The 55813-nt window shown below is 48.7% G+C and carries 61 protein-coding genes and 1 pseudogene (1 of these 62 cut by a window edge); 28 read left to right on the forward strand and 34 right to left on the reverse strand.

What is annotated here, in order from left to right:
* The 5 genes and pseudogenes from QZ176_RS02125 to QZ176_RS02145 all read left to right on the forward strand — a co-directional run.
* Positions 1–1004, forward strand: a pseudogene (locus QZ176_RS02125) (hypothetical protein); the annotation flags it as partial.
* An 11-nt stretch (positions 1005–1015) separates the two neighbouring features.
* Positions 1016–2077: a DGQHR domain-containing protein gene (locus QZ176_RS02130; RefSeq protein ID WP_295150905.1), complete on the forward strand. Its 1062-nt coding sequence runs from the start codon at positions 1016–1018 to the stop codon at positions 2075–2077.
* 1023 nt (positions 2078–3100) lie between these two features.
* Positions 3101–3526: a hypothetical protein gene (locus tag QZ176_RS02135; RefSeq protein WP_295150906.1), complete on the forward strand. Its 426-nt coding sequence runs from the start codon at positions 3101–3103 to the stop codon at positions 3524–3526.
* An 80-nt stretch (positions 3527–3606) separates the two neighbouring features.
* The gene (locus QZ176_RS02140; protein WP_295150908.1) at positions 3607–4392 is read left to right on the forward strand and encodes a hypothetical protein; all 786 of its coding nucleotides are present in this window, start codon (positions 3607–3609) and stop codon (positions 4390–4392) included.
* Between the two features lie 164 nt (positions 4393–4556).
* The gene (locus QZ176_RS02145) at positions 4557–4724 is read left to right on the forward strand and encodes a hypothetical protein (protein WP_295150909.1); all 168 of its coding nucleotides are present in this window, start codon (positions 4557–4559) and stop codon (positions 4722–4724) included.
* A 52-nt stretch (positions 4725–4776) separates the two neighbouring features.
* On the opposite strand, the gene kcuS is transcribed toward QZ176_RS02145, so the two are convergent.
* Both kcuS and QZ176_RS02155 read right to left on the reverse strand, forming a co-directional pair.
* Positions 4777–4992 (reverse strand): KCU-star family selenoprotein, encoded by a 216-nt coding sequence (kcuS, locus tag QZ176_RS02150; RefSeq protein WP_295150910.1) that lies wholly within the window; start codon positions 4990–4992, stop codon positions 4777–4779.
* Positions 4979–7060 (reverse strand): carbon starvation CstA family protein, encoded by a 2082-nt coding sequence (locus QZ176_RS02155; protein ID WP_295150912.1) that lies wholly within the window; start codon positions 7058–7060, stop codon positions 4979–4981. The genes kcuS and QZ176_RS02155 overlap by 14 nt, the downstream gene beginning before the upstream one ends.
* A 373-nt stretch (positions 7061–7433) precedes the next feature.
* Here QZ176_RS02155 and QZ176_RS02160 point away from each other — a divergent pair, with 373 nt between their 5' ends.
* Genes QZ176_RS02160 through QZ176_RS02185 form a run of 6 tightly spaced genes read left to right on the forward strand, consistent with a single transcriptional unit; the run spans position 7434 to position 11851 of the window.
* The gene (locus QZ176_RS02160; RefSeq protein ID WP_295150914.1) at positions 7434–7622 is read left to right on the forward strand and encodes a hypothetical protein; all 189 of its coding nucleotides are present in this window, start codon (positions 7434–7436) and stop codon (positions 7620–7622) included.
* The gene (locus tag QZ176_RS02165; protein ID WP_295150916.1) at positions 7619–8587 is read left to right on the forward strand and encodes an iron ABC transporter permease; all 969 of its coding nucleotides are present in this window, start codon (positions 7619–7621) and stop codon (positions 8585–8587) included. Before QZ176_RS02160 ends, QZ176_RS02165 begins: the two co-directional genes overlap by 4 nt.
* Entirely contained in the window at positions 8584–9357 is a 774-nt protein-coding gene (locus tag QZ176_RS02170) for an ABC transporter ATP-binding protein (RefSeq protein WP_295150918.1), read from the forward strand. Before QZ176_RS02165 ends, QZ176_RS02170 begins: the two co-directional genes overlap by 4 nt.
* Entirely contained in the window at positions 9354–10136 is a 783-nt protein-coding gene (locus tag QZ176_RS02175) for an ABC transporter substrate-binding protein (protein WP_295150920.1), read from the forward strand. The genes QZ176_RS02170 and QZ176_RS02175 overlap by 4 nt, the downstream gene beginning before the upstream one ends.
* Positions 10137–11351 (forward strand): radical SAM protein, encoded by a 1215-nt coding sequence (locus tag QZ176_RS02180; RefSeq protein ID WP_295150922.1) that lies wholly within the window; start codon positions 10137–10139, stop codon positions 11349–11351.
* Positions 11348–11851, forward strand: a complete 504-nt coding sequence (locus tag QZ176_RS02185; RefSeq protein WP_295150924.1) for a flavodoxin family protein — start codon at positions 11348–11350, stop codon at positions 11849–11851. Before QZ176_RS02180 ends, QZ176_RS02185 begins: the two co-directional genes overlap by 4 nt.
* 413 nt (positions 11852–12264) lie before the next feature.
* On the opposite strand, the gene QZ176_RS02190 is transcribed toward QZ176_RS02185, so the two are convergent.
* On the reverse strand, positions 12265–12408 hold the full coding sequence (locus tag QZ176_RS02190; RefSeq protein WP_295150925.1) for a hypothetical protein: 144 nt from the start codon (positions 12406–12408) through the stop codon (positions 12265–12267).
* 190 nt (positions 12409–12598) lie between these two features.
* Positions 12599–13168, reverse strand: a complete 570-nt coding sequence (locus QZ176_RS02195) for a hypothetical protein (RefSeq protein ID WP_295150927.1) — start codon at positions 13166–13168, stop codon at positions 12599–12601.
* Between the two features lie 587 nt (positions 13169–13755).
* Between QZ176_RS02195 and QZ176_RS02200 the strand changes: the two genes are divergently transcribed.
* Complete coding sequence (locus QZ176_RS02200; RefSeq protein ID WP_295150929.1) at positions 13756–14394, forward strand: hypothetical protein; 639 nt, start codon at positions 13756–13758, stop codon at positions 14392–14394.
* A gap of 477 nt (positions 14395–14871) precedes the next feature.
* On the opposite strand, the gene QZ176_RS02205 is transcribed toward QZ176_RS02200, so the two are convergent.
* The 21 genes from QZ176_RS02205 to QZ176_RS02305 all read right to left on the reverse strand — a co-directional run bounded on the left by QZ176_RS02205 (position 14872) and on the right by QZ176_RS02305 (position 35143).
* Entirely contained in the window at positions 14872–15111 is a 240-nt protein-coding gene (locus QZ176_RS02205) for a DUF333 domain-containing protein (RefSeq protein WP_295150930.1), read from the reverse strand.
* 417 nt (positions 15112–15528) lie between these two features.
* Positions 15529–16605: a 3-phosphoserine/phosphohydroxythreonine transaminase gene (gene serC / locus QZ176_RS02210; protein ID WP_295150932.1), complete on the reverse strand. Its 1077-nt coding sequence runs from the start codon at positions 16603–16605 to the stop codon at positions 15529–15531.
* Between the two features lie 10 nt (positions 16606–16615).
* Entirely contained in the window at positions 16616–17782 is a 1167-nt protein-coding gene (gene xseA, locus QZ176_RS02215; protein ID WP_295150933.1) for an exodeoxyribonuclease VII large subunit, read from the reverse strand.
* Entirely contained in the window at positions 17775–18503 is a 729-nt protein-coding gene (gene ubiE, locus QZ176_RS02220; RefSeq protein ID WP_295150935.1) for a bifunctional demethylmenaquinone methyltransferase/2-methoxy-6-polyprenyl-1,4-benzoquinol methylase UbiE, read from the reverse strand. The genes xseA and ubiE overlap by 8 nt, the downstream gene beginning before the upstream one ends.
* Before the next feature lie 9 nt (positions 18504–18512).
* Positions 18513–19931, reverse strand: a complete 1419-nt coding sequence (locus QZ176_RS02225; protein WP_295150937.1) for a CHAD domain-containing protein — start codon at positions 19929–19931, stop codon at positions 18513–18515.
* Positions 19932–19979: 48 nt separating this feature from the next.
* Positions 19980–20390, reverse strand: a complete 411-nt coding sequence (locus QZ176_RS02230; protein ID WP_005869540.1) for a Fur family transcriptional regulator — start codon at positions 20388–20390, stop codon at positions 19980–19982.
* Positions 20391–20455: 65 nt separating this feature from the next.
* Positions 20456–22288, reverse strand: coding sequence for a 1-deoxy-D-xylulose-5-phosphate synthase (gene dxs / locus QZ176_RS02235; protein ID WP_295150938.1), 1833 nt, complete (start codon positions 22286–22288; stop codon positions 20456–20458).
* Positions 22278–23387 carry a histidinol-phosphate transaminase gene (gene hisC, locus QZ176_RS02240; RefSeq protein WP_295150939.1) on the reverse strand — a complete coding sequence of 370 codons (1110 nt, stop codon included), beginning with the start codon at positions 23385–23387 and terminating at the stop codon, positions 22278–22280. The genes dxs and hisC overlap by 11 nt, the downstream gene beginning before the upstream one ends.
* On the reverse strand, positions 23387–24463 hold the full coding sequence (gene pheA / locus QZ176_RS02245) for a prephenate dehydratase (RefSeq protein WP_295150941.1): 1077 nt from the start codon (positions 24461–24463) through the stop codon (positions 23387–23389). The genes hisC and pheA overlap by 1 nt, the downstream gene beginning before the upstream one ends.
* Complete coding sequence (locus QZ176_RS02250) at positions 24447–24887, reverse strand: hypothetical protein (protein WP_295150942.1); 441 nt, start codon at positions 24885–24887, stop codon at positions 24447–24449. The genes pheA and QZ176_RS02250 overlap by 17 nt, the downstream gene beginning before the upstream one ends.
* The gene (lysA, locus tag QZ176_RS02255; protein WP_295150943.1) at positions 24884–26317 is read right to left on the reverse strand and encodes a diaminopimelate decarboxylase; all 1434 of its coding nucleotides are present in this window, start codon (positions 26315–26317) and stop codon (positions 24884–24886) included. The genes QZ176_RS02250 and lysA overlap by 4 nt, the downstream gene beginning before the upstream one ends.
* Positions 26318–26362: 45 nt before the next feature.
* Entirely contained in the window at positions 26363–27409 is a 1047-nt protein-coding gene (locus tag QZ176_RS02260; RefSeq protein WP_295150945.1) for an LptF/LptG family permease, read from the reverse strand.
* Positions 27406–27963: an aminoacyl-tRNA hydrolase gene (gene pth, locus QZ176_RS02265; protein WP_295150946.1), complete on the reverse strand. Its 558-nt coding sequence runs from the start codon at positions 27961–27963 to the stop codon at positions 27406–27408. Before pth ends, QZ176_RS02260 begins: the two co-directional genes overlap by 4 nt.
* Positions 27964–27971: 8 nt before the next feature.
* Complete coding sequence (locus QZ176_RS02270; protein WP_177388523.1) at positions 27972–28508, reverse strand: 50S ribosomal protein L25/general stress protein Ctc; 537 nt, start codon at positions 28506–28508, stop codon at positions 27972–27974.
* 249 nt (positions 28509–28757) lie between these two features.
* Positions 28758–29975, reverse strand: a complete 1218-nt coding sequence (locus QZ176_RS02275; RefSeq protein WP_177388521.1) for a PilT/PilU family type 4a pilus ATPase — start codon at positions 29973–29975, stop codon at positions 28758–28760.
* A complete protein-coding gene (locus QZ176_RS02280; protein ID WP_295150947.1) occupies positions 29975–30982 on the reverse strand; it encodes a transaldolase in 1008 nt (335 codons plus the stop codon). Before QZ176_RS02280 ends, QZ176_RS02275 begins: the two co-directional genes overlap by 1 nt.
* On the reverse strand, positions 30975–31598 hold the full coding sequence (serB, locus tag QZ176_RS02285; protein WP_295150949.1) for a phosphoserine phosphatase SerB: 624 nt from the start codon (positions 31596–31598) through the stop codon (positions 30975–30977). Before serB ends, QZ176_RS02280 begins: the two co-directional genes overlap by 8 nt.
* A 31-nt stretch (positions 31599–31629) precedes the next feature.
* Entirely contained in the window at positions 31630–32364 is a 735-nt protein-coding gene (locus QZ176_RS02290; protein ID WP_295150951.1) for a UDP-2,3-diacylglucosamine diphosphatase, read from the reverse strand.
* Positions 32365–32406: 42 nt separating this feature from the next.
* Positions 32407–33414 (reverse strand): N-acetyl-gamma-glutamyl-phosphate reductase, encoded by a 1008-nt coding sequence (argC, locus tag QZ176_RS02295; RefSeq protein ID WP_295150953.1) that lies wholly within the window; start codon positions 33412–33414, stop codon positions 32407–32409.
* A 1-nt stretch (position 33415) separates the two neighbouring features.
* Positions 33416–33907, reverse strand: coding sequence for a transcription elongation factor GreA (gene greA / locus QZ176_RS02300; protein ID WP_177388511.1), 492 nt, complete (start codon positions 33905–33907; stop codon positions 33416–33418).
* Positions 33908–33955: 48 nt separating this feature from the next.
* Positions 33956–35143 (reverse strand): DUF354 domain-containing protein, encoded by a 1188-nt coding sequence (locus QZ176_RS02305; protein WP_295150955.1) that lies wholly within the window; start codon positions 35141–35143, stop codon positions 33956–33958.
* Between the two features lie 68 nt (positions 35144–35211).
* Here QZ176_RS02305 and QZ176_RS02310 point away from each other — a divergent pair, with 68 nt between their 5' ends.
* The 11 genes from QZ176_RS02310 to QZ176_RS02360 all read left to right on the forward strand — a co-directional run bounded on the left by QZ176_RS02310 (position 35212) and on the right by QZ176_RS02360 (position 44711).
* Positions 35212–35712: a hypothetical protein gene (locus QZ176_RS02310; RefSeq protein ID WP_295150956.1), complete on the forward strand. Its 501-nt coding sequence runs from the start codon at positions 35212–35214 to the stop codon at positions 35710–35712.
* A gap of 417 nt (positions 35713–36129) precedes the next feature.
* Complete coding sequence (gene surE, locus QZ176_RS02315) at positions 36130–36909, forward strand: 5'/3'-nucleotidase SurE (protein WP_295150957.1); 780 nt, start codon at positions 36130–36132, stop codon at positions 36907–36909.
* Positions 36902–37570, forward strand: coding sequence for a ThiF family adenylyltransferase (locus QZ176_RS02320; protein ID WP_295150959.1), 669 nt, complete (start codon positions 36902–36904; stop codon positions 37568–37570). Before surE ends, QZ176_RS02320 begins: the two co-directional genes overlap by 8 nt.
* 673 nt (positions 37571–38243) lie before the next feature.
* Positions 38244–38741 carry a nitroreductase family protein gene (locus QZ176_RS02325; protein WP_005869576.1) on the forward strand — a complete coding sequence of 166 codons (498 nt, stop codon included), beginning with the start codon at positions 38244–38246 and terminating at the stop codon, positions 38739–38741.
* 2 nt (positions 38742–38743) lie between these two features.
* A complete protein-coding gene (gene modD / locus QZ176_RS02330) occupies positions 38744–39595 on the forward strand; it encodes a ModD protein (RefSeq protein WP_295150961.1) in 852 nt (283 codons plus the stop codon).
* A gap of 117 nt (positions 39596–39712) precedes the next feature.
* Entirely contained in the window at positions 39713–40414 is a 702-nt protein-coding gene (gene modA, locus QZ176_RS02335) for a molybdate ABC transporter substrate-binding protein (RefSeq protein WP_295150963.1), read from the forward strand.
* Positions 40411–41079, forward strand: a complete 669-nt coding sequence (locus tag QZ176_RS02340; RefSeq protein WP_295150966.1) for an ABC transporter permease subunit — start codon at positions 40411–40413, stop codon at positions 41077–41079. Before modA ends, QZ176_RS02340 begins: the two co-directional genes overlap by 4 nt.
* Positions 41080–41144: 65 nt before the next feature.
* The gene (locus tag QZ176_RS02345) at positions 41145–41690 is read left to right on the forward strand and encodes a superoxide dismutase family protein (RefSeq protein WP_295150968.1); all 546 of its coding nucleotides are present in this window, start codon (positions 41145–41147) and stop codon (positions 41688–41690) included.
* A 401-nt stretch (positions 41691–42091) separates the two neighbouring features.
* Positions 42092–42625, forward strand: a complete 534-nt coding sequence (locus QZ176_RS02350) for a DUF1104 domain-containing protein (protein ID WP_295150970.1) — start codon at positions 42092–42094, stop codon at positions 42623–42625.
* Between the two features lie 307 nt (positions 42626–42932).
* Positions 42933–43595 carry a response regulator transcription factor gene (locus tag QZ176_RS02355; RefSeq protein ID WP_295150972.1) on the forward strand — a complete coding sequence of 221 codons (663 nt, stop codon included), beginning with the start codon at positions 42933–42935 and terminating at the stop codon, positions 43593–43595.
* 18 nt (positions 43596–43613) lie between these two features.
* Complete coding sequence (locus QZ176_RS02360; protein WP_295151113.1) at positions 43614–44711, forward strand: HAMP domain-containing sensor histidine kinase; 1098 nt, start codon at positions 43614–43616, stop codon at positions 44709–44711.
* Positions 44712–44985: 274 nt separating this feature from the next.
* On the opposite strand, the gene QZ176_RS02365 is transcribed toward QZ176_RS02360, so the two are convergent.
* The 6 genes from QZ176_RS02365 to QZ176_RS02390 form a co-directional block, all read right to left on the reverse strand.
* Entirely contained in the window at positions 44986–45138 is a 153-nt protein-coding gene (locus tag QZ176_RS02365; RefSeq protein WP_295150974.1) for a hypothetical protein, read from the reverse strand.
* Between the two features lie 403 nt (positions 45139–45541).
* Positions 45542–45712: a hypothetical protein gene (locus QZ176_RS02370; RefSeq protein WP_295150976.1), complete on the reverse strand. Its 171-nt coding sequence runs from the start codon at positions 45710–45712 to the stop codon at positions 45542–45544.
* A 58-nt stretch (positions 45713–45770) separates the two neighbouring features.
* The gene (locus QZ176_RS02375) at positions 45771–46367 is read right to left on the reverse strand and encodes a phosphoesterase (RefSeq protein WP_295150978.1); all 597 of its coding nucleotides are present in this window, start codon (positions 46365–46367) and stop codon (positions 45771–45773) included.
* Between the two features lie 69 nt (positions 46368–46436).
* On the reverse strand, positions 46437–47930 hold the full coding sequence (locus tag QZ176_RS02380; protein ID WP_295150980.1) for an RNA ligase: 1494 nt from the start codon (positions 47928–47930) through the stop codon (positions 46437–46439).
* Between the two features lie 313 nt (positions 47931–48243).
* Positions 48244–49284: an isoaspartyl peptidase/L-asparaginase gene (locus QZ176_RS02385; protein WP_295150982.1), complete on the reverse strand. Its 1041-nt coding sequence runs from the start codon at positions 49282–49284 to the stop codon at positions 48244–48246.
* A gap of 414 nt (positions 49285–49698) precedes the next feature.
* Positions 49699–50136 (reverse strand): DUF417 family protein, encoded by a 438-nt coding sequence (locus tag QZ176_RS02390; protein WP_295150984.1) that lies wholly within the window; start codon positions 50134–50136, stop codon positions 49699–49701.
* Between the two features lie 199 nt (positions 50137–50335).
* On the opposite strand from QZ176_RS02390, the gene QZ176_RS10400 reads away from it, so the two are divergent.
* The 3 genes from QZ176_RS10400 to QZ176_RS10410 are packed head-to-tail and all read left to right on the forward strand — an operon-like array spanning position 50336 to position 51441.
* Entirely contained in the window at positions 50336–50617 is a 282-nt protein-coding gene (locus QZ176_RS10400) for a hypothetical protein (RefSeq protein WP_306528219.1), read from the forward strand.
* The gene (locus QZ176_RS10405; protein WP_306528218.1) at positions 50611–51132 is read left to right on the forward strand and encodes a hypothetical protein; all 522 of its coding nucleotides are present in this window, start codon (positions 50611–50613) and stop codon (positions 51130–51132) included. The genes QZ176_RS10400 and QZ176_RS10405 overlap by 7 nt, the downstream gene beginning before the upstream one ends.
* Before the next feature lie 45 nt (positions 51133–51177).
* Positions 51178–51441, forward strand: a complete 264-nt coding sequence (locus QZ176_RS10410; protein WP_306528217.1) for a hypothetical protein — start codon at positions 51178–51180, stop codon at positions 51439–51441.
* 201 nt (positions 51442–51642) lie between these two features.
* On the opposite strand, the gene QZ176_RS02400 is transcribed toward QZ176_RS10410, so the two are convergent.
* The 3 genes from QZ176_RS02400 to QZ176_RS02410 all read right to left on the reverse strand — a co-directional run bounded on the left by QZ176_RS02400 (position 51643) and on the right by QZ176_RS02410 (position 54754).
* Positions 51643–52740, reverse strand: a complete 1098-nt coding sequence (locus QZ176_RS02400; protein WP_295150986.1) for a thiamine-phosphate kinase — start codon at positions 52738–52740, stop codon at positions 51643–51645.
* A gap of 72 nt (positions 52741–52812) precedes the next feature.
* Positions 52813–53079, reverse strand: coding sequence for a hypothetical protein (locus tag QZ176_RS02405; protein ID WP_295150988.1), 267 nt, complete (start codon positions 53077–53079; stop codon positions 52813–52815).
* A gap of 310 nt (positions 53080–53389) precedes the next feature.
* Positions 53390–54754: a hypothetical protein gene (locus QZ176_RS02410; RefSeq protein ID WP_295150990.1), complete on the reverse strand. Its 1365-nt coding sequence runs from the start codon at positions 54752–54754 to the stop codon at positions 53390–53392.
* 448 nt (positions 54755–55202) lie between these two features.
* Here QZ176_RS02410 and QZ176_RS02415 point away from each other — a divergent pair, with 448 nt between their 5' ends.
* Positions 55203–55691: a hypothetical protein gene (locus QZ176_RS02415; RefSeq protein ID WP_295150992.1), complete on the forward strand. Its 489-nt coding sequence runs from the start codon at positions 55203–55205 to the stop codon at positions 55689–55691.
* Positions 55692–55711: 20 nt separating this feature from the next.
* Positions 55712–55813: the beginning of a hypothetical protein gene (locus QZ176_RS02420; RefSeq protein WP_295150994.1), read on the forward strand. 312 nt of this gene lie beyond the right edge of the window; the window shows 102 of its 414 coding nt (coding positions 1–102); it begins with the start codon at positions 55712–55714; its stop codon lies off the right edge, out of view.

Genomic DNA, 55813 nt, shown 5'->3' on the forward strand with positions numbered 1-55813 from the left:
AAAAAATTAAAGAAAAAGTAGTCTCAAGAATTAAAACAAGCGACAGTCTTTCTGAAAAATTAAAAAGGAAAAATTATTTTAGTGAAGAAATTGTAAATTCAAGCCCGAGCGAAGCTCTCAATTTGTTGAAGAGTAAAATTAGAGATTTAATAGGTTTTAGAATAAATTGTTATTTTAAAGAAGATGAAAAAGTAATTTTTAAAGAATTGGAGTCATATTTGATTGACAAAAGCTTTCAAGTAGATATTGATCAAGATCCACAAAAGAACGGTCATCCGATTTTTAAGATGCATTGTTCAAAAGAGAAATTAGATTTTAATTTTGAGATACAAGTAAAATCTCTTTTGCATGATGTGTGGGGAGAGGTCGAACACAAAATTATTTATAAAGCTAGAGAGTATGATTCAAGATTAGCTTTTAAAAAGCAATTAATTGAAAGTTTATGGAAAATTATAGAAGGAACAGATGAACAACTAATTAAAATTTTTGAATCAAGGGGAGATGAACAAAAAACAAAGAAGGAGCTTTTTTATATTATTACTAGCAAAAAAAAAGATGATGAAAAATTGGCTCAACATTATGATAATTTTTTCATGTTAACTGAGCGTGTAAGTGGTTTTATAGACGATCTTGACAAGTATATAGGTCACTATCTTCTTAAAGATGAGATTAATTTTAAACCCAAAGATATAAAAAAAGATCTACATGAGAGTACGGACACTATAAAGAAAAATATAGATGTTTATAAACTAGAAAAGGTTTGTGAAATAGCTAAGAATATTTATGATTTTGATAAATCAGATCAATTTATAAGTTTCTTATTAAATGAAATATTTTCAAAAATCGAAAATGATAGTTTATCTGATGAAGAATATGGAGATGATTTTAATGATGAACTTAGTAATGAAGAAGAAAATAAAGAGAGGGATATGTTGGTACCTTTCGCATGTATTTTATTAGAAGAAAAAGTTGAAGAAATTAATAATTCTGTTGGCAAAGAATAGGAGTAAATTTTATGGAATATATTAAACAGTCAAGTGAATGCAAGATTATTCAAACAAAAAAAACAGTTGAATGGTTAATCAAGAATACTGAGGTAAGAACTTTTAATAAAGTAACTTTCGAAGGATATCAAAGACAGGTAAATGAAAATCATGTGAAAGGAATAGCAAAATATATTATTGAGTCATTTGAGAATAAGCAAAAAAACAAATTCTTTTTACCTACATCAATAATATGTGCTTCTAATCAAGAGTTTAGTGAAAATACGAAATTGTTTATTGTTGATGGACAACACAGGATTGAAGCTTTTAATTATTTATATAAGAAAGATAAGGAACAATATCAAAAAATCAAGGAATTTGAACTATCGGTCATCGTGCTAGAAGAGCCATCAGAAGCTTTAGAAGTCGATACATTTATAACTATAAACAAGACTTCTAGAAAAGTAGACACGTCTCTTGCTTATATTCTAAAAGGCAAAATAAGCAGATTTAAGAAAGACTCGGACAATGCATCATCATTGACAAAGCAAGAGTATTTAGCAGTTGAATTAACTATATTTTTAAATGAAAATTTAGAAAGTAATTGGCATGGTAGGATAATGTTGGAAGGAAATCCGTCAAAGTATTCCTATGAAACAATTAGCTTAAATTCTTTTGTTAGGAGTTTAAGGGTTCTAATACGTGAATTATCAAATTATAATGTTATTAGTTTAGATTGGGAAAACGAGCAAGATTTGAACAGTATTCTAGATATATTAAAAGATTTTTATTTATACTTTAGCGAATTGGTTATTAATAGGTGGCCTGGTCTTTTTAGGGATTCCGAGACAGGATCGGTAATTCAGGGGAGTATTGGTGTTTCTTCATTGAATAAATTTTTAATTCTTAAGTTAAAAGAAGTAGGCAAAAAATTTGATGGTATCAATGAATTTAAAGAATCACTATATAAATGGGTTTTTGATATTAACATAGATGAGAGTAAATGGCTTAGAGGAAATGAATTTTCTAAATATTCTTCTGAAACTGGATTTAATATGATCGCTAACATTCTTTTAGATTCAACTCATCGATAATAAAAAAGTTCTATTAGTAAAAAAACTTGCTAATGGGTTAATCATATTGAGCTCTAGAAAGTTATGGGAAATAGGAATATGCATGTAAGGGTTTAAAATACTATTAGAATGTCTTGGTAGCCTTAGCTAAACTTAATAAGAATAATATTGTAAGTATGAGCGTTTTGGGTTGGGCTTTTCTAAGAGTTAAATTATAATGTTAAAGGCATATTTAGTTATATAGGCAATATAACTTAAACAAAACAGGTTATTGGAAAGTTAAAGTAAAATATCCGTGCTTGCAATATGCTTAAAAAAGATCAGATAAACAGAAACAAAACGGATAATAAGGTTAAATTTGATAATAAAATATATTTTATGTCATTTGCATAAAATGACTTCAATGGATATATCCAGCGAGAGTAAAATTTAGGCGTTTTTTACACCTAAATTTTATTTAAAACCGACTCAAATTTGACAAAAATAGATAATCTTTATCAATAAATCGTCCGAAAACTTTAGCTACAATGACGCGTAAATTTACGAAAGGAAGAAAATGAGTAAAATTTACAATCTAAACGCCGACACAAAAGTGATCGCAAAAAGCGTCGTTAGCAAGAGATTTTTGATTGCGGAAACACTCACGTTGACGTGTTTGCCTTTAACGATGCCAAGTGTAAGATCTGATTAGCGCGGAACAAAAGTATCGGTAAGAGACGTCAGATAAATATAGTGCAATTGCTTTAAATTTAAAATATGCTGCCCACAAAATCTGTGCGACATAGAAATTCAACCACTTATCAGCACGCGACCGTGAATTAATTAAAGAGAATAAACCGCGTAAACGATCGAAATTCGTGCGGATAAATTTGCCCGCAAAGCACGGCTCAAATGCTGATTAAATGGGTACCGAGCGCCGCGCAAATAGCGTAAATTTAAAAGCAATAATTCAAGTATTAGCATGCGCGCCGATAAAACGGCTAGCGCAAATTAAGGGCGATAAATCGCGCTGTGTTCTTTACGCGCAGACAAAAGGAGCGACGGATGAAAATTTTATGGCAAAGCAGGCTTCAAAACAGACTTCGCAATATCGGCGAAAATATCCTGATAAAGGGCAGTGACAGCGCATTTTACGTAGGCGATAACGACGAGCAAAAGCAGATGAAGCTTAGAAAATTCTCGCTCGAAAGCGGCGAGCAGCTAGCCGGCGCGCCTTTCCGCGATTTTACCCGCGCCGCGACCTTTGACGATGACGGCCACACGCTCGTAGTTTTGGGCTTTATAGACACGATTTATAAATTTAACGCCGCGGATCTCGCGCTCATCTCAAAGCACAAAAAGGGCGTGCTAAAATACGGCAATTTTATCGCGCTAAGTAGCAAGGGTGGCGATAAAAAGGCTATTACGGCAACCGACGACACGCTTTTATTTACGATTTTAAAGCGCAGACGGGCACGCGAAAGCGATTAAAGGGCTGTGCGGCGATTTTTAAGCAGGATGAGCTCAATTTCTTGATTTTTACGCGCTCGGGTCAAATTTACGGCTTAAATTTGAGCGGTTGCGAGCTTAAAATCATCGCCAAAACTTACCCTATGACGCAGGCGCAGCGCGTAAAAGGCGGATATTGCATTCGCGCGGGCGAGGCTGGCGAAAACGGCGAAATAGAGGGTGCTAACGAGCTTGTTTTTACGGACGCAAATTTTAACGTTAAATTCCACGCGAAGCTGGACTTTGATTTCGATAAATTCGAGCTTGCGGCGGGCGGATCAGACGGCTGGCGCGGATACTTTATAAACGAGCCAAATGAGCTGAGGGTTCTTGATCTGCGTAGCGAGGCGGGCGGCTTCGAGCACGGCAAAACAGGCGACCTCGAGAGCGGCGAGCACGACGGCTCGGGCAAATTTGCGCACGATAAAACCGAGGAATTTAGATGTGACGAAGCGGACGAATTTAATTGCAGCGGCTCGGATAAATTTACACGGAACGAGACGAGCAAATCCAGATGCGAAGCGATGAATAAATTTGAGTGCGACGAGCCCTTTAAATTTAAACTCGGCGAGCAGGTCCAATACCTCGCGGCAAAGCCGGTGCTAGCGCATAAATTTAAACAAAAGGGTGCGAGAATTTTAGGCGTCGTTACGGCTGCTTCTTGCCGGGCTGCGAGTGCAAAATACAAAGCGGAGCAAAAGTGCGCATTTGCTGATCAAAATTTAGCGCCCGAAAGCGGCGTCAAAAAAGAGGATCATACTCAGCCGCATACCCGCACATGCCAGGTACTGGTAGATAACGCCTACGACGAGGGCGCGGAGCAAATTTTAACCTGCTATGAGATCTAAGCCATGGTCTAAGCACGCCCATATTCCTGATTTAAAATTTGCAGCTGTGATTTCACACCTTTAATTAAAGCAAGTTTGCTAAAAATTTTGCAAAATTTTATATAGAATTCTACCAAGACGCGGAAATACCCGTTTAAAAATTCTACGACATGCAGGCGAGATCGTTGCAAAAAGTCGCGACTAGCGATAAATACGGCGCAATGACAAGGACAAATCTTAACGCCCTAAGTGCGAGCAAATTTAAAGGCAATCTTAAAGAGGCATGCGCGAAATTTATCCCTAGCAGCAGGCTAAATTTCATGACTCGCGCGCCCGCGCCCTATCAAATTTAAAATTTCAGATCAACGACGATTTGTACGGCGCGACCGCGCCCTTTCGCCGCTATCAGCACTTGACGTTTTTTGCCTTGCTATCTTGCATCGCGCGGAAAAATTCTGCCCTGCTTAGCGGGACTTCGTCAGGATGAGCGCTTCTGAAATGGCGCAGATAGCCCTCGTAATCGCCGAGCCCGATGAGCGGCGCAAGTGCGGCATCCGCGCGCGCCAAAAACCTCGCCACTGCCTTCGGGGCTGCGAGCGGATTAAATTTAAACTTTTTCATAAACGCCCCTATCTATGTGCTCGCTTTCTGCCAGTTTGAAATACCCCTCGTTCGCGCCGCCCTTTGAAATTTTAAGGCACATCCTTATCGTTTGGGCGATGACTACGATCGTAACGACGACAAAAAGAGCACATAGCACGGCGTCGATGACGTTATTTCTGATGATAGCCTGCGCCTTTTCGATCGCCGCAGGATCGCTTAGACTAGCGAGCTTGGCGGCAGTGTTTTGCGCGATAGCCACGTGGCTTACAGCGTCGTGCACGCGCTCGCCGTTAGCCGGCATCAGCTTCAAGATCGCCGCATAAAGCGTGGTTATAAGCACCCAGATCGCAGGAGCGATCGTGACGAAGGCGTATTTTTGCTTGCCCATTTTAAAAAGTACCACCGTCGCAAGCAGCAACGCGATGCCCGCAAGCATCTGATTGGACGCGCCGAAAAGCGGCCACAGCGTGTAAATCCCGCCCATAGGATCGGTAACGCCGCTGTAGAGCAGATAGCCCCAGCCCGCCACGCAGATCACCGTCGCGATGATGCCGTAGAGGGAATTTTTGGTATCGGAGAATGGCTTATAGACGTTGCCTAAAATTTCTTGCACCATAAAGCGCCCGGTGCGCGTGCCCGCATCGACCGCGGTTAGAATAAACAGCGCTTCAAACAGAATCGCGAAATGGTACCAAAACGCCATCAGCTCCTTGCCGCCGATGATCTGATGCAGCAGCATCGTTAGCCCCATCGCAAAGGTAGGAGCGCCGCCCGTACGGCTCATCATCGTGGTTTCGCCGACGTTTGAAGCCAAGGCGCCGATCTGCTCGGGCGTAATGCTAAATCCGATAGAGTTTATATACGCCGCGGCGCTTACCGCGTCTTTGCCCAGTACCGCGGCGGGCGAGTTGATAGCGAAATATTCGCCCGGGCTTAGGATGCACGCCGCTACGAGCGCCATTACGCCCACGAGGCTCTCCATAAGCATCGAGCCGTAGCCGATGAAAAGAGCGTGGGTTTCGCGCTCGAGCATCTTCGGCGTCGTGCCGCTGGAGATCAACGCATGAAAGCCCGAAATTGCGCCGCATGCGATCGTGATAAACAAAAACGGAAATATCGGGCCTGCAAAAACGGGACCCGTGCCGTCGATAAATTTCGTCGTAGCGGGCATTTTAAGCTCGGGCGCGACAAAGATTATCGCGACCGCCATGCTGATGATGACGCCGAGTTTAAGGAAGGTGCTTAGATAATCGCGCGGCGCAAGCAGCAGCCACACGGGCAAAATCGCCGCGATAAAGCCGTAGCCGATAGTAAGAAGCGCGAGCGTCTCGCCCTTTAGCGAAAAAACGTCGTGCCAGTACGGATCGATCGAGACGTAATGCCCACCCCAAAGCGCAAGCATCAGCAAAATAAAGCCGATGATCGATGCCTCGCTGACCTTGCCCGGGCGCAAAAACCTCATGTAAACTCCCATAAATATGGCGATCGGTATCGTCATCGCGATCGTAAAAAGCCCCCACGGCGAGTTTGCAAGCGCCTTTACGACGACCATCGCCAAAATCGCCACGATGATCAGCATGATGAAAAAAATCCCGATCATCGCGATGCCGCCCGTGAGCTTGCCCATCTCGTCTTTTATCATCTCGCCGAGGCTCTTGCCGCCGCGTCGCGTGGAGAGCACGAGCACGATGAAATCATGCACCGCGCCTGCGAGCACGACGCCTACCAAAAGCCAAATAGTGCCGGGCAGATAGCCCATCTGTGCGGCCACTACGGGACCTACGAGCGGTCCGGCGCCTGCGATAGCGGCGAAATGGTGGCCGAAAAGAACGTATTTGTTCGTAGGGACGTAATCGCGTCCGTCGTTTCGGATCACCGCAGGAGTTGCGCGGCGATCGTTCAGCTCGAATACGCGATACGCGATAAAGCGCCCGTAGAAGGTGTATCCGATCAGATAGATGCACGCGCTAGCTACTACGAGCCAAACGGCGCTGATGCTCTCGCCCTTATTTAGCGCAAGTACGCCGAAACACCACGCCCCTATGACGGCGACCGCCGCCCAAAGGATCTTTTGCCAAAATTTCATGCTCACTCCTTAAAGCTTAGCGAGCGGCTTTGGCGCAGTTTGACGTTTAATAAAACGGCTTGCGCCTTTAAAGCTGGGCTCGTTAAATAAAATTTAGTGCGTATTTTATCGGCGTTTTTATAATTTAAAGCTGAATCGCGAAATTAAAAAGAGCTCTTTTGGCGTTTAAATTTAGCGTCTAAATTTTGAATTTCAAATTTAAATAGACGACTTGGCGGCGCGCGAAATTTTAACATTTAATCGCCCTAAATTTAACTCCGCAGCTTTTAGCCGTTATGGAATTTATCGCGGTTTAAGAAATCAAGCGATAAAATCCCATGATAACGATTTTAATTTCTTAATAAAAATCGCGAATACTTTTAGGAGGAAATTTATGCCGGATCAGGTGCGCGGCTACGTACTTTTGCGCGCTCATATCAAAAGCTATGCAAGCTTCAAAAATGATGGCGCCAGTCGTGAAAATTTCATAAATTCCGCGCGCATAAATTCCCGACGCCGCTTAAATTTTAAAAATATCCGCCGCGACGAAATCTGCGCGTATAATTCGCCTGGTGGGCTATGAGCTTTAAATTTTATCTCTTTCTAATCGCAGCTTTCATATTGCTTGCTTTAGTAGCCGTTAGTAGCGGCGGGGCAAGCATTTCGCTAGGCGACGTAGTGAAATTTTTCACCTTCGGCGAGATAGACGAGACCAAGCAGCTCATATTGCTACAAATGCGCCTGCCGCGCCTAGTAATGGGTATCTTAGTGGGCGCGCTATTAGCGAGCTCGGGCGTGGTGGTGCAAAGCGTGTTTTTAAACCCGCTCGCAGACCCTTACATCATCGGCATCGCCTCGGCAGCGACTTTTGGCGCGGTTATAGCCTATCTACTGGGGCTTAGCGACGTTTTTTACGGAATTTTTGCGTTTTTAAGCGCAAGCGCGCTGTCGATCGTGATCTTTAAGCTCGCCGCCCACACCCGCTCGATCTCGACGCTACTGATCGTAGGTATCGCCGTGTCGTCGTTTTTAGGCGCATTTACCTCCTTCGCGGTCTATCTAATCGGGGAGGATAGCTTTAGGATTACGGCGTGGATGATGGGCTATCTAGGCGGCGCAAACTGGCAAAAGATCGCGCTTTTGCTGCCGCCACTTCTGTTTTGCATGGCATATTTTTACGCGAAGCGCCACGAGCTAAATATCATCTTAAACGGCGACGAGGAGGCAAAGTCGCTCGGACTCAACGTCGAGAAGTCCAAAAAGAGCCTACTCATCGTCTCCTCGCTCATCATCGGCTTTTCAGTCGCGTTTACGGGGATGATAGGCTTCGTGGGGCTCATCATTCCGCACACGCTTCGCATGGCGCTTCATACGGCGAGCAACGCCGTGCTGATCCCCGCTAGCGCGCTTACCGGCGGAGTTTTTTTGGTTTTTTGCGACGTAATCGCTAAAAACGCCCTCTCGCCGGTAGAAATTCCGATCGGCGTGGTGACTTCGTTTTTCGGCGCGCCGTTTTTCCTATACCTTGCGTTTAGGAAGCACGCATGAAAGTAAGCGGGCTAAACTTCAGCTACGGCAAGCGGGCGATCCTGCAAGACGTATGTCTGAATTTAGAACGGGGTAAATTTTACGGGATTTTGGGCCCTAACGGCTGCGGCAAGAGCACTTTGCTAAAAAATATATTGCAAATTTTAAAGCCTGCAAGCGGGATCATCGAAATAAACGGCAAAAGGGCGAGCGAATACGGCCTAAAAGAGCTTGCCGCGCTCATCGGCTTCGTACCGCAAAAAACAGCTCTCGCCGCGCCGCTTAGCGTGAAAGAAATTTTGCTTGCGGGCAGATTTTGCCGATTAAAAAGCGCCTTTAGCGGCTACGATGCGAGCGATCACGCTAAAGTGGAGCAAATGGCAGAGCTTTTGGATGTGAAAAAATTCCTAGAGCGTAGCGCATTTGAGCTAAGCGGCGGGGAGTTCGGACGCGTGCTGCTTGCTAGAGCGCTCGTCAGCGAGCCTGAAATTTTACTGCTCGATGAGCCCACGGGCGCGCTAGATATGAACTACGCTATCGAGGCGATGAGGATCTGCGAAAACCTGACGCGCTCTTTAAATTTAACGAGCGTCATCGTGCTGCACGATCTAAATTTAGCCTCACTGTTTTGCGATGAAATTTTTATGCTAAGAGACGGTGCGGTGAGGTATCGCGGCGGTGCGAGCGAGCTTTTTACGCCGCAGATCATAAAAGAAATTTACGGCTTTGACGCCCTGATAGTCGAAAATTTAGGAACCAAATTTATCTTACCGCAAAAGGAGAAATTATGAAAAAAATTCTTATAGCTTTGACTGCGGCGAGCTTTGTATTCGCCAAAGGTCTAGTCGTACTTGACCCCGCCGCGGTCGAGATCATCTACGCTTTAGGCGCGCAGGATCAGATCGCTGCGATCGCCACCACTTCGATGAGCAAGATCCGCCCGCAGGCAGAAACCGCGAAACTACCTAGCGTAGGCACCTACGTAAAGCCCAACCTCGAAAAGATCGTCGAGCTTAAACCCGATCTGGTTATTACGAGCTTCCACTCCGCGGGCGTTAGCGAAAATCTACAAAAGCTAGGACTTAAGAGCCTTGCGATGGATGCAAACTCCACCGCAGATATCTGCCAAAACGTAAAGAAGGTTGCGGCCATCGTAAAAAAAGAGAGCGAGGCGGATAAAATTTGCGCGCAGATGGACGGCGTCTTTGAAAATAAAACGGCGCTTCGCGGCAAAAAAGTGGCTATGTTTTTCGGCGCGAACGCTACGATGGCTTTCAATGACAAAACCCTCATCGGCGACATTTTCGCTCGCCTCGGCGCCAAAAATATCGCAGACGGCCTTGAAGGCAGCACGCCATCGGTATCTGCCGAATACATCTTGGATCAAAACCCCGATATTATGGTCATCGTAGGCGGCGAGACGGAGGATTTTTTAAAAGCAAATCCGATCCTTAGAAATACCAAAGCGGTAAAATCGGGCAAAATTTTAAAGGCCCCGACGCTCATCTTGCGCGGAAGCCCGCAGATCGGCGAGACGGTGGATGAAATTTACGCGGAGGCAACGAAATAGATGTTTAAAGAACGCATTAAATCCCACCATCGCTCCAAGCTTTTCGAGAGCGTCTCCGCGAGCGAAAACGAGCTGTTCGATGCGCTAGAGCAGCCCGCGAAAGACAGCGACTGCGTGATCTATCTGCATGTGCCGTTTTGCGATAATATCTGCTCGTTTTGTTCGATGATGCGCTCCAAACTCGGCGATGAGCTGGACGAATACGCTAAATTTCTGGTCCGCCAGATCAAAGACTACGGCGAGATGCCCTACTTCGATACTAAAAAGATCAAAAGCATCTACTTCGGCGGCGGCACGCCGAGCGTCTTTAGCGAGACGCACTTCGAAAAGGTTCTAGGCGCGCTGCATAAAAATTTCAAGATCGCAGAGGACTGCGAGATCAGCGTAGAGACCACGCTGCATAATTTAGACCTGCAAAAGGCACTTGCCTTGCAAAGCTTCGGCGTAAACCGCTTTAGCATCGGCGTGCAGACCTTCAGTAGGCAGGGGCGCGCGCTTCTAAACCGAGTGCACAAGCCCGCTCGCGCAATCGAGCGACTGAAGGATCTTAGAGAAAAATTTGACGGCATGCTCTGCTGCGACATCATCTACAACTTCCCGAACGAAAGCGTAGAGGAGGCGATCGCAGACGCTAATTACGTAAATGAGCTCGGACTTGATAGCGCCAGCTTTTACTCGCTGATGTTTTTCGAAGGCTCGGAGCTATCCAAAAAGATCGACACCTCCTACTACGATCTGCCGACTGATAAAAAGCTGCACCATGCCTTTGCAGAGGCGCTGCTGCAAAGCGGGAATTTCGAGGTTTTGGAGCTTACTAAGCTTGCTCGAAAAGGTCGCGATAACTACGGCTACATCAAGCTAAGCCACAAGGGCACGGATATCCTGCCTATCGGCAACGGCGCGGGCGGACACGTAGCGGGCTTCGGAATTTACGGCGTGTCGGGACACAAGATGATCTCGCGAATCGATGAGCGCGAGACAAAATATAGCGTGCTAAGCAATCTATTTCAATACCCGATCGTAAGCTTAAACGAGCTAAAAGAGGCTCTGAGCGCGAGCATTTACGACGAAGCGGTGCAAAAGCTCAAAGAATTGGAGAGCTGGGGGCTTTTGGAGCTAAAAGATCAAAGATCGATCTTGAGCTTGGACGGAATTTTTTGGGGCAACAACATCAACGAAGAGATAGCAAACATTATTAGAAAGGATTTTGTATGAAAAAAATCGTGCTTTACACCTCGCAAACGGGTAACACGAAAAAGGTGGGCGACGCGATCGCCGAGCAACTGGGCTGCGAGAGTCTAAATTTCCGCGACTTTGAGGGTGAGGTCGATGATTACGATTTCATAGCCTTGGGCTTTTACGTCGATAAGGGCGAAGCCGAAGCGAAATTTATGCGCTTTTTACGCAAGATTCACGGCAAGAAGCTTGGCGTTTTTATGACTCTGGGCGCGGAGCCGGACGGCGAGCATGCGCGCAAGTGCTTAGATGCTTTCGAAAAGGGGCTCAAAGAGAACGGTAATGAGATCGTAGCGGAGTTCTCCTGCCAAGGCGCGATCGATCCAAAGCTGCTTGAGACGATGCGCAAAATGGCCTCTAGCGGCAACTCGCCTCATCCTATGACCCCCGAGCGACTTGCGCGCTGGGCAGAGGCTGCGAAACACCCCGACGAGAAGGATCTGGCGGACGCAAAAGCAGCATTTGCGGGGATAGAGTAAAATTTAATCGTGTCGCGCCACCTAAATACTGCGCGATGCGAAAAAAATCAAATCATTATCCGTCGTCCCCTCTCGCGATTTACGCGATTTAAAATTTTATCTTTGCTAAATTTGAACGACGAATTTCATTCCTACAAGCAAATCCGCCGCCACGGACACCGGTCTTTCTTTGGAATTTAGATGATAAATTTTATCTCACGCACAACATATCAAATAATGCCTCCGACTTTGCGCCACTAATGCGCGCTCTGAGCGGCGAAAAGCCCATTTTGTAAGCGACTGCGAGTGCTGCGAGTGCTGCCGTCATCCAATACACCGCCCGCCATTTTGCAACGACCTGAGCGCGAAAAACTCGCTTCTGCAAGCAAGTGGCCTGCTAGAGTTGCGGTCGCGATTATCGGCTACCCCTGTCGTCACGCGCCGTAGGTGTCGCTGTCGGGTGCCGCGCGATACCCATCCGCCGCTACTAACCGCCCGCACGACAACCCGTCGCCGCTCATCGCCCCGCCGCAGCGATGCGGAGCGTGAGCATAAAAATATTTTAGGCGTACTCTCAAGAGGACATCACCGAGCTTAATAAATTTTAGTGCGGTACTTTTACTATGCGCTCGTAAGCATAAATAAAATTCTTTAGCAAAAATTTTTAAGACAAAAATAGCAAAAGATTTGCAAGCAACGGATAAATTTCATTATGGCTAAGATTCCATTGTGATTGCAATCATATCCGTTCTATCTGCCCATAGCTTTTTAAATTTCGCTTTTTGCCTCACTTATTGTTTTGTTTAATTTCGCAGCAAATTCCTCCTTGCTTATTTCTTTAAACGCTTCGTTTGGTACGGCGATAAAAAGACTTCCTTCTAGCAAAATTACCAAAAAATCGCGCTCCATTACCACCTCACAAAATTCCGCATCGTAAATGAGCGTATCTCGCTCGCTTGCGAATATAAACTGCCCCTTTAAATCGTCTGAAATTTCAATGCTAAAATCGCCGAAAGTGGCATTTTTATTCTTATCATATATCGCGGAATTTAGTAGCCACGATCTAACGCAAATAGCGTAAATATAAAAAACTGCGCAAGCAGTAGGCAAGATCGCTCCCAAGCTCTTTATCCAGGACTTATCACCATAGTACTTGCGTACAAACTCTATCCAATCGTCCTCAAAAATAAAAAGGCAAGCCGAAAACGCAAAAGCGAAAAGCAAATCTGTCGCGCAGACGGCGCGGATGAACTTGCTCCCTTTATAAATTCTGCGCGAAATTCTAATTCTCATTTTAGCGAATTTTCGGTTATCTTGCAGCGAGTAAGAAATCAGCATATCTTTCCTTTAAAATTTCGCTTATTTTAGCTAAAATTAGCCAAAATAAAAAGATCTGTAAAATTACATTGCATGCTGCGTTTGCGCCTCTTCGACGATACAGCCAGTAGATGGAAGGACACTACTAATGCAAGCGGTAAAAGGGCGAGCTAAATTAATAAAATTCCTACCGAAGGAGGAATTATGAAAAATACGGCATTCATCACGGACGCTACAAGCGCTACCGTCATCCAATACACCGCCCGTCGCCTTACAACGGCCTGAGCGTTAAAAACCCGCTTCTGCGAGCAAGTAGGCTGCGAGCGCTGCGGTCGCGATCATCGGCTATCCCTGTCGTCACGTGCCGTAGGTGCCTATCAGACGTCCGCCGCCGCCGCGCGACAACCCATACGCCGCTAACCACCTGCACGACAACCCGTCGCCGCTCATCGCCCTGCCGCTTTGTCGCAGTACCGAATCAAAACCGAACCGCTAAATTTTAAATTCTACAAAAGTCTCATCGCACATAAATTTTAATTCGGCAAATGCGCAAAATTTAGGTAAAATTCCACCCAAACGCTTTGATGGTCAAATTTAAAGGGGCGAAAATGACGAATTTCGAGTACGCTAGTCACATTAACGAGGCTGCGGGGCTAGATCTTGATTTAGATTGCGAAGAGATCGATCTACAGGATAAACTTTACGGGCTTTTTCAGTGCTTCATGCCTGACGGTGCCGGCGCGCGGGCGGTGTTCGCGCCGCTGCAAGACGGCGCTGAGCTGCAAGCGCGCATAATGCCGATCTACGCAGCCACGGAGCAGCAGACGCGGGAAGCGTTCGATCAAGGCGTGGCGCCCGGGTATTTTTGCCCGCCGCAGGATCCGAAATTTGATGACAAAGCGCTTAAAAGCTTAGCTTTAGCGCACGTTCGAAATTTAAAAATTTTCGCAGAATTTCTAGGTAAGAGCGAGCTTTCAAAGATGCTTGAACAAATAAAATCCGCTCGCGTGCAGGAAGGTTTTGATTTCGCGCATAGTAAAGACGCGCTTGCGAACGCCGTCTATGAGGCGATCACGGAGTGGATGATAGATTCGCCTAAGCTCGATGCGAAGCTATGGGTGCTCGGCGAGGCGTACTATTCTGCTACCTGCGTACTTGCAGTATCCAAACTACGCGCAAAGGCCACAGGAGGACTTTTTGAAGCCCTACTTCGAGCTATATCTAGCGGGACGGCAGATCACGTTTGAGTGTGGCGAGGTCGTGGTTTTCACTCGCTAAATTTACGCAAGCAAGGAAGCGAATGAACGCTCGTAAGCAGTTAAAATTTTAGCTTTTTAAACAATAAAGTGAGCTACACCTACAAATGGCTAAAATTTAAGCTCACCAAGTATGGGCACAAACGCTTATCGCATATCCCAAAAAACCTGCGTCTTAACCGAGTATCTAGCAGGTTGCCTATGTCGCGTCAAATCGCATAAAAATGTTTCTGCTTTGCGTAGCTGCGCCGCTTTCAGCGCCTTACTGAAGCAAAATCTCCGCACATCGTTGATGTTTGGATAATTGAATTTTTTCCATTACTCTGCTGCCCTCACTTTGTATGAAGTACCCAAATAATTTACTTGCACTAACGCTTGCTAGTTAGAATTCATCTAAATTTTAAATAGGAATTTTGACGCAGAATTTTATGGAATTTCGCTGCCGCAAATCTCGCAAGCAATAAAATTCTATCGATTTACGCTCTTAAATTTGCTCAAATCGCCGCCTGTTTTATAAAATTCTTCAGCGTCGATCATAGTGCCGTCGGGCAGCTTACAAACGGTGTAGTCCACGCCGTTGCCGTCTTTGCGGACGATCAGCTCGCCGCCGTTTTTGATACAAAAATCCCCCGCAGCGCTAGCCTCTGCGCTCACCGAAGCGAAAGCACCCACCACAAGCGCCACTGCAAAAAATCTCTTAAAACTCATTTAAATCCTTTCGTTTAATTTTGCCCGTTTTTAGGGTTAAGCTTAAATTTAGGCGCCAGATACGCTAAGCGGCCTGCGCCTAAATAAATAAACCGCCGACCCTCCTCGAACACTGATAATAGCGTTTTAGATATTGAATCCTACCTATAAATCCCAGCAGCGCCAAGTCCGCTCGCCGCCGCAAAATCAAAGCAATCGAACTTCATCCAATACAAAATTTTAACATCATAAATTTTGTCTTCAATAAAATTCTAGCGGCGAAATCCAAGCCGCATCAAAGCTATTTCTGCCGTAAAATACCAGCTATAAAAGCGAGGGCCATGGCAAAAACTAGCTCAGCGGCAAGGCAAGCACGGATCCTAGACAATCTTGTTTACAAGCATGAGTCGCGCTCAAACCCTATAAATTTAACCGCCGCTAGCCGTTTTTGCGCGCAAACTCGCTCATAAAAGCAACTAGTTTTTCAACGTCCTCGTAGTTTATCGCGTTGTAGATCGAGGCGCGGATGCCGCCTAAAACGCGGTGTCCTTTAAGCCCGATCATCCCCTCCGCCTCCGCCTGCGCGACGAAAACGGGCTCAAGCGCGGCGTCTGCGATATTAAAGCTCACATTCATCAGGCTGCGGCTGTCCTTTTGCGCGTGGCCGCGGTAGAAACCGCCGCTAGCATCGATCGCGCCGTAAAGTAGCGCCGCCTTGCGCTTGTTGCGCTCATGCATTGCCGCGAGCCCGCCGATTTCGTCCTTGATCCAGCCGAGCATTAAATTTAGCATGTAAATTCCGAAAGTATTCGGGGTGTTGCTCATCGAGTCCGCATCCGCCTGCGTCTTATAGCGCAGGATCATCGGCGTTTTGGGGTTTGTGCGATCCAGCAGATCCTTGCGGATCGCCACCATCGTAACGCCCGCGGGGCCGCCGTTTTTCTGAATACCACCGTAAAACATCCCCACGCTGCTAAGATCCACGGGGCGCGAAAACAGATCGCTCGAGCTATCGACTACGAGCGGGCAGCCGCACTGCGGCAGCTGCGGATATTGCGTGCCGTAGATCGTGTTGTTCGAGCAGATGTAGCCGTAATCGGCGCCGTCAGAGAATTTAACCTTGGGGATGTGGTCGAATTTGCTATCCTCGCTGCTTGCGACCACGCGGTAGTTTATACCGAGCACGCCCGCTTCCTTGATCGCCTTGCTCGTCCAATTGCCCGTGTTGGCGTATTCTGCGACGCCGCCTGCGTATAGGTTCATCGGCACCTGCGCGAACTGAAGGCTTGCGCCGCCTTGTAAAAACAAAATCGTAAAATCATCCGAAAAGCCGTAGAGATCGCGTACGCGGTCCATCGCGCTATGTAAAACTTCCTCGAAAATTTTGGTGCGGTGCGAGATCTCCATTATCGAAAATCCGCGCCCCGCGTAGTTTAGCAGCTCCTCTTGCGCCTGCTTTAGCACGCCCAGCGGGATGGTGCTAGGTCCTGCGCTAAAATTTATTACTCTATCCATTTTGCCTCCTTTAGATGATTTTCGCGTTTTTGCTGAGCTGCTGCGAGCAAAGGACAAACTCGTCGCCAGCGGCAAGCTCACCCAAGCTCACCGTTTTGCCGTCCTTTTGGATTTGAACGAGATCCTTTGTGATCTCAAAAAATTTCGCCTTTTGCGCCAAAAGCTCATCTTTGGCGCTTAGCGTATGCTCTGCAGCGCTTAGCTTGGAGCCGATGAAATTTTTAAATTTAAGCTCGAAATTTAAAAGCTTTGCAAGCGAGCCTGAAATTTTTGGCTCGACCGATTTTGATTTAAGCTGTAAAGCTGCGAGGCTCAGCACGTTTTGTGCGGATGAAATTTTATCTTTTATCAGCCTATCAAGTGCGTCGCTTACGCCGTCTAGGCTCTGAAAGATCGCGCAAATATCGGGCAGCAGATCGATCATCGCAGCGGTGGGCGTGAGGCTTCGGTGATCGGCTACGAAATCGCTGATGCTAAAATCGATCTCGTGTCCGACCGCCGAGATGACGGGCGTTTTGGCCGCGTAGATCGCGCGAGCCAAGGCCTCGTCGTTGAAGCACCACAGATCCTCGCGCGAGCCGCCGCCGCGAGCGATGACGATCGCATCGTAGCCCTTCTCGTCGGCTACGCGCAATGCGCTTATGATCGAAGCAGGCGCGCCCTCGCCTTGCACTAGTGCGTTATACAGATCAATTTTACAAAGCGCGAAGCGGTCCTGCGCCGTGCGAAGCATATCTGCCTGTGCCGCTGAGCCCGCGCTCGTGATGATCGCGATGCTTTGGGCAAATTTCGGAAGCTGTTTTTTGTGCGCGGCATCAAAGAGCCCCTCTTTGCTAAGCCTTTCTTTTAGCGCGGCAAACGCGGCCTCCAGTTCGCCCTCGCCGCTTTTGCGGATATTTGAGACCTGGATCTGATATGCGCCCGTGGGGGCGTAGAGCGAGACCTTACCGCTTACGATGAGTTTATCGCCGACGGCTGGGATAAAATTTATCCGCGCGGCGTTAAATTTAAACATCGCGCAATCAATCGCCGCGCTCGCGTCTTTGATCGTGAAATACCAGTGCCCGCTCGTGCTTTGAATTCTAAACTTAGATATCTCGCCCTCGACTTCGACGAAGCTAAAGCTCGTCTCCAAAAGCGTCTTGGCTTGGGCGTTTAGCTCGCTTACGCTAAGCATCGTCGCTCTTCCGCGCGATTTTCTCCGCTATGAAAAGCGTGCTGACGTCGAAGCTGAAGCCCTTTTGCACGCGCAGCTCAAAGCCTGCGTTTTTAAGCTTTTCGCTAAAGCTCGCGGCGTCTAGGAAGCTACCGATGGAGCTTGGCAGATACTCGTAAGCTTCTTTGTTTTTCGAGATAAAGGCGCCGATTTTGGGTAAAATTTTGCTCACGTAAAAATCTCTGATTTTAAACGCGAGCCCGCCGCTTGCGGCTTTGGTAAATTCCAAAACCACGAGCGAGCCGCCCGGTTTTATGACGCGATTAAATTCCGCAAGCGCCGCGTCCAGCTCCACGACGTTTCTTATGCCGTAGCTGATGCTTAAAATCTCCACGCTTGCATCATCTAGCGTCGTGGCGCCCGCGGTTGCTTTGATAAACTCGCAGCCGGGAAATTTTTGCCTCGCTACTTCGAGCATCCCTTCGCTCGGATCGATCCCCACGATCCGCTCGATCTGCACGCCGTACTGCGTCGCGCCGTCGCGCCACGAGCTTATCATATCGCCCGTGCCGCACGCGACGTCGGCGATACTCACGAGCTCTCCTTTAAGCTTTTCAAGCGTTAGCTCGACCGCTTTTTTGCGCCACGAAACGTCCACGCCAAAGCTGATGGCGCGGTTTGCCAGATCGTAGGTAGGCGCGATCTGATCGAACATCTTTATGATTTTTTCCTGTTTTTGCACGGGCTTTCCTTATTCATATGCTTTGATTTTGCGCAGCGATCTTTTCAGCGCGCGCAAAAGAGGCTCTTTTTCATTTAAAATTTTTTTCTCCAGCTCGGCGCGGCGGTCGTTTAAACGGGCGTCCAGAGCCAGCAGATACGCAAACGCGACGCCGCTTTTATCGCTTGCTTTTTGATAGATCGCGATGAAATTTTGCCACACGCTGATATCTTGCAGCGCGCCGAAATCCTCGCAGGCAGCCTTGGTGCGCTTAAACAGATCTCTGACGCAGCCTTCATCAAAGCTTCTTGCAAAAATTTCAAGCGCGTATCGTAGCCTCTTTAGCCCTATGCGCGCGTCGTGAAATGCCTGCAGCAGCGAGCCTTGCTTTAAATTTTTTAGCTCCGCGCGCAAGCTTTTAATCAGCTTGCAAAGGCGGGCGGAGGCGAACTTTTTTGAAATTTTTTCATATTCGCTACGCGCGTAGATGCCGTCCGCGCCGTTTAAAAATCCGCTAATAGCGCCGTTTAAGTCTGTAAATTCCGCGCTATAGAGAAATTCTAAAATTTTATCCTCCGAGCGCTTTGCGATAAGATTTAGCTGCTGCAAAAAGCTCGCAGGCGCGTCGTCGGCCTTCAAAAACTCCGCAAAAACGTGAAGGTCTCGCAGCTGATTGGTGCGGCTCATAAATTCTGCAAGCAGTTTTAAAATTTCATCCTTTTTTTCAGCTTCGAAAAGCGGCGCGGATAGCTTCAAAACGGCTCTAAATTTACGGATCTGCACGCGCAGCTCGTGAAGCGCTTCGGGGGCTAGGCTTTTTTGATACTCGCTTTTTGCGCCGCACGCCCTCGTCCATGCCAGCTCAAGCGCCAAACGCGCGAGCTTAACGCTGTCCGCATAGGGCGGCGCGAAAAATTTAACTCGGCTAAATTTTTCAAAAACGCTGCGGGCGTGCGCGAAATCAAGAGATCGCGGCGGGATGCCGTAGCGCGCCAGATAGCGGCTTTTGTAGCGATAATCGTCGGTGATCTCGCAAAAATCGCTGCTACCGAAGGTTTTTGCAAAATCAAAATTTGCGCTTGCCGCCTCGTTTTGAAATTTCGCTCGTAAAATCGCGAGCGTGCTTAGCTCGCCGCCGTAAAGCTCTAACCAAAACTCCGCCTCATCGTTAGCAAAGCCGTAGCGGTTCTTTTGCACGACGCGGGCTACCCTGCTTTTTAAAGCCTCTTTGAAATCATCTTTTGAAATTTTAAAATTTAGAGTTTGTCTGTCGAGATCCTCTTTTTTGTGGTGCAAAGAGCATTCGTCGTTTTGGCGGATGTAGTAAATTTCGGGGTAGAACGAAGTATAAAACCAAGCGATCTTTACCTTGCGACATTTCAGCCCCGCACGCTCTAGCGTCCGCAGAATCGAATCGTCGCTCAATAAAAATTTACGCTTAGTTTGCATACCCGCTCCAAAAATAAAGTGGGTAATAATAGCAGAAAATTCTTTAAACTATCTACACTTTTCGCAGTCTTCGACCGTAGCCGTGATATTTAGCTTGCGGATGAAATTGCCCGCTTTGCGCTCGATGTTTTTCAAAACGTCCTTATTAAAGGCATCGTCCATGAAAAGATCCGTGACATTGCCGCATTTTTCGCATACGACGTGAATGTGCGGCATCTGATAAATGTCGTAGCGGCTCTTTTTATTCGGTGCGTTCACCTCGACTACGACACCTTCGTCGAGTAGGGTGTTTAAATTTTTATAAACCGTCGCTAGCGAAATGGATGGATAGTCCTCTTTGATCCCCTCGTATAGGTCATCTATGCTTGGATGTTCGTGGCGATCCAGCACCTTTAGGATGCACAATCTTTGTGGAGTTGCTTTCAAACCGCAGGTTTTTAGTAGTTCTACGTGGCTCATTTTTGTCCTTCAAAAAATTTTAAAGTGATATTATCAAATTTTACTTTAAACAAAGTTGATATTAACTAATACTTTTTATCACTTAATATTCGCTCGGTTAGAGTTTGGATATCTAAGCCCAAGCTGCGCTCCACGTCGGCGGTCTTGCCGTGCGGTAAAAAGATATCAGCAAACTCGAAGCTTACGATCTTTACGTCCGAAATTTCATTTTCTTGCAAAAATGCGCTTAAAATTTCACCAATACCGCCCTTTTTGGCATTGTCGCTAAAGACGTACCAAATTTTATCTTTGCGAGCCAAGCTTCGCAAAAACTCGGCGTCCAAAGGCTTTGCAAAGACTAGATCTACGATGTCCGTCTCGATCTGCCCCTCCAGCGCTTCAGCCGTTTTATACGCTCTGCCCGCGCCGTTTCCGTAGCCGATGAGCGCCACTCGCGCGCTATCGCTGCGCTTTAGAAACACCGATTTTGCAAGCTCTACCGCAGATGCACCGGTCTCGTCGCAGCCCAAGATAAAGCTTCCGCGCGGATAGCGGATCGCCAAAACCCCTTCATGCGCGTAGGAGTACTCGATGATCCGTTTAAAGCTAGCCTCATCTCGCGGCGCGCACATACTGACGTTCGGAATCGCGTTTAAGAAGCTCACGTCAAAGACCCCCTCGTGCGTCTCGCCGTCCTCGCCCACGATGCCCGCGCGATCCATCGCAAGGACTAAGCTTAGATTCATAATCGCCGCGTCATGGACGATCTGATCGAACGCGCGCTGCATAAAGGTCGAATATATCGTAACGTACGGCTTAAAGCCTTCGCGCGCCATCGCAGCCATAGAGCTTAGCGCGTGAGGTTCGGCGATCGCGACGTCCCAGAAGCGGCGGGGAAATTTCTCGATCAGCTTATCCATGCCGGTGCCGCTCGGCATCGCGGCGGTTACGCCCACGACGTTTTCATGCTTGGCGGCTAAATTTAAAAGCGCCTCAGCGTAAATTTGCGTGGCGCTTTTGGCGGCGGATTTTTTCTTAAATTCTCCGCTTTGAATGTCGAAAGGCCCTACGCCGTGCCAGCTCTCCAAATAGCCCTCGGCCTTGTCATAGCCCTTGCCTTTGATCGTTTGAGTGTGCACGACGACGGGCTTACGCGCGCTTTTTGCCGTCTTTAGCGCCGATATAAGATCGGCTAGGTTGTGGCCGTCCACCGGGCCTATGTATTCGAGCCCCAGCTCCTCAAAATACATCCCAGGGATAATGAGCTTTAAGGAATTTTCAAAGCGCTTTGCCATATACGTCGCGCTTTGCGGAGCGTGAGAGAGCAGCTCTCTTACGTGGGATTTAAATTTTTGATATGTCTCGCCCGCCATCGCTTGGCTTAAGTATTTGCTAAAGGCGCCGATCGGCTTGCTGATGCTCATTTTGTTATCGTTTAGGATTATGATGCAGGGCAAGCGCAGATCGCCTAGCTCGTTCATCGCCTCATAAGTCATGCCGCCGCTCATCGAGCCGTCGCCGATGAGTACGACCGGCACGCGATTTTCGCGCTTTAGGCTTATTGCTTTTGCCGCGCCCACGGCTAAAGAGATCGACGTCGAGGCGTGCCCCGCCACGAAGTAGTCAAATTTACTCTCGCTAGGCTTCGTGTAGCCGCTGATACCGCCGAACTGCCTAAGCGAGCCGAACTCATCCCAGCGGTCCGTTAGAAGCTTGTGTGCGTAGCTTTGGTGGCTTACGTCGAAGATAAACGGATCGCTCGCAGCGTCAAATACGTAGTGCATCGCCACGATGAGCTCGACTGCGCCCATGTTTGAGCTTAAATGGCCGCCGTTTTTGCTCACGACTTCGATTATGCGCGCTCTGATCTGCGTGCAAAGCTCCCGTAGCTCCTCTAGGCTTTTATTCTTAATATCCACTCAAAATCTCTCCCAGAGCGCCCAAGACGCGATCGTTTTGCTCGGGCGTGCCGATCGTGATGCGCACGGCGTTTAGCCCGTAGCTTTTTAAATTTCGAATGATGATGCCGCGGCGCAGAAGCTGCTCGCAAAGCTCGCTACTATCTAGCGGCGGGCTAAGTTTGAACGTGATGAAATTTGCGTAGCTAGGGATAAATTCCAAATTTCGCTCGCGCGCAAAATCCTCGAAGCGGCTCATCTGCGCGGCGTTGTTTTGCAGGCTTTTTTGCACGAAAGCCTCGTCTTTTAGCGCCGCAATTGCTGCTGCGAGGCTTAGCGTCGTGATGTTAAAGGGCGGTCGCAGCTTATAAAGCGCGCTTATGATTTGCCGCGGCGCGATGCCGTAGCCTACGCGCATGCCGCCTAGGCCGTAGACCTTTGAGAAGGTGCCCAGATAGAGCACGTTTTTAAAATTTTGAATTAAGAGCTTAGGATCGAGCTTTTTGCGTTCATCTTTAAACGCCGCAAATTCGTTGTATGCGGCATCGATCACTAAAAGCGTGTCCTCATCCACGCTGCGAGCGAACTCATACACCGCCTCCGCATCCAAGCACTCGCCAAGCGGATTGTTCGGCACGCACAAAAAGATGACCGAAATTTCATCCCTGTGCGCGTTATAAATTTTTAAAAGTTCGGCTAGGTCGTGCTCCTGCGCGCTCGTTTTATAAACTTTAGCCTCGCAGTGGCTTGCGTAGATGCCGTACATCGCAAAGGTAACGCCCGCTTGCAGTATCGCGCGGCGCGAATTGAGCTTGGCGTGCAGCGCAAACTCGATGATCTGATCGCTGCCCGCGCCGATGATGATATTTTGCGGCTCTACGCCGAATTTAGAGGCGAGCGCGCCCTTTAACTCATACATCGAATCATCGGGGTAAAGATGCGCACAGGCGGCATTTTGCGCGATCGCCTCCTGCACCGCCTCGCTCGTGCCGAAGGGGTTTTCATTGCTGGCAAGCTTTAGCACGTCCTGCTTGCGGATACCAAACTCCCGCACCACAAGCTCGATCGGCTTGCCCGCTTCGTAATTGCTTAGATTTTCTACAAATTCGTTAAATTTCATCACGCCCCTCCGTTTATATAGCTCCCCAGCCATGTGATTTCGTGGCCGTTTTTCTGCGCGTTTTGCAGCACGCGCGCCACGCGTTCGTCGTCGATATGTCCCTCAAAATCGACATAAAAGATGCATTTAAAATCCCTAAGCTTAACAGGGCGGCTTTCTAATTTGGTTAAATTTATACCCTCGTTGCGAAACATCTGCAAAAAGTCCACGAGCCCGCCCGGACGGTCGTCGGTTTTGGCTAGGATGCTCGTTTTGTTGCGGTCGCTCTTTTGGTTTTTAAAGTCGCTCAGCACGAAAAAGCGCGTACGATTGGCGGAGTTGTCCTCGATCTTTTGAAACATCATCGGCACGCCGTAAAGATCGGCGGCGATCTTGGAGCAGATCGCGGCGGAGTGCGGCGTGGCAGCTGCCATCTGCGCCGCAAGCGCGGTAGATTTGGTCGCGGTAAATTTAACGCTGCTAAGGCCGTGGTCGTCTAAAAATTTAAGGCACTGATTGTATCCTTGCGGATGCGAGAATATCTGATCCACCGTGCTTACGTCGTCGCAATGGCTCGCAAAGCAGTGGTGGATATCCATATAAATTTCGGCGACGATCTTAACGCCTTCGTATTTTCGCAAGCAATCAAGGGTCGCCCCCACCGCGCCTTCGGTGTTGTTTTCGATCGGCACGACGCCGTATTTGGCCTCGCCGCTATCAAGCTCCTTAAAGACCGCCTCGATGTTTGAGAGCGGCAGATAGGAGCTTACCGCGCCGAAGCGGCTCTTGGCGGCTTGGTGCGAATAGGTGCCGAAAGGCCCCAAAAACGCGACGATCTGCGGCTTTTCTAAATTTCGCGAAACCGAGAAAATTTCAAAAAATATCGCCTCGATCGCCTCTTTGCTTAAATTCCGCGCCTTTCCGCCGTCCAGCCTGCTGATGATCGAGCGCTCGCGCTCCGGGCGGTAGATCGCGCTGCCCGCGGTCTGCTTCAGCTCGCCGATCTTTTTGACAAACCCCATGCGCTCGTCGATAAGGCGCAAAATTTCATCATCCAGCTTGTCGATACAAACGCGCAGATCATCGATGTTTTGCATCACAACTCTCCTTTTGCTCGCCCTCAAATTTCGGCGCAAATTTTAGAAATTTCACGCCGCTTCTTTTGCTGCACGCTTTGAAATTTTGACCTCGCGAACTTAAAATTTCATCGCTTAGGACAGCTGCGCCACAACTTCCGCACGCTAAGAAGGCGCGATAAAATCCGTCGCAGCGAGATCTTAAATTTAAAGAGGCGCGGTTAAAATTTAAAACGGGGCTTTGTTTTACTGTAAAATTTAGAGGCGCATTTTGTTCGGATTTAAAATTTAAAGCAGGGACGCATTTAGGCTCGGAATTTAAAGCGGCGGTGCGTTTAAAATTTAAGACCGTGCTTGCTGCTGCGTTAAAATTTAAAGCCGCTGCGCGCTCGGATTTGAAATTTAAGATTGCGCCGCGTTTTAGACGGCTCGCCGCGCTGATCATACGAGATCCTTTTCGAGCGCGATTAGCTCATCAAAGCTCTCGCGCTTTCTAATCAGGCGGTCCTGTCCGTCGTAAACCGCGACCTCGGCGGCACGGCAGCGGGTATTATAGTTGCTCGACATCGAAAAGCCGTAGGCGCCGGCGCTCTTGATCGCTAGCAGATCGCCGCTTTGCAGGCTAGGAAGGCTCACTCCTTTGGCTAGGAAGTCGCCGCTTTCGCATATCGGGCCCACGACGTCGCAGGGGCTTAAGTTCTCTGCGGAGCTTTGCGGCGCAGAATTATCCACGGCGGAGCTTAGATTAGAGGAATTCTGTGGCGCAAAATTTCCTTGCAAGCTTTGTGAAACGCCGTTTTGCGGCGTGGAATTCTGCGGTGCGAAATCCTCTGAAGCGGACTTAGCCTCGATACCGAAAGCTTTGCTATACGTGGAATTCTGTGCCGTAGAATTCTCGGTGTCGCTTTGGCTCGCGCAGCTTTCGCAGGCGGAATTGCGCTCGCTTACAAGCTCGATTTTATGGTGCGCGCCGTAGAGGCTCGGGCGTATGAGATCGTTCATCGCGCCGTCAACGATGACGAAGCGCTTGCCGCAGTTTTGTTTTTCATAAAGCACGCGGGTAAGGAGAACGCCCGAAGCTCCCGTGATGAAGCGCCCGGGCTCGCACACGATCGTGACGTCTAGACCGCTTAGGCTCTTTAAAATTCCTTGCGCGTAGTCGTAGAGCACGATCTGCTTTTCATCCTCGTAGCGGATGCCGATGCCGCCGCCCACGTCGAAAAATTTTATATCGATCTCAAGGGCTCGCAGCTCGCGCAGCAGCTCGCTTACGATCTTTGCGGCGTCGCAGATCGGAGAGATGTCCGTGAGCTGGCTGCCGATGTGAAAGTGGATACCGACGGGATTTAAAAATTTGCTCTTTTTGGCGTAGATATACATCTTGCGCGCGGTCTCGATACTGACGCCGAATTTGTTCTCATTTAGCCCCGTGGAGATGTAGGGGTGGGTCTTAGCATCAACGTTCGGATTTACGCGGATGCTTATGCGAGCGGGTTTATTTAGATTTTGCGCGATTTGCTCCAGGCGCAGCATCTCGGCTTCGCTTTCTAAATTTATCAGCAAGATGTCCGACTTTAGCGCAAACTCGAGCTCGCTGTCTTGCTTGCCGACGCCCGAGAATATGATCTTATAGCTCTTTGCGCCGATATACAGAGCGCGGCGCAGCTCGCCGATGCTGACGCAGTCAAAGCCGCTACCCAGATCCGATAGAAATTTTAAAATACTTAAATTCGAGCTTGCTTTAATCGCGAAGCAGACGAGCGACTTGCGCGCTGCGAAGGCCTCTTTGAGCGCTATGAAATTCTTTTGTATCTCGTTAAAATCGTAAACGTATAAAGGGGTGCCGTATTTGCGGGCTAAGCTTGAATAATCCATAGAATTTCCACCGATAAATTTTGCGCCATTCTAACAAATCAAGGCTTAACGATGCTTAAAAACCAAAAATGCTGCAAAGCCTAATAACGCTGTTACGGGCACGATAATGCCAAGTTCTGGGATGATGACGCCGTTGAGAGAAAACCTAATCAACACAAAAAGCACGCCCCAAGCGCATAACGTAGCGATAAAAAATCCAAAGCTTAGCAGCGCGAGATTAAAAAATCGTCCCGTAACGGGCAGGTAATAATACAGCACCAATACCGCTAAAGGCGCAAATAATGGAAAAAATATCATATTATAAAGGCTTGCTTTTATAGTGGAGATATTCACGCCTTGATGCGAAAAGGTGCGGATCGAACGCAAAGCATCCCTGATCGAATATACATTACTCGTATCATAAACGCTTGCAATTGAGCTTGGATCAAAGCCCTTAAGCGCCTCGCTCTGCGCGCTAAACTCACTTCTTAATCCACTTCCTCCAAGTTTAAGCTGCGCTGGTAAAGTAGTGGTATTTACGTCGCGCAGATGCCAAATTTTACCTGCGTATTCACCAGAGCTTGCGTGCGAGCGCGAAACAACGGAGTTATCACCCATATCAAAGATCGTTATATCATTTGCGTTTTTGCCGTTTAGGGCTTTGATGTAAATATATTTACCCTCAAATTTCAAAAACATATCTCCTCCCGTAGGCGATAAATCGGTTAAATTCTTTTGAAATTTTAACGCGTATGCAAACGGGGTAGAATTTAAAGCTATAAAGCCCACAGTAATCGCAAGTGCGATCAAAAATGGAGGGATTATCAGCGCGTTTTTGCTAACCCCAAGCGCATAAAAGCTCACCAGCTCGTTGCTACGGATCATATTAAAGCCCATCAAAATAAGCGCAAAAATAAGACTTAGCGGCAGCGTGTAGCTAAGCGCGACTGCCGCGGTTAGAGCGATATACAAAAGAGCGGTATTCGCGCTTGAGGGAAAATCTTTGAGATTGGTAAGCACATCGATGCCTACGTAAAAGCACTCAAGGGCTATTAGAAGGATAAAAAAATACTTCAGATAGGAAAGAGCCGCGTATTTTACGTATAACTTCACGCCCTAGCCTTTTTAATCGTAAATTTTTGCGCGACCTGCTCTATATCCGAGCAAATGAGCTCCTCTACCGCGCGCGCGACATAGGGTAAAATTTCACTCAGCTTCTCGCGCTCGCTTTCATTAAAATTTCCGAGCACGAAATTTGCCGCATCCTGCCCTTGCTGTTTTTTGCCCACGCCGATACGCACGCGCTCGTAATCTGCACCGATTAGCGCGTCGATCGATTTAATGCCGTTGTGCCCGCCGCTACTGCCGCCTTTTTTAAATTTAACGGCGCCTAGATCCAAATCTATATCGTCGTGCACCACAATGATGCGCTCGGGCTTATAAAAATCATTCACCGCCTTTACGGAGTTGCCGCTTAAGTTCATAAAAGTTTGGGGTTTTAAAAGAAGAAGCGAGCCCTTTTTAAAAAGCTCGCCTTGGAATTTAGACGAGCTGAGCTCGCTAAAGCCGCCCGTCTTTAAAATTTCGTCGATTAGCATAAAACCGACGTTGTGTCTGGTATCTGCGTATTTCTGAGCAGGATTCCCAAGTCCTGCGATCAGTATCATAGGCGCCCCTATTTAGCCGAAGTGACTCCGACTACCGCTACTGAGCCGTCTAGGATGATGCTGACGCCCTCTTTTACCGGAATGTCTCGGATCAAAAGCGAATCGCCTACGTCAAGATCGCTCACATCGAGCGTAAAATCGTTTGGTAGATCTTTGCCTGCGCATTTTACGGCTATACGGCGCTTGGATTGCACCAAAATACCTTTGTTTTTTAGCCCTTTAGCGACGCCAGTTACCTTAACCGGCACTAAATATTTGCTTACGACGTCATCCTGAACTACTCGCAAATCTACGTGAGTTAGGGTATTTGTGACGGGGTGCTTTTGGTATTCTTGCACTATAACGCGATATGTCTTACCGCCCACGCTAACCTCGAAAGGAAGATCCTCTTTCGCGCGCATAGCTTTGATAAAGTCGTTTACTTTAAACGCTGCGTTAATATTTTCAAATCCTTTCGCATAAATATTAGCGATTAGATAACCATCTCGTTTTAGGGATTTTGAAGCCCTTTTACCGATACTATCTCTAACGATACCTTCTAACATTAGGTTTCCTTTGTGAAAAAATGAAGCGTGATAATAGCTAAATGTTGCTTTAAATCTATTTAAGCGCCACGATGAAATTTAGAAGTAAAGCCGCACGGAATTTAGCCGATTAAATTTACGCTAAATCCTGCGAACTCAAGACATACTCGTATATGCACGAGCAAGCGAATAGAATTCCGCCCGCGCGGCGGCAGGCAGAATTCTTTAAAATTTTAAATCGCAAAATTTTAGAATTTTAAAATTTACGACTTAGCGGATCTCTTTTAGCTGTACGACTTCGCCGGCGAGCATCTCCTCGGCGCTCTCCCCGGATTCAGCCGCCAAATCCCTTTTTTTGGCAAGATCGACATTTTTGATCTGCAGATCGAGGTCATTTCTTTTAGAGGCCTTGTCCAGCGCCTCTTCGCGAGTAATAATGCCGTCTCTGTAAAGATCGAGCAGGTGCTGATCGAAGGTCTGCATGCCGTATGTGTTGCGACCGTCGGCAATCGCGTCAGGAATTTCATCGTCGCGCGCATCAAGTATCATATCCTTAATACGGGTGTTTTTGCGTAGAATTTCAACGACGGCTACGCGCTTGCCCTCGATAGTACGGGCAAGGCGCTGAGAGATGACCGCCTCTAAGACGGATGCTAACGTCATTCGGATACGCTCCTGCTCGGCTTGCTCGAACATCGCAATGATTCGGTTTACCGTCTCTTTTGCGTCAATAGTGTGCACCGTCGAAAAGACGAGGTGGCCCGTTTCTGCGGCGTGAAGCGCGGTCTCGATCGTCTCTAAATCGCGCATCTCGCCCACAAATATAACGTCTGGATCCTCTCGCAGCGCGGCGCGAAGCGAATCGGCGAAGTTATTGCAGTCCTCACCGATAGCGCGCTGATTGATGATGCATTTATCGTCTTTGAAAACGAACTCTACGGGGTCTTCGATCGTAACGACGTGACTGGTTCTTTGTCTATTTATGCGATTGATCATGCTTGCGATCGTTGTCGTCTTTCCGCTTCCCGTAGGTCCCGTAAGTAGCACGACGCCGCGCATAGCCGTGTCGCAAATATCTTTGATCGAGGGCGGTAACCCTAAATCGTCGATCTCTGGAATTTTAACCGGGATCGTTCGGAAAACCGCGCTGATACCGTCGATTTGAAAGAAAATATTAACGCGGAAGCGATAATCTTCGTTTAGCTTGTAGGTAAAATCCACGCTCTTTTTCTCGATAAGCTCAGGAAAGCGCGTGATGAGAAGCTCCTTAGCCAGCGTCATCGCGTCTTCTTTCAAAAATGGCGTCTTGCTAAATTTTACTAGCTCGCCGTGGATACGACCTCTGATAACCGCGCCAGATTTTATATGAAGGTCACTACCGCCGTTTTGGATTAGAAATTCCAAATATTTATTTAGCCTATCTCGCTGCTTAAAATCCAGCGTAGAAGCGTCAACTTGATACTGCGAATAATCTATAGAACCCGCCATCATTTCTCCTTTTTAAGTGTTTTTATTATCTCTTTAAATGCCTCTTCAAAAGCCGCTAGTCCGTCATCCAGCAGCTTTTTATACGCCTTTTTCATATCGATCTTCGCATCCGCTACGTGAGCGAAAAATTCCTCTATCTGCGCGTCGCTAGGCGGCATTTTGGGCTTTTGATCGCCGCTTATAAAAGCCTCTATCGTCTCAAGCGGCGCGGTGTTTACGCAGCCCGGATACATCAGCTCGCTTACGTAGTAATCCTTTGGCAGATCGTCTCCTTTTACGCCCGTGCTCGCAAACAGCGGCTTTACGTAGTTTAAATTTTCTTTAGCGATGATATTGTAGCATTTTGAAGCGTTCATCGTGCCGATTTTGCCGGTAGGGAGGCCCGCCGCGGCCATTTTTTCATCCAGTAACCTATCGAAGCGGCTAATGAAGATGCTAATTACGGTTTTTGGTAAATTTGCTTTCGGGAAGTAGCGGCGAAAGCCCGCGATACCCTCTTTTATCGCCTCGATACATTTTGCGGTCTGCTCCGGCGAAAAAACTAAGGTTGCATTTACGCTGATCCCCTTTTTTAGCAGATCGCGCATCGCTTCGTAGCCCGCCTTGGTTGCGGGGATTTTTATCATTACGTTTGGCATGCCGATCGTGCCGTATAGGTGTTTGCCTTCGCGATACATCGCCTCGGCGTCATCTGCGAAATATGGATCGACCTCGATACTTACAAAGCCGTCATCGCCGTTAATAAAATTTTTAAGCAGGCTCTCCGCCGCACTTCTGATGTCCGCAGTGGCTAAAATTTCATACAGCTTTTTAGGCTCTTTTTTTCTAAATTCCTCTTTAGCCGCATCGTATGCAGAGGAGCTTAGGATTGCGTTTTTAAAGATCACAGGATTGGAAGTCGCGCCGTTAATTATCCCCTTTTTGATCAGCTCGTCGAAATCTTTATCGATAAAATCGCGCTCCAAAAAGTCGCACCAAAGGCTGAAATTTAGGACTTTATCATACATATTTCATAATCTCCTTCAAATCCTTTTTTTCAATGCAGACGCTCGCGTGTTCTTTTAAAATTTCATTCGCGCAAAAGGCGATTTTAAGTCCCGCCTCGCGAAACATCGAAACGTCGTTCGCGCCGTCTCCCACGCACATTACTTCGCTTGCTTTTAAACCCATCAGCGATTTAAGCTGTGCAAGCAGGACGCCTTTTGAGTATCCAAACATCATCTCGCCGCCGAAAAGCCCGGTTAAAATTCCGCCCTTTTCATGCAGATAGTTCGCAAAGCTCGCATCAAAGCCTAGTTTTTTTTGCGCGGCGTCGGTAGCGAGATGAAATCCGCCGCTAAAGACGATCACCTTTATGCCTTTGTCCTTTAAATACGCGATGATCTCGCTAGCGCCGCAAACAAAAGGCAAGCTCTCCGCGATAGCTTTGGCATCGCTAAGCCTCATGCCCTTTATTAGCGCCACGCGCTCGCTAAGACTCTCGAAAAAATCAAGCTCGCCCGCCATCGCCCGCTTCGTAATTTCGCTAACTTGTCGCTGCGTGCCCATTTTAGCGGCGAAAAAACCTATCGTCTCGCCGTCCATCAGCGTAGAATCAAAGTCGAAAACACAAAGCTTTATCATAAATATCCTCGCAAAAATTTAGGAATTATAGCTAATTTAAGTTTAAGTTTTTTGGAATTAGCATAAATTTTTCGCTTTTTGCGACCTCGTAAATTTTGCTCCCAGCCCCGAACGAGCATAAATTTATATATTTTTTCTCGCCGAAATATAAAATTTCATCTTGATGATAGTGGCCTTCGATGATCAAATTTGCCGCGTAAAAATCGATCTTCGGCGCGATTATATCCTTAAAATTTGGCATTTTTTTGTAGAGGTTTTTCCCCTCCTGCGATTTTAAGATCATCTTTGAAATTTTAAATTTTAAAGCGCGATCGAGCAGGTCCATAAATTTTAAAAAAGCTCTATTTCGTAGCGAAAGCAGAGCAAACTGCGTCAGGCGCGGCAAAAACAGATCGCCGTGCGCGATCTGCACCGCTTCGCCGCTCTCGCAGATAAATTTCACTGGCTGCGCGGCGTTTGGATAAACTTTTGCGCGGGGGAAAATTTCGCGCAGATTAAAATCGTGGTTGCCCTCGAAGTAAAAAATTTCGCATTTTCGCGACAGCTCGTTTATTAGCGCGATCTCCTCTTCGTAGAAGCGCTGCACGTAGGTCGTGTTTGCCAAAAAATCAAACATATCGCCCATCATAAAAATTTGAGGCGGCAAGCTTTGTGCAGAACACAGCGCGTGCAAGAATTTCAAAAATTGCGGTCTGCTCGCGCCCGCGTGCGCATCGCCGATAAAGATTGTGCCCGGTTTTATCGTCTGAATTTGATCATTTTGCATTTAGGCTCCGGCGCGTGACGGCTTTTGCAAAAAGCTCATCGCTTAAATTCCGTGCGCGATGCGCGGCAGCGCCGTAGCTTCGGCGAATCCGCACATTAAATTTGCGTTTGCGATCGCCTGTGACGATGCTCCGCGCAAAAGATTATCGATCGCCGAGTTGATCCAAATTCTATCGCCCGCAGTTTTTACAAAAATATCGCAAAAGTGCGTCCCTACGACGTTTTTTATACTCACGGGTTCGCTTCGGACGCGCACGAAAGGCTCGTTCGCGTAAAACTCCCGCAGCACCGCCTCTGCGTCCACGCTCTTTTGCAGCACGCCAAACGCGCTAACTAGCATTCCACGCGTAATCGGCAGCAAATTCGGCACGAAAAGCGTGCTAAATTCGCCGCCTCTTAAAATTTGCAGCTGCTCTTTGATCTCGTCTGCGTGGCGATGCGAGATCGGTGAGTAGGCATTTGCGTTTTCGTTCACGCTTACGAAATGGCTGCTTGTTTTGAGGGCCTTGCCTGCGCCGCTTACTCCACTTTTTGCGTCGATAAATACGCCGATACCCGGATCAAGCAATTGCACGAACGGCGCGAGTGCCAAAATAGAGCAGGTCGGGTAGCAGCCCGGGTTTGCGGTAAGTCGCGTCGTGCGGATCTTTTCGCGATTTAGCTCGGGCAGTCCGTAAACGGCGTGGGCTAAATTACGAGGGTCTAAATGCGCGGTGTAATTTTTCTCGTAAAGCTCGCGGCTTAGGCGATAATCAGCCGACAGATCGACTACCTTAACACTTTTAAATTTTAAAATTTCGCGGGCAAATTCCATCGCTTTTCCATGCGGCAGCGCTAAGAAAATAAGATCGCATCTTTGCGCCGCAACGCGAATATCCGCGGCTTCTACGTGCATCTCAAACACGCCGCGAAGCTGCGGGAAAATTTCGCTTATCTCGCCCTGCGCCGAAGCGCTCAAATATGAAATTTCAAAGCTCGGGTGGGAAAGTAGAGCCTTAATCAGCTCAAGCCCCGTATAGCCGCTAACGCCTATGATGCCTACTTTTTTCACGCTAATTCTCAAATTTTATCGGCTTGTATTCGACGCTTAAAATTTCCACATCGCGTGTGCCTGATGGTAGCTGAAGCACCACCTCATCGCCCTCAGCTTTACCTAAAAGCTGGCGCGCGAGCGGCGTATTGATATTGATGAGCTTGCGCGAGATATCCGCTTCGCTAAGCCCTACGATCGTGTAAACCTCCTCCCGCTCGGTCTCTACGTCCATAAAGGTAACGGTGGAGCCGAATTTTACGCGGTCGTGCTCGTAGGTAGAGGGATCGATGATCTTTGAGCGAGAGACGATGTCGCTAAGCTCGGCGATACGCGATAGCAGAAACGCTTGCTCTTCGCGCGCCGCGTGGTACTCGGCGTTTTCTTTCAGATCGCCATGTCCGCGCGCGATGTCGATCTGCTGGACTATGTGAGGTAGCTTCACGCTCTGAAGCTCCTTGAGCTCGGAGGTGATCTTTTCATATCCGTAAAGCGTCATTGGTTCTGTCGTCATAATCTTCCTTTCTTTTTATCAAATTATATAAGCTTTAGCCTTAAAATTTTAGCTCGCAGGCTGCGTTAAAATTTTTGCCACGTTTTCGCTGGAGCCGAGCTTTAGATAATCTCGCAGCTTCTCGCTCGCAAGTTTAAATTTAGCGGAGTCGCAGCGCTCGTATGCGGCGAGTAGGTTTTGCGCGCTTACTTCGCCTTGCAAAAGCTCCTCGTGCAGAGGCTCCTCGCCCAAAAAATCAAAAATAATATTCGCAAGCCCTACGTGCTTTAGCTTTACGAGCTTTCGCGCGAGCCAAACGTCAAACGACTTTGCTTTATAGCACAGCACGAACGGAGTGCCGATGAGCGCCGCTTCAAGCGTCGCCGTACCCGAGCAGATGAAGGCGAAATCGCAATCCTTAAGCGTGGCAGGAGTATCGTTTGCGATGCTAAAGTCGTCCAGAGGCCCGTAAATTTCATCTCTTTGATCCATCAGATGCGGCGGGACTATCAAGATTCGCTCGCTATTTTCAAATTTAGGCGCAAGGGCTCTAAAAATCGGCATCAGTCTTGAAATTTCAGCTCTGCGCGAGCCGGGCATAAAGGCGATCTTGCCCTGCTTTTCGTAGCTTGTTTTTTGAAATTTTATCTCGTCAAGCAGCGGATGCCCTACGAAAGAGTACTTTGCGGATTTAGCGCTTTGCTCGCTCGGGCGCGCGGCATCTTCTTTCGGCGTAGCGTCTTTATCTTTTGTTTCTTGTAGTGCAGCGTCTTTGCTCTTCGCTTGTTGCGGCACAGCGCCTTTATCTCCCTTGAAATCCGCGCCGAAAAATTTTGCCTCAAAAGGCCAGATGGAGAGCAGATTGTCGCAAAACGTCTTCAGCTTCTCCGCTCTGTGCGGCTTCCATGCCCAAACCTGCGGCAGGATATAATATGAAATTTCCGCGCGCGCGCCGCTTTCTTTGATCGCGCGAGCAAGCGGCAAATTAAACGCGGGCGAGTCGATCAAAAGCACGCGATCGCACTCCACCGCAAGCCGCGTCATCTGCGCTATCGCGCGCTTGGCTTTTAAAATCAGCGGCAGAATTTCTATAAAGCCCATCGCCGAAAATTCGCTGCTTTTGTATATCGGCGAACCCAGCTTTTCATCGAAAATTCCACAAATCTCGCAAGCGGGATCAAGCCTTTTAAGATGCGCTAGAACCTCTTTGAAATGCAGGTTCGCAGAGGGTTCTAGGCAAGAGATTAAATATTTCAAATTTGGCCTTTTGAATTTTTGTTAATTATAGCAAAATGTGCTAAAATTAAGCCGACAAAGGATTTAAGATGAGAAATTTTAAAATTTTAGCGCTATGCGGCGCGTTCGCGATGTTGCTGGGCGGTTGCAGTGCGGCTAAATACCAAAAGCGTCAAGTCACCGAGGATCCCGCAGTAACGGCGCGTTTTGAGGCGCTTAGTAAGCTAGGCTCGCCCGCACTCGTCGCTAAAGCCGCAGCTAGCGAGATCGCAGCGGACGTAGGCGGTGCAAAGCCCCATGTTAAGGTCGCGCAGTTTGCCTTCCTCGAAGAAATTAGCGCACAAGGAAGCGATCTGATCTATGCCTACTCGCTAAGCCCTGGCTGGGCGAGCCTGAAAAGCTCCGATCGGCAAAAATATCTCAAATTGCTAGCCAAGGATATTACCGAAAATGACTGCAACACACCTAGTACGCGAGCTTTATTGCGAAGCGGAGTGCGTGAAGTGCACCGATTTTTCTACGATTATCCAAGCTCGCACCTACTTGATTCGCAGGTAAGCGAGGAGATATGCCGCAAAGCAGGGTTATAGATAAGTCTAGCGTAATTTTATGCCGCGGATTTGCATCGGCGCGAAAGCAAAATTTCGTGGTGTAAAATTTTACAATAATTTAAAAGACAAATTTTGCGGCAAGTTGCGGAGTGCGGTCGCAAAATTTAATTTAAGGAATTTCGAAAGCGAAATTTAGGCGATGGAATTACGTGGCAGGCTATAAAAATTTGTAGCGAAAAAAGATAAAATTTCGTAGCAAAAAGACGGAATTTTTCTATAGATTTTGTGATCTAAGTTTCGTGATGGAATTTTTGCGAAAAAATTTGGCACGATGAAATTTTACGCCGCGCAAGCTAAGTAGCAATTTTTGCATAGTAAAGAATTGAGCGCTAGAATTTTTGCAGACGGAATTCCGCCCCGATAGGCCTGTCGTGAAATTTTAGCTAAAGAGAGAATATGAAAGAAATTTTAATCACTAACGACGACGGATTCGAAGCGCGCGGGCTTTTGGAGCTTGCAAGCGCGCTAAGAGGGGTCGCAAACGTCACTATCGTAGCGCCAAGCTCGGAGAAATCGGCATGCTCGCACTCACTCACTCTTACCCGTCCGCTTAGATTTATCAAGCTCGACGACGGATTTTTCAAACTCGACGACGCTACGCCCGCAGACTGCGTGTATTTGGCGCTCCGCGCGCTGTATAACCGCAAGCCCGATCTGGTGATAAGCGGCATAAATCACGGCGCCAACGTCGCGGAGGACGTGACCTATTCGGGCACGTGCGGAGGCGCGATGGAGGGGGTCTTGCAAGGCATTCCCGCGCTTGCGGTGAGCCAGTTTTACGTCGCGGACTCGCTGCAGCGATACGGGTTTGATCTCGCGTGCGAGCTCGCGGTGGAATTGGTCGAGAAAATCTTTAAAAAAGGCTTTCCTCTGCCGCCGAAGCAGTTTTTAAATTTAAATGTCCCTGCCGTCTCAAAGCAAGATTTTAAGGGGCTTTCGGTTGCTCCGTGCGGCGAGAAGCTCTACGATACCGACGCGCAGCTAAACCGCAATCCGCGTGGAATTGAGTATTATTGGCTCGGCAAATCCACGCTCAGCTTTGATGCGAGCAGGAACGAAAACAGCGATATTTCAGTGCTTTTTGAGGGGCGGGCGACGCTAAGTCCGATCAAGCTAAATTTGACCGCGCACGAGCAGATGAGCGCGCTAGAAAGGTGGATGAAAAACGATGAGTGAGGTCGTAGTAGACCGCTTTTCGCGCTCGCGCCTGCTTTTCGGCGAGGATTTCGCACGATTGCAAAGCGCTAAAATTTTAATCTGCGGCTGCGGCGGCGTGGGCGGAGCGGCGATAGAGGCGCTGTACCGCAGCGGCGCGGTAAATCTAAGCGTGATCGATTGCGATCGCTTCGAGATCACCAATCAAAACCGCCAGCTTGGAAGCGAGCACCTAGGCGAGCTAAAATGCGAGGTTTTCGCGCGCAAATTTAAAGGCATGACGCCGATCGTCGCTAGGATCGATGAGGAATTTTTGTCGGAATTTGATCTGGCGCAATTTGATTTCATAATCGACGCGATCGACGATGTGGGCGCTAAGATCGCGCTTGCGCTGCGCTGTAGCGAGGCGGGCGTAGACTTCGTAAGCTCGATGGGCGGCGCAAAGAGGCTCGATCCCTCTAAAATCGAAATCCGCTCAATCTGGCGGACGCAAGGCGATCCGCTCGCGCGCAAGATCAGATCTGAGCTGCGAAAGCGCGGCTTTGCGGGCGATTTTGACGTCGTCTGCTCAAGCGAGCCGCCGCGCGTCAAATCAATGGGCAGCTTCATGGGCGTGACCGCGAGCTTCGGGCTTTTCATCGCAAGCTACGTCGTGCGCAGGCTGATAGGCGATCAGGCTTAACGCTTAAATTTCATAGCGTTTAGGATTGCGGCTCCGCCTGATCGTGTTTGGCGGTTAAATTTTAGATATTTTGAGCTTTGGATCCGAGCGTGCTCTGCGTGCGGTACGGCGCGGCCGGTGCTTTGCGGCGCGCGTGCGGTTAAAATTCAAAGGACGAAAGTGAAATTTTACCGGACGACGAAGATAAAATTTACTCGGCGCGAAGGTGAAATTTCATTCGCCGCGAAGGATAAAATTTTATCCGCAAAGATCGGCGCTCACGCGCGAGATGAAATTTAAGGACCGCGCGAGCTACACGCGCATGCCGATGTATACGGCGCGCAGTTTTAACAAGCCAGATAGCGGTCTAGGATTAAAAATTTAAATAGGCGGGTCGCGAGCTTGCTCGTGGGCGAAATTTTGATTAAATTAAGCTTGCGTGTATATTCTTTACGGCGAATTTTCATAGCAGCGCGGTAAAATTTTATCGCAGTTTTGCGCGCTTTTTGATGCAAAAAGAGGCGCACCCAGGCAAGTAAAACCAAATCAGCGCGCATCGGCCGCCGCGCAGCGCCTAAATAAGCGTAAAGCGCAAGCAAGGCTCAAGCAAACGCAGCGGCAAGCTTACTTCTAAATTCCATTTTTTACCGCTCGCAAAAAGCGGAATTTAGAAATTTAATTTAAAGGAGCAGCGATGAATGAAATTTTTACACGCACGAGCGTGCGGAATTTTACCGAAAAAATGCCGAGTGACGATCAGATCGAGCTCGTGCTAAAAGCCGCGATGCAAGCCCCTAGCGCGGGCAACCAACGCTCATGGGAGTTTTACGTAGTGCGCGATCGCACCGCGCTTACTCTACTTAGCAGCGTCGGCACCTACGGCGGCTGCACGAAGGATGCGCCGCTTGCGATCGTGGTCTGCACGCGCAAAAGCGGCTTAAAATTCCAGCCCTACGCTCGCTATGACTGCGCTTGTGCGGCAGAAAATCTTTGGCTGGCAGCGCACCATTTGGGGCTTGGCACCACGTGGCTGGGCGTAGCGCCCGATATTTACGCGATGGAGCGCGTAAGAGAAATCTTGGATCTGCCTGGGCATTTAGAGGCGTTTTGCATTATGCCTTTGGGCTTTCCGTCTCGCGTCACAAAGGCGCATTCGCGCTTTGAGCCCGCCAAAATTCACTTCGTAGGCTAGAGATGTTTATTTCACAGAGTAAAATCGACGATCTTATCGCTAGCGACGGCGCGTTTTTGGACCTTACGACCGAGCTTTTGCAGGACTTCGTGGATTTAAACGCGCCCGCGCGACTTTCGATCGTAACGAGGCAGGATCTGATCTTTAGCGGCGGAGGAATCGCGCGCGAAGTAGCGGCGCGCCTTGGTTGCGAGACGCAGCGGCTAGCGCGCGAGGGAAGCGCATTTTGCGCGGGGGATGAAATTTTTAGCGCGCAGGGAAGCTTCGAGAACCTCCATAAGGCTTGGAAGATCGTTCAGATCGTGTTTGAGTACTCCTGCAAAATTTCAACCTACGCATACGAGATGGTTGCTCTGATGCGAGAAGGTAATCCGCGCTGCGTGCTGGGCGCGACGCGCAAGAGCTTTCCTTTTGCGAAGGAGCTTTGCATAAATGCGCTGATCGCGGGCGGTGGGAGCATGCACCGCCTGGGGCTGCACGACAGCGTCCTATTTTTTTCAAACCATATCCGCGCGTTTGCAAGCTTTAGCGAGTTTTGCGCGCAGATCGCTAAATTTAAAGAGCGCGCGCCCGAGCGAAAGATAATGATCGAAGTGGCGAGCGAGCGCGAATTTGGCGAGCTTTTAGGCTACGCACCCGATGCGATAATGTGCGATAAGATGAGCCCGGGCGAGCTTAGAGCCTGCGTTTTGAGGCGAGATGAGACGGCGCCGCAGATTAAAATTTGCGCCGCCGGCGGTATAAATAAAAATAACTGCGCCGAGTTTGCAGCTACCGGCGCGGACGTGCTCGTAAGCTCGGCGGTTTGGAATCAGGGTGTGTGTGATCTTAGTGGAAAGATAGAGCTTATCTAAATATTAAATTTTAATTATAATGCAGGCTGTGCGCCTTGGATCCGCAAAAAAGCGGGATTTATTAATAAATAAGAGTATATTTTGTAGAATTCTTAAAATTTCAAAAAAAGGATTTTCATGAAAAAAATTGCTTTTATTTTAGCACTTGCGGCAAGCGTTTCGTTCTGCGCGGATCAGCTGATAATCGCAGCCGGCGGCGGATACAAAAAGCCCGTCTCGGCCGTGATCGAAAATTTGAAAAAAGAGGGCATGGACGTGGCGGGATCGTTTGCCAACCTCGGCCAGCTCGTCATTCAATCGCGCGAGAATAAAATTTCATTCATCGTGGGCGACGAGGCGTTTTTGAAAAGAAGCGATCTAAATATCACTAAATTTGAACGCGTCGGCCGCGGCACGCTTGCTTTGGTGACGCCGAAAAATATCAAAATAAACGATGTCTCAGAGATCGCAAAGTTCGATAAAATCGCGATGCCCGATCCTAAAAAGGCGATTTACGGTATCAGGACGAACGAGTTTTTACAAAACGCCAAGATGGAGCCGGTAAAAGATAAAATTTTAGCCGTCGCGGGCGTGCCGCAGGTAGTCGCTTACGTCATCAACGGCGAGGTGCAGGCGGGCTTTATCAACAGCACCGAAGCGGTCGCCAAAAAAGATGAGTTCGGCTCGATCATCTACATCGACGAGAGCCTCTACAGCCCCGCATACATCGGCATCGCAAGGCTTGGCGCGTGCGGCGATGAAGCGCTTTGCGAAAAGGTGATGGAGGAGTTTAAATCGGACCGCTCAAAAGAGATTTTTTCAAAATTCGGTCTTAAATGAGCGACATCGCTTGGATCGCGCATCCTCTGATACTAAGCGTCAAAGCCCTGTTTTGCAGCTTTTTGCTGCTGATTTCAATAGGGCTAGCAATTTCATATTTTTTAGCTTTCAGCAAATCTAAATTTAAAAAGATCGTCGAAATTTTAGTGATTTTTCCGCTCATCTTCCCGCCGATCGCGACGGGATTTTTGCTGCTTTATGTTTTTGGGAAGAGCGGATTTATCGGCTCTGCGTTAAATTTAGACATCGTTTTTAACTTCTCTTCATTGGTAATCGCCGCATTTTTGGTCGGGCTGCCGCTGTTTGTAAAGCCCGTATGCGCGAGCTTTGAGCTATTTCCGAAGAGCCTAATCGAAGCCGCGCAAATTTTAGGCAAAAATAGAGCTCAAATTTTCCTCTTCGTCATCCTTCCTAGCTCGCTTAAAACGCTCGGCTCCGCACTCATTTTAGCGCTCTCGCGCGGGCTTGGCGAAGTGGGTATCACGCTGATGCTAGGCGGAAATATCGTTGGTAAAACCGACACGTTAGGCCTTGCGATCTACAACGCCGTGTATGACGGAGAAAACGAGCGGGCGCTGATTTTAAGCGTTTTGCTCGTAATTTTCAGCCTGATTTTATTCTTCGCGATAAGCCTTTTAGATAAAAAGCGAAATTTATCTAAATAAGAAAAATTATTTTTTAAGTATTTTTGGATAAAATTGCACTCACATTTCATTTTAAAGGATTTTTCATGAAGAAATTTTTAATTTCATCAATTTTAGTCGCAAGCGCTTTAGTCGCTCACGAGCACGGCGATATGCAAAATTTCGATCCTAAGACGGGCAAGCACCTCGTCATCACGATGGAGCAGCTAGGCGAGAAGGGTAACGTGAGCGTAGGCGAGGTCGTAGCGGTCGAGACGAACTACGGAGTGGCGTTTTTCCCGAATTTAAAGGGTCTTACTAGCGGCGTGCACGGCTTTCACGTACATCAAAATGCCGACTGCGGCGCGACTGAGAAGGGCTTAGGCATGAAAGCTGGCGGCCACTGGGATCCGAGCGACACCAAAAAGCACTCGTTTGCTTGGGATGACGGCGGTCACAAGGGCGATCTGCCTGCGCTTTTCGTTGACGCAGAGGGCAATGCGGTCTATCCGGTGCTGGCTCCGAAGATCAAGAGCTTAGATGAGCTAAAGGGCCACTCGCTAATGGTTCACGTCGGCGGCGATAACCACAGCGACCATCCGAAACCGCTCGGCGGCGGCGGCGCTAGAATGGTCTGCGGCGTTATAAAATAAGCTTCGTTGCGGATGAAATTTAATCATCCGCAATTTCTAAGTATGTCCGCTCTGCGGTTAAATTTACGCGATGAAATTTCGCCGTCCGCAGCGCCGAGATACGCCCGCTTTGCCGTTAAATTTACACGCGGCGAGCTTTTGATACAACCTATGCAGCGCGAATTTATGCTAAATTTACGCGCTGCGCACCTCTTGCCTTCCGCTTAAAATTTTAAAATTTAGCCTTGTTTGCACGCATTGTGCTTCCGCTTTGTTTTTGCCGCAGCGGCGTAAAGTTTTCTAAATTTAAATCAGGGCTCTAAATTTACGACGCCGAGCTATTTTGGCGGCGCGAGAGCTCACTTAACTTTTTCTTCACGACTTTTTCCTACAATCACGCTAACTTTCACAAAGGAGAGAGAATGAAAAAGATTGTTTTAGCAAGCGTTTTAGTTGCGGGCGTGCTGTTCGCCGCAGATTTTAGCTCAAGCACCCCCGAGCAGATCAATGCCGTAGTCGCCGGCGCGGATGCCAAGAGTTTAAGCGAAGCGGCGTTTGAGATCGATAAGCGCGCAGGCGAGCTAAGGGCGCAGGCAAGGGATCTCAAGCGCGGATTTAAGACGGAGTTTAAAAAGAAACTGGACGCTATGAGCGTCGAGGATCGCGAGAAATTCCTAGACGAGTTTAGAAAAAACTATAACGCCCAGGCGGGCAAGCTAAGCGTCGAGCAGGCGGATAGACTGGATATCGAGCTCAAAGATCGCGGTAATTTCGGCAAATTTAAAAGGCCTGCTCATGGGTTCGGTCCGCACAGATCGCAGATGGCACCCGGCGAGTGCGGTCATATGCCGCCTAAAGGAATGCGCGACGGCGCGGGTCCGGCAATGCCGCCAAGAGACGCGATGCCGTGCAATCAAAACGCGGGCGCCGCTGTGTACCCTATGACGCAGCAATAGCCGCCCGCGCGCAAACTATTTAGTTCCGGGCAGCATTTGCGCGGAATTTTAAAGCCCGGCGTTTTGCCTGTAAATTTTAAAATTCCGCGGCGCGAAAATTTTATATCGTAAAATTTTAGCCTCTTGCGCCGCTTTGCGCACTGCGCAAATTAATTACTAGGCGAGCAATCTAAATTTACGAAGCGTGCCTTAGAGCCAAGACGCGCCGTTTTCGCCAAGATAAAATTTGCCGCGAAATTTTGCAATTAAATTTTACGTGGAATTTCACAGGGTATAATTTCAAAAATTCTACGCAAGGAGGCGGGCCATGGCAAGAGTTTTGATCGTCGAGGACGAGGGGATGCTGCTAGATATGATGTGCACCTACATGCGCGGCGCGGGGCACGAGGTAAGCGGCAGCAAAAGCTACGACGAGGCGCTTTCATTAGCATACGAAAAAAGCTTCGATCTGTGGATCTTCGACGTCAAAATCATCGGCGGTAACGGCTTTGCGCTACTTCGCGAGCTGCGCGAGGCAGGGCGCGGCGCTCCGTGCATTTTCACGACGTCGCTAAACACTCTGCAAGACGTTGAAAGCGGCTTTGGAAGCGGCTGCGACGACTACCTAAAAAAGCCCTTCGAACTAAAAGAGCTGGCTCTGCGCGCGGATAATCTGCTAAAGCGTACCTTCGTCCACAACGCCGCCCTGCACGAAAATATCGGCGGAGGTTTTAGCTTCGATATGGCTCAGCGCGCGCTATATCATGCAGACAGGCTCGTGCCGATGCCGCAAAAGCAGGCGCGGCTTCTTGCTCTGCTTCTGAAAAACCGCGATAAGCTCCTTAGTAAAGATGAAATTTTCGCCGCGCTGTGGGACTACGACGAAAGTCCGAGCGAGCTTAGCTTGCGCGTTTATATTGCGGAGCTGCGAAAAATTTTGGGTAAGGATCGCATCATAAACGCTTCCAAGCTCGGCTACAAATATCTTTAGGAGCGCGCCGTGTCCAAAATGCGTCAAATTCTACCTATTTTTTTACTCTACACGCTTACTAGCGTCTTGTTTTTGGCGCTGGTAAGCAGTGTATTTTACGAGCGGGAGAAGTTTTTTATCGCGGATCGCGATGCCTTTGCGATCAGGGATTTTAAACACGGCTTAGAGGCTAAGCTCACTCGCGGCGGGCGCCTAAAAGAGAGCGATTTCGACGCTATGCAGGCATACGCGGCGGATCTGAATAGCAGCGATGAGATCGCGCGGGATTTTGAGCCGAGGGACGGCGCGCCGCGCGTGTATATGGAGGGGTCTGGCAGGATTGAGCAGTTTAATCTCACCGCCAGGGACGGCACGGAGTACTACGTAGCGATCAAAACGGAGGCGCTTGAGGGCAAGCTCGCGGCACTGAAGCTTAAAATTTTAGCCGCGAGCGCGCTTATTTTGGCGCTTATTTTGCTGATCGCGTATTTTATCATCCGCCTTTCGCTGCGCCCGCTTTATGAAAAGATCGAGTTTCTAAATGGCTTCATCCGCGATACGACGCACGAGATCAAGACGCCTCTTAGCGTGATTTTGATGAGTATCGAGCTTTTTGAAACCGAGCCGAAAAAATATCTAGGCAATATCAAGGCGGGCGCAAATACGATAAACGCATTGTTTGAGGATCTAACCGTGCTAAGCTTAAACAAAAGCGGCAGCGGGCGAGAGGTAAATTTAGGCGAGCTGTTGCAAAGCCGTACCAGGTATTTCGGCGTCGCTGCGGAGCAAAAGCGCATAAATCTAAGCGCCGATCTGCGCCCGGTAGCCTTTTGTGCGGATGAGTTTAAACTGCGAAAAATCATCGATAATCTGCTTGGCAACGCGATAAAATATTGCGACGAGCTCGGCTGCGTCGAGGTGAGTCTGCGCGAGCGTTCGCTTCGCATCAAAAACAGCGGTGCTGGCATCGCGCAGCAAAATTTGCCGCATATTTTTGAGCTTTACACCCGCTTTGACGAACGTAACGGCGGCTTTGGCATCGGACTTTTTATCGCTAAAAAATACTGCGACGAGCTCGGGCTTAAAATTTCGTGCGATAGCAACGAGGACTGGACGGAATTTGAGGTGAAATTTTAACTTTACCCAAATAAAATTCTGCGCGAACGAAATTTTAGCGGGCGGGCTTGCTAGGCTTAACCGCGTAGGTTTAAATTTAGCTAGTGATTCCGTTCGTAAAAATTTGCGCTAGGTTATAATTTGACGGCGGAATTTATGCATGCAATTCGGTCGCGCTCGCAAAATTTCGCCCGCCGGTTTGCAGAATACAAAGCGTAAAATTCTAAGGAATTTCGTGAAATTTTATTTGGACGCGGGCAAGATTGCGGCGGCTACGGATAAAATTTGCAGCAGCTTAGATAAAATCGCACGCGACAATCGGCAAAATTTCACGAAATTTCACCGTGTACCGATTGGGTTCGCCCTTGCTAGGCTGCCTCATACGCGCCGTATTCATAGCTAGTGCAAAAGGCGGCATCGTTTTGGGTTTTGATACTAAAGAGAACACATATCCTGCTTCTCATTCTTGCCGCTCGGTGCGTTGGCGTGGATTACGCGCGGGTAAATTTAAAATTTAGCTCCGCCCCGTCGAAGTGAAGTTTTATTGAAACGAGCGGCGCAGCTATTTTAAGCGCGTAGCCGCCCTTCAAAATGCACTCCGATCTTTTTAAAGCACGCGGCAAATTTTAAAATTTGCGCGTAGGCAAAAGGGCAAAATTTGAGCGGTGAAGCTAGGTTTTATCGCTTTTAAATTTGACTTCGTCTTTCATATAAAATCAAATTCTGGGATTTTTGAATAAGCTATTAAATTTAACCAAATTTGACCCCGCCCGAGTCAAAATAAGCGGGGCGAATTTGATCATTTCTCGCCGAGCGCTTCCCTGCTCTCTGCACTATTTGCTAAAATTCGATCATTTCTCCCCTAGTGCCCAGTAAACGATCGGTTTAGCTCCGAGCCTTGCTTCGCCGTGATACATGCCGAGCTTATCTTTCGTCCACGCAAAGCCTGTGTGTGCGTGCTTATCGATAAAGATGCCGCCGAGCCCTTTGCCTATTCCCGTATTATGCGGGTGCTTTTGCAAGATGTTGCAGTAGGCTACGCTTTAAATCAATGCTGCGGCTGTCCGTATTTAGCCAGGATCACAAATGTCTTGCTGTGATTTGCCTTTGCTCTAAAATTTGCACGATCTCATCTAAGCTTAAAATTTTGCCGTGCGAGTCAAAGCCTACGTTTAGTATACGGCCCTCTAGGCTGGAAGCGCGGTCGTGCAAGTGTCCGTGAAGCATAAAAGAGCCTCGCGAGGCGTGGTTGTGCTCCTCTACGGGATAGTGAAACATACAGATGCTCATACCCGCCTTGCCGTCCTTTATCGCACCCGCGCCGCCGTCAAAATTTAGCTCCTTGTAGTGCAGGATATCGCTAAAGATAGGATTTCCGTCATCTTTTAGCTCGCGTAGCAGTGCTTCTTTGTTTTGGCTGATGAGCGTATCGTGGTTGCCTAAAATCAGCACATGCGAGCCGTTTAGCCTACGTGCGACGCTTTTTAGATCCTTCAATTTATTACAAAATGCAAAATCGCCCAGATCATAAACCGTATCTTCCGGCCCCACTACGGCATTCCAGAGCTCTATTAGCTTTTCGTTCATCTCGCTTACGTCGTTAAAAGCCCTAAATTTAGGGCAGTATTTCATAATATTGGCGTGATAAAAATGTAAATCGGAGGTAAAAAATATCATCATTTTCCTTTAAGCTCTAATCGCCGCTTACGTAAATTTACGCGGCGCCAAATATTTGCACGATAATCGTTAAACTTTTTCTAAAAATTCTTTTATAAAGCCTAGCTTGCCCTGCTCGTCAAGGGATTTGAATTCTCGCTCGTTTGCTTTGATGTGATCGACCAAAGGGTGAAATTCTTCATCAAGCTTGGTTTTATCCAGTTTGCCGGAAAGCGCCTCGTTTTTACTGCGAGCAAAAAATTTATTCACGAGATAATAAGGCGTTTTCATCTTAAAGCAAAAATCGTTCTGGCTTGGGATATACACCATAAAGCCCTCGAATTTTGCCTCTTTGACTATATTTTTTAGCTCTGCAAAGCTCGTTTTTAGATACTGCTCGTCCTTCTTATAAAAAGGTCTTTTTAGCGCGCCAGCGGTGCTTGCAGCGATCTTATCCAGCTCAAATTCGCTTGCTTGCGCGCCGGTTTTAGCGTCGATAAGTCCGATAAAAGTCTCACCAAGCTCCTCTTCTACGATGTGCGGATCGCTCTCGTCGGTGATCTCAAATAAAAAAGTTTTATTTGGATAGCGTTTGAAAATCTCTTCAAATTTGCAGCAGTGCTCGCGCGCCATCTGTGCAAATCTACTATCGGTCGATCCCGTCGTGGAGTAGATGACGCGGCGGTTAAAGCTCGCGCCGCTTTCGCCGATATCTACGTAGGTGCAACACCCCAAAAAGCCGTTTACCTTTCGCACGGCAAGCACGGGCGTATCGTCTGTGATATCGATAGGATAAAGGCTTTTGCGCGAGGTAAATTCCGAGTAGTTATAGACCTTTTTAAACGGACGCACGATGATATTTAGATCATCGTCCATTATGAGCCCGCGCATCTCAAGCAGCGCCTTATCCCAATCGGCTTTGAAAAAGACGCGTTTTGAGTATTTGTAGGTGCGAAGCTCTGGATAAAGCTCGCTTTGACGCGCACTCCAGAGCCTTTTATCCTGCGTAGCGGCGATATATTTTTTCGTTACGTAGGTATTTTGCGCAGCATCAAAGGGCAGATCGCGCCTGTTTAGAGCCGCCGCGTCTTTAATCTTTTGCGCTACGCTTTGGCTCATAGGATTAACGGGCGGGATCAAAATTTCGCCCTCTATTTTGTTGTTTGCGATCTTGATAAACATCGCTATCACCGTATTTTCATCGACGCCGTGCTCGGAGGCGAAGAAATTTTGCATTCTAAAGCATTCAAAAATAAATCCATTTTGGGCGGCTTGTTCTTTTAGGCTTAGCAGCTCTTTGGTGCGCGCACTCACGTTGCTAAGCACGATAAGAACGTCTTTGGTTTTGTTTTCCAGAGCAAATTTATACGCCTGCTTTATCTCGCGGGCGACCTTGCGCTTCGCGTCCTCCAAAAGCTTCGGCGACCAAGTATAAATCCCTGCCTCATCGGTTAAGAACATATCGTTTTCCAGATGATAAATTTGCGCCTGCGGATATTCATTTTTAAATTCTTTAATTTTCTCTTTTGCGAAAGTCGTTTTACCCGAGCCCGCGTGTCCGCGAACGACTATAAATTTTCTCATTTTACCGCCTTGATTTTATGTGGCGATATTCTACCTGAAATTTGAGCGCTTTGACATCAAGAAATATGGATTTTGGTAAAATTTAAGGCTCAGCGGAACTTAATATTTCTTGATTTGAGCCTAAGTTAAAGAGAGCCAATTTTAAATAGAAATTTGCGCTTTGCCGAGGCGCTAAATTAAAATTTGACCGAATTTGCCTCGCCGAAGCGCTTGATCGATGAAAGCGCCAAATTTTGATAGACGCGCGATAAAAAGCGTATTTATCCTCGCTATTTGATTTAAATTTAGCCCCGTAAAGGGGCTAAATTTGCGCTTATTTCTCGCCAAGCGGCCAGTAAACGATCGGTTTAGCTCCAAGTCTTGCTTCACCGTGATACATGCCGAGCTTGTCTTTCGTCCACGCAAAGCCCGTGTGTCCGTGCTTGTCGATCGAGATGATGCCGCCGCTGCCGCCGAGCGCTTTGACCTCTTTTACCGCTTCTTCGGCGGCCTTTTGCACGTCGGAGGTTTTGTATTTATACAGAGCCGAGACCTCGTGCGCGGCGTTTACGCGCATATAGATGTCGCCCGTGCCGGTGCAAGAAACCGCGACAGAGTCGTTGTCGGCGTAGGTTCCCGAGCCGATTATCGGGCTATCGCCGATGCGACCAGTCATTTTATTTGTCATGCCGCCCGTGCTGGTTGCCGCGGCTAGGTTGCCGTTTTTATCCAGCGCGATTGCGCCCACGGTGCCAAGATACGGACGCTCGTGTAAATTTAGCGACGTCTTTTTCGCCTTTTCGCTATCAAGTAGCAGCTTTTGTTTCTCTTTGGCTTTTTGCAGCGCATCGTATCTAAACTGCGTGAAAAAATACTTCTGATCGACCATCTCTAGACCGTTTTCTTTGGCGAGCTTGTCAGCCCCCTCGCCGGCGACTAGCGTATGCCACGTCTTATCCATCACGAGCCTGGCGCCTAGGATAGGGTTTTTGATATGCCGTGCCATCGCGACCGCGCCCGCTTTTTTGGTCGAGCCGTCCATGATCGAGGCGTCGAGCTCGTTAAATCCGTCGGCGGTAAATACCGCGCCCTTGCCCGCGTTGAAATTCGGATCGTCCTCAAGCACCATAATGGCCGCCGTTACGGCATCCATAGCGCTGCCGCCTTTTTCAAGCACGGCTTGACCCGCCAAAAGCGCTTTTTTCATAGGCTCCTCGCGGATTTTAAATTCCTCCTTGGTCAGATCAAGCCCGCTGGTGCCGCCGTGAATGACGATGACGGGGGAAAATTTCTCCTGCGCATTCGCAACCGTTAGCCCGAGCAGGGCCAAACTCGCCGCCATAAAAACGGCTTTTGAGAGTGAAAAGTGCTTCATATCTCATCCTTTCGAAAAAATTGGAGAATTTCTAAGGAATGATATAACTTTGCACTTTTCGTTTCGCTTAATCAAATGCGAATTTGGCTGGATCTAAATCTAATGCTTTGAGTTTAGGATTAAGCTTTCGCCGTCAAATTTAACGTAATTTAATTTATGGCACAATCTGATGGATCGATTTAAATTTTATAATTTTGAGTTTGAGCGTTAGTAAAATTTAATTACCGCAGCTCGATAAATTTCAACCGCACGCCGTAAAATTTTAGCGCGCGGCCGTATTTTAAAGGGTGCTATGCGAGCGAGCTCAAGCACGCACCCGCCGGCAAAGCAGGCTTTAAATCAAAACGGCCTCAAGCTCGCCGTACGCGATCATTTAGTGTTGCGTCGAAACCGACGCCAGTATGTTTTGACGGCTCAATCGCAGCTTTTTTCTCCGCGGCAAAGGCGCGCCAGGTCGTATTTTAGCAGCACCAAGCCAAGGCCTAGCAAGAAAAGGTCTTTAAAGATAAAGCCGTCGATCTTACCCAACTGCGGCAGTAGGCTGAGCGTGCTCAGCGCCATGACGATTACGATGAGATCGCCCACGGCGCCCGCCTTCGGTTTGAAAAAGCCCGCGATGAGCGAGAGATAGCCCACGGTCTCCACCACGCCCAAAAAATAGCTCGCGCCGGCGTCCCCGAGCGCTGAGGGCAAAAACGAAAGCCATGTCTGCGAAAAGAGCGGCTTTAAAGCCTCCACTTCAAACTCAAACCACTTGTAGTTGCCCATCACGGCAAGCACGATGATAACGGAAAGCCTAGCGAATATAATATCCGCGTCGCCTGCGACAAATTTTTTTACGATCTCCTTCATACGGCTCCTTTGTAAATTGTGTAGCGGTATGATAGCGGGCTTGCGTGTAGGCTACGTGAAGAGGCGAAATTTCAAATCTACGGCTCCGCGAAATTTGAAATTCCATGCCGCGCGCCGTAAAATTTCAACGTGCATACAAAATTTTAAAATTCGCGCCTAAATTTAAGCTATAATCGCTTCAAATTTTAAGGAGCCGCAAATGCTAAAATCATATCCTCTTGCGATGCAGGGCGTGGAGTTTCGCGGACACGGCGTGACGGGCATTTATGAGATGGGCGAGCGGATTGCCTTCGTCCACTTTGCCTTTGCAGCCCCTAGCGAGCAAAACATCGCCGCGAAGCTAACGCCCGGCTACGTGCTGCTAGATACGTTTTCGCGCGATTTTAGCGAACGCAAAAGATCAGTGCTTGCTACGAGCAGCGCGAAATTTTCTCTGCCGCCTCCGCGCTTTGTTACCCGCAGGACGGCCACTTCGTGCTAAATACGAGATACTACGAGGGCTTCGTCGATTCGCCCGCAAAACTCATCAAAATACAAGACGGCGAAATGAGCGAGCTTGGCGACGCTCCTGCGCCCGTGAAGCAGATCTACAACGATGCGCGAACCTACGAATTTGAGGGCTTTGTCGTGCGGATGAGTTCGCCCTTCATGATGGAGTGTATAGCTTCGCAGGACGGATCAAATTTAAGCGGCGCGGCGGCTGATTTAGGCGGCACGCTAAATTTTAGCGGCGCGGCGGGCGAGAATTTAAAAAATTCCTCCGAAAATGTCGGCGCGGCGGCTGTTTGTAAAGCGAGCAAAAGCGATCCACGCAATGAAACGAGCGAGGCGAAAGATAAAATTTCAAACGGCGGCAAGCAAACGCGCAAAAAAGCGGCCGCAAAAGGCAAAACGCTTTGGCGGCTGAAGCTCGGCGCGTATCTATATACTCCGGTTTGCCTGCGCGGCGCAGCGACGCCGCATTTTGATGCGCAAGATAAGCGGCGGGGTCTCTAGACGCTGTATTTCGGCACCGCGGGCAAGGGCGGGCATCTATATGCCGTGAGCGCGGCGAGTGGCGAGGTGATCTTTAAGCTTGACACCGGCGGCACCGAGCATTTTGCGTGGTGCGAGGATAAAATTTTACTCGCAGATCGCCGCGGCAAGCCGGTTTTGATTAGCGCGGACGACGGCTCGATCTTAAAAGAGGTGGAATTCGGCAAGTTTCGATTCGGCTCGGATCAGATCATGCTCGCTAGCAAAGGGCGCCTCTACGCCGTGGCAAACGACGGAGTCGCGATGCACGCAGTCTGCGCTGATTTATAAAATTTAACCGCAAGGCTTGGGGTACTGCCCGCTTTGGCTATGAAATTTACCTAGTTCGGCGGGGCGCGGTCATAACCCAAAAGCGTCCGATTTCAAATCACCGCAGCCCCGCTCGCTAAATGAAATTTATTCGCCCGGCGCGTCGTTTCGAACTGAAATCCAAACCCCTCGCCTTAAAATTTAAAGCGGTCGCGGCAAATTTCAAGGCGCGAAGTGATGCGAGCTGCCGTGAAATTCCATAGAGCTTTGCGGCGTACGCGGGCAAACCTCGGCGATGATATTGATCGCGACGCCCGCCTTAGCGGCAATCGCATAGATTTTAGGCAAAAACTTCGGCGCGAAGCTGAACAAAATCTCGTACTCCTCGCCGCTTTGCAGCGCAGCCTCGCTAGGGCGGGCGATCCAGCGCGCACCCACGCCGCTAGCCTCCAGCAGGCGGGGTAGATCCTGCGCGAGCCCATCGCTAATATCCATCGCCGCGCTGATGAACTTCGCCGCCTTGTAAAAAAACTTATCGCACAAGACGGGCCTGACGAAGCGCGAATTCTTTGAAATTTTTGCGCGCAGATCCTCGCGCAAGCGATATGAGCCACTACCCGGCACAGGATTTTCACATGCGAGGCTTTGCGCCGTAGGGCTCTTGTGATCGTCTCTACTCCGCGACACGGAATTTTGCGCCGAATTTTCGGCGTCCAGGCTCGGCGGCTCGACGTACGCAGGCAAAATTTTATCGTCCGTGCTTCGCACCTCATCGCTTGGACCTTGTGCCGACGAAATTTTATCGTTTCGGTTTCGCGTCTGCGAGCTAGCGGGCGAAATTTCATCTCTTAAAAGCACCGCCAGATCGCGCCCGACGCTACCTAGCTCGCCAGTATGCGCGATGAGATCGCCCACGCGCGTGCCGCTGCGAAACACAGGGCGCTTGCACTTGCCGATCAGGCTCACGCTAAGCGCGATGCGATCCGAACCGATCGTGTCGCCGCCGATGATCCGTATGCCCCACGCGCGCGCCGTTTCGCTCACGCCCGCGCACAGCTCGTCGATCTCGCGCGCGTCGATCTCGCGCGGCAGCGCAAGCCCCAGTAGGGCGTATTTGGCGCGCGCATTCGTCGCGATCATATCCGAGATGTTTACAAGCATCGCCTTTGCGCCGATCTCGCGCAGGCTCAGCCAGCCGCGGCGAAAGTGCACGCCCTCGACGAAAAGATCCTTACAATACGCTCGCTCGCCGATTACGGCGCAATCATCGCCGTTAAGCTTCGATCTAAATTTATCAAAAATATACCGCTCTTTATCCATACGCCCTCCGTTAAATTAGCGTTACGCCACAGCTGTGCGAAGGCTAAGAAGCCCGCATTCGCGGGCCTTTGTTTAAATTTCGTCGCATACGCGCAGCAGGAATTCTATGCTCCGCTTTGCAAGATTATAGCGTAAATTTAGATTTTCGCCGCGCGAGTTTGGCTGCGGTTCGATGCGGCTTGATAGCAAAATTAGAAATCGCGTAAGTTTTGAGGCTTTGGCGCGGCTCGGTATAACCTGATGCGGACGGAAGTCTGCGATAAAACTGCGCCCGCCGCATAGACAGCCCCTAAAAGCTTCTAGCTCGCGGCGCGGCGCCGAACCGCAGTCATAGCGCACTCAAAAGCGCCCGCAAAGCTTCATGCACTAGCGAAATCGCGACTTTTAATGGCTGCGATGCGAGGATAAATCGCCGCGCAGGCACGGATGCCGTTTCAAATCTACGGCGCGGGTATAAATTTTGCTTTCAAAATGGGGCTTCAAAAGTGCAAGCTCCGCCATGCCGTCTAAATCCGCCGCAAGCCCGCACCGCCCGCAAACGACATAAAATTCTGCCGCGCCCCAAGCGCTCAAACCGCGTAACGCCCCGAGCCGAATTCATCGCAGCGCAGCGGCAAAATTTCACGAAACGCCGCCGCCTAGCAACCCGCTAGCCCTTCTTTAGCTTCCTAAGCTCGCGCAGAACCGCCGCTTTGTTCTTACTATCTTTTAGCGCATCGTAGCACTGCGCGAGTAGCTCTAGCGCGTGAGCCAGAGCCTGCTTGTGAGCCGGCAGCCGCTGATATGCCAAAAGCGCCGTCGCATCGTCTCTCATCGCCGTGAAATGTCTCAGCGCCGCAGACGGATCGCCGCGTATCATCGCGATCTCGCCTAAAATTTCGTGTCCGTCGTAGCCCGAGTGCTCGTAGGCGGTGCCGCGCATGCCCTCGTAGAGCTTTACCGATCTGTTCGCGTAATCCTGCGCCGCAGCTAGATTTTTCTGCGCATAGCTCGCAGAAATTTTACTCGCGCCCGCCTCTTTGTAAATAGCCAAAAATTGTCGCGCGATCTGTAGATAAAGCCCGCCCGTATCGGGCTCCGTCGCATCCGAAAGCTCCGCTGCGGCAAGCAGATGCTCTAGCGCGGCGGCACACTCGCCCGGCCCCGCATACAGCTGCGCGTAATCCCGCGCGAGCGAAGCCCTACGCGCGCGCTCGTCCGATCCGTCCTCTATAAACGGGCGCAGATGCAAGCAGTGCGCCTCCCATTCGGCCAAATCTCGCAGTGCACGACGCTTGGGCTCAGACGCCGACTCATTCAAAGCGGAGCTAGCCTTAGCACGCAGATACTCGCACGCGCCGCTAGCTCTGCCTTCGGCCTCGTAGGGATCGGGTGTGAGCGTTTGCAGTCGGGCGAAAATCTCCTCCGCACGCACGGGATCGCTCTGCAAAAACATAGTCCAAACAAACAGCGCCCGCCCATATTCGCGCACAGCGCTCTTGCGATCGCCGCGAGCCTCGTAGATGCGCCCGAATGTATAAGCGCTCTCGTAATTTACGGCATCGGCATATATCTCCGCTACCCCGCTTTGCATGGAGCTCGCGTCCGTCGCCAGCGAGATCGCGGCGTCGGTATCGCCGCGCTGCAGGGCGATGCGCGCGCGGACAAATCTGCTAAAAATCCGCCCTACTTCGATGCGCTTTAGCTCGCTAAGCTCCTGTGCCCGCACGGCGAGCTCTTCGGCGCGAGAGATCTCTTTAGCAAGCAGCGCCCGATCGGCATTTTCTAGCAATCCCCAAATTTCGCGCATAGAAGACGCGGTGGAATTTTTAGCGGCAGCATTCGCGGAGGCTGTGTTTTTTGGCGCGGAAATCTCGGACGGGGCGGAATTTTTGACGGCATTATTCGCACCGGTAGAATTTGCGACGTCCCCAATGGGGGCGCCGTTTGCGGCATGGGTGTTTTCGGCGGGCGGCGGGACCTGCGCGCAGGCCGCAAGAAATAAGCCGAGCGCGACGTAAAGTAAAATTTTCATAGGCGACCTTTAGAATTTTTGCCCGATTATAGCAAAACAAAGTTTAAATTCCGCGGCGGCGGAGCCTGCGTCTGCGCAGAACTATGTCGAGCCCGAATGAAATTTTAAAATTCTACCGAGCGACGTTCGTAAGCCGCGCGAGTTTGGGCGCGGGCTTGCGTACGGCTCAATAGCGAAATCGGCAATCGCATGAGTTTTGAGGCTTAGCGCGGCTCGGTATGACTTGATTCGGACGGGGCCCGCGATAAAACAGCGCCTGAGGCTATTTTTGCATGCGCCCGCCTGCGCGCACTCCCGCAGATGACGGATCTTTAAAACGGCAAGTTTGAAATTTTAAAATTTAGCGTAGCCGCAACGATATTAAATTTAAACGCTGCGTAAGCGTAGCAAAGATAGAATTTAGCGCTAAATTTAAAACCGTAATGCGACATTCAAGCAAGGAGATAAAATGAACGATACGAAACCGAGCGAGCCGCTACTAATCATAAAAAGGGCTAGGCGTTTTTACGGGCCTTTTTATGCGGTAGTTAAAATTTTGCAATTTTATATCGCCATTGTTTTTATTATGCTTGATAAACCTTATGCGCCTATCGCAGGCTGGGTGATGCTGATCGGTCTTTTTTATACGACGGTTATTCCGAATTGCTTTAAATTTATTGCGTGCTATGATGATCGTATGATAGTGAAATATTTTTTCTGGGAAAAAGTTATCATGCTTACAGATATAAAGGAATTCACCGCATATAAAATCCCTATATCATTTAAACAAATTTTAGCTATAAGACTTAAGCCGAAGATTTATGATATATTGGTTTATCTAGGCTCAATCTCTATACCGATGGACTACATAGCCAGCAATGATTTTGAAAAGCTGGAAATTCTACTAAAAGAACGCAATGTAAGATATTTCAATTTTAAAAATTTTAAATATGAATAAATTTTGTATGAGGAGCGAAAATGGGTTGCAACCGTAGTTATCAAACTATAAAAACAGGCGGATTTTTTAATTTCGCCATGAAATTTCTTGTTGCAATATTTTTTGCGATTGTTCTATTCGGC

The organism is uncultured Campylobacter sp., assembly GCF_905373215.1.
Classification (GTDB): Bacteria; Campylobacterota; Campylobacteria; order Campylobacterales; family Campylobacteraceae; genus Campylobacter_B.

Excerpts from the sequence above, each read along its gene's own strand:
- QZ176_RS02130 (WP_295150905.1), top strand. The coding sequence starts at position 1,016 with ATGGAATATATTAAACAGTCAAGTGAATGCAAGATTATTCAAACAAAA.
- QZ176_RS02135 (WP_295150906.1), top strand. The coding sequence starts at position 3,101 with ATGAAAATTTTATGGCAAAGCAGGCTTCAAAACAGACTTCGCAATATC.
- kcuS (WP_295150910.1), bottom strand. The coding sequence starts at position 4,992 with ATGAAAAAGTTTAAATTTAATCCGCTCGCAGCCCCGAAGGCAGTGGCG.
- QZ176_RS02155 (WP_295150912.1), bottom strand. The coding sequence starts at position 7,060 with ATGAAATTTTGGCAAAAGATCCTTTGGGCGGCGGTCGCCGTCATAGGG.
- QZ176_RS02160 (WP_295150914.1), top strand. The coding sequence starts at position 7,434 with ATGCCGGATCAGGTGCGCGGCTACGTACTTTTGCGCGCTCATATCAAA.
- QZ176_RS02165 (WP_295150916.1), top strand. The coding sequence starts at position 7,619 with ATGAGCTTTAAATTTTATCTCTTTCTAATCGCAGCTTTCATATTGCTT.
- QZ176_RS02170 (WP_295150918.1), top strand. The coding sequence starts at position 8,584 with ATGAAAGTAAGCGGGCTAAACTTCAGCTACGGCAAGCGGGCGATCCTG.
- QZ176_RS02175 (WP_295150920.1), top strand. The coding sequence starts at position 9,354 with ATGAAAAAAATTCTTATAGCTTTGACTGCGGCGAGCTTTGTATTCGCC.
- QZ176_RS02180 (WP_295150922.1), top strand. The coding sequence starts at position 10,137 with ATGTTTAAAGAACGCATTAAATCCCACCATCGCTCCAAGCTTTTCGAG.
- QZ176_RS02185 (WP_295150924.1), top strand. The coding sequence starts at position 11,348 with ATGAAAAAAATCGTGCTTTACACCTCGCAAACGGGTAACACGAAAAAG.
- QZ176_RS02195 (WP_295150927.1), bottom strand. The coding sequence starts at position 13,168 with ATGCTGATTTCTTACTCGCTGCAAGATAACCGAAAATTCGCTAAAATG.
- QZ176_RS02200 (WP_295150929.1), top strand. The coding sequence starts at position 13,756 with ATGACGAATTTCGAGTACGCTAGTCACATTAACGAGGCTGCGGGGCTA.
- QZ176_RS02205 (WP_295150930.1), bottom strand. The coding sequence starts at position 15,111 with ATGAGTTTTAAGAGATTTTTTGCAGTGGCGCTTGTGGTGGGTGCTTTC.
- serC (WP_295150932.1), bottom strand. The coding sequence starts at position 16,605 with ATGGATAGAGTAATAAATTTTAGCGCAGGACCTAGCACCATCCCGCTG.
- xseA (WP_295150933.1), bottom strand. The coding sequence starts at position 17,782 with ATGCTTAGCGTAAGCGAGCTAAACGCCCAAGCCAAGACGCTTTTGGAG.
- QZ176_RS02225 (WP_295150937.1), bottom strand. The coding sequence starts at position 19,931 with ATGCAAACTAAGCGTAAATTTTTATTGAGCGACGATTCGATTCTGCGG.
- QZ176_RS02230 (WP_005869540.1), bottom strand. The coding sequence starts at position 20,390 with ATGAGCCACGTAGAACTACTAAAAACCTGCGGTTTGAAAGCAACTCCA.
- hisC (WP_295150939.1), bottom strand. The coding sequence starts at position 23,387 with ATGAAATTTAACGAATTTGTAGAAAATCTAAGCAATTACGAAGCGGGC.
- pheA (WP_295150941.1), bottom strand. The coding sequence starts at position 24,463 with ATGCAAAACATCGATGATCTGCGCGTTTGTATCGACAAGCTGGATGAT.
- QZ176_RS02250 (WP_295150942.1), bottom strand. The coding sequence starts at position 24,887 with ATGATCAGCGCGGCGAGCCGTCTAAAACGCGGCGCAATCTTAAATTTC.
- lysA (WP_295150943.1), bottom strand. The coding sequence starts at position 26,317 with ATGGATTATTCAAGCTTAGCCCGCAAATACGGCACCCCTTTATACGTT.
- pth (WP_295150946.1), bottom strand. The coding sequence starts at position 27,963 with ATGATACTGATCGCAGGACTTGGGAATCCTGCTCAGAAATACGCAGAT.
- QZ176_RS02270 (WP_177388523.1), bottom strand. The coding sequence starts at position 28,508 with ATGTTAGAAGGTATCGTTAGAGATAGTATCGGTAAAAGGGCTTCAAAA.
- QZ176_RS02275 (WP_177388521.1), bottom strand. The coding sequence starts at position 29,975 with ATGGCGGGTTCTATAGATTATTCGCAGTATCAAGTTGACGCTTCTACG.
- QZ176_RS02280 (WP_295150947.1), bottom strand. The coding sequence starts at position 30,982 with ATGTATGATAAAGTCCTAAATTTCAGCCTTTGGTGCGACTTTTTGGAG.
- serB (WP_295150949.1), bottom strand. The coding sequence starts at position 31,598 with ATGATAAAGCTTTGTGTTTTCGACTTTGATTCTACGCTGATGGACGGC.
- QZ176_RS02290 (WP_295150951.1), bottom strand. The coding sequence starts at position 32,364 with ATGCAAAATGATCAAATTCAGACGATAAAACCGGGCACAATCTTTATC.
- greA (WP_177388511.1), bottom strand. The coding sequence starts at position 33,907 with ATGACGACAGAACCAATGACGCTTTACGGATATGAAAAGATCACCTCC.
- QZ176_RS02310 (WP_295150956.1), top strand. The coding sequence starts at position 35,212 with ATGAGAAATTTTAAAATTTTAGCGCTATGCGGCGCGTTCGCGATGTTG.
- surE (WP_295150957.1), top strand. The coding sequence starts at position 36,130 with ATGAAAGAAATTTTAATCACTAACGACGACGGATTCGAAGCGCGCGGG.
- QZ176_RS02320 (WP_295150959.1), top strand. The coding sequence starts at position 36,902 with ATGAGTGAGGTCGTAGTAGACCGCTTTTCGCGCTCGCGCCTGCTTTTC.
- QZ176_RS02325 (WP_005869576.1), top strand. The coding sequence starts at position 38,244 with ATGAATGAAATTTTTACACGCACGAGCGTGCGGAATTTTACCGAAAAA.
- modD (WP_295150961.1), top strand. The coding sequence starts at position 38,744 with ATGTTTATTTCACAGAGTAAAATCGACGATCTTATCGCTAGCGACGGC.
- modA (WP_295150963.1), top strand. The coding sequence starts at position 39,713 with ATGAAAAAAATTGCTTTTATTTTAGCACTTGCGGCAAGCGTTTCGTTC.
- QZ176_RS02340 (WP_295150966.1), top strand. The coding sequence starts at position 40,411 with ATGAGCGACATCGCTTGGATCGCGCATCCTCTGATACTAAGCGTCAAA.
- QZ176_RS02345 (WP_295150968.1), top strand. The coding sequence starts at position 41,145 with ATGAAGAAATTTTTAATTTCATCAATTTTAGTCGCAAGCGCTTTAGTC.
- QZ176_RS02350 (WP_295150970.1), top strand. The coding sequence starts at position 42,092 with ATGAAAAAGATTGTTTTAGCAAGCGTTTTAGTTGCGGGCGTGCTGTTC.
- QZ176_RS02355 (WP_295150972.1), top strand. The coding sequence starts at position 42,933 with ATGGCAAGAGTTTTGATCGTCGAGGACGAGGGGATGCTGCTAGATATG.
- QZ176_RS02360 (WP_295151113.1), top strand. The coding sequence starts at position 43,614 with ATGCGTCAAATTCTACCTATTTTTTTACTCTACACGCTTACTAGCGTC.
- QZ176_RS02375 (WP_295150978.1), bottom strand. The coding sequence starts at position 46,367 with ATGATATTTTTTACCTCCGATTTACATTTTTATCACGCCAATATTATG.
- QZ176_RS02380 (WP_295150980.1), bottom strand. The coding sequence starts at position 47,930 with ATGAGAAAATTTATAGTCGTTCGCGGACACGCGGGCTCGGGTAAAACG.
- QZ176_RS02385 (WP_295150982.1), bottom strand. The coding sequence starts at position 49,284 with ATGAAGCACTTTTCACTCTCAAAAGCCGTTTTTATGGCGGCGAGTTTG.
- QZ176_RS02390 (WP_295150984.1), bottom strand. The coding sequence starts at position 50,136 with ATGAAGGAGATCGTAAAAAAATTTGTCGCAGGCGACGCGGATATTATA.
- QZ176_RS10400 (WP_306528219.1), top strand. The coding sequence starts at position 50,336 with ATGCTAAAATCATATCCTCTTGCGATGCAGGGCGTGGAGTTTCGCGGA.
- QZ176_RS02400 (WP_295150986.1), bottom strand. The coding sequence starts at position 52,740 with ATGGATAAAGAGCGGTATATTTTTGATAAATTTAGATCGAAGCTTAAC.
- QZ176_RS02410 (WP_295150990.1), bottom strand. The coding sequence starts at position 54,754 with ATGAAAATTTTACTTTACGTCGCGCTCGGCTTATTTCTTGCGGCCTGC.
- QZ176_RS02415 (WP_295150992.1), top strand. The coding sequence starts at position 55,203 with ATGAACGATACGAAACCGAGCGAGCCGCTACTAATCATAAAAAGGGCT.